Origin of the sequence: Gimesia aquarii (assembly GCF_007748195.1) — a bacterium.
GTDB lineage: Bacteria > Planctomycetota > Planctomycetia > Planctomycetales > Planctomycetaceae > Gimesia > Gimesia aquarii.
In genome coordinates, this window is the sequence record NZ_CP037920.1 from 2948599 (window position 1) to 3006269 (window position 57671).

At 43.3% G+C, this 57671-nt stretch carries 46 protein-coding genes (2 of these 46 only partly in view); 19 read left to right on the forward strand and 27 right to left on the reverse strand.

Features of this window, described 5'->3' with window-relative positions; all coding sequences use genetic code 11:
- From V144x_RS11845 to V144x_RS11855, 3 genes are all read right to left on the reverse strand, one after another.
- Positions 1-156, reverse strand: partial view of a UxaA family hydrolase gene (locus V144x_RS11845; RefSeq protein ID WP_144985364.1) — the 5' end (the start) only. The gene continues 1401 nt to the left of window position 1, outside the view; only the first 156 of its 1557 coding nucleotides appear in the window; the start codon lies at positions 154-156; the stop codon falls past the left edge of the window.
- A gap of 108 nt (positions 157-264) precedes the next feature.
- Positions 265-1734 carry a sulfatase gene (locus tag V144x_RS11850; RefSeq protein WP_144985365.1) on the reverse strand — a complete coding sequence of 490 codons (1470 nt, stop codon included), beginning with the start codon at positions 1732-1734 and terminating at the stop codon, positions 265-267.
- 35 nt (positions 1735-1769) lie between these two features.
- A complete protein-coding gene (locus V144x_RS11855; protein WP_144985366.1) occupies positions 1770-3389 on the reverse strand; it encodes an arylsulfatase in 1620 nt (539 codons plus the stop codon).
- A 249-nt stretch (positions 3390-3638) separates the two neighbouring features.
- Between V144x_RS11855 and V144x_RS11860 the strand changes: the two genes are divergently transcribed.
- Together V144x_RS11860 and V144x_RS11865 are read left to right on the forward strand one after the other, a co-directional pair.
- A complete protein-coding gene (locus V144x_RS11860) occupies positions 3639-4832 on the forward strand; it encodes a PP2C family protein-serine/threonine phosphatase (protein ID WP_144985367.1) in 1194 nt (397 codons plus the stop codon).
- A gap of 69 nt (positions 4833-4901) precedes the next feature.
- Complete coding sequence (locus V144x_RS11865) at positions 4902-5864, forward strand: bestrophin (RefSeq protein WP_144985368.1); 963 nt, start codon at positions 4902-4904, stop codon at positions 5862-5864.
- 31 nt (positions 5865-5895) lie between these two features.
- Here the strand turns inward: V144x_RS11865 and V144x_RS11870 are convergent, their stop codons facing one another.
- From V144x_RS11870 to V144x_RS11885, 4 genes are all read right to left on the reverse strand, one after another.
- A complete protein-coding gene (locus V144x_RS11870) occupies positions 5896-6333 on the reverse strand; it encodes a DUF695 domain-containing protein (RefSeq protein ID WP_144985369.1) in 438 nt (145 codons plus the stop codon).
- Entirely contained in the window at positions 6330-8285 is a 1956-nt protein-coding gene (locus tag V144x_RS11875) for a sodium/solute symporter (RefSeq protein WP_144985370.1), read from the reverse strand. Before V144x_RS11875 ends, V144x_RS11870 begins: the two co-directional genes overlap by 4 nt.
- On the reverse strand, positions 8282-8587 hold the full coding sequence (locus V144x_RS11880; RefSeq protein WP_144985371.1) for a DUF485 domain-containing protein: 306 nt from the start codon (positions 8585-8587) through the stop codon (positions 8282-8284). The genes V144x_RS11875 and V144x_RS11880 overlap by 4 nt, the downstream gene beginning before the upstream one ends.
- A 229-nt stretch (positions 8588-8816) precedes the next feature.
- Positions 8817-9209, reverse strand: a complete 393-nt coding sequence (locus V144x_RS11885; RefSeq protein WP_144985372.1) for a ComEA family DNA-binding protein — start codon at positions 9207-9209, stop codon at positions 8817-8819.
- Between the two features lie 269 nt (positions 9210-9478).
- Between V144x_RS11885 and V144x_RS11890 the strand changes: the two genes are divergently transcribed.
- Entirely contained in the window at positions 9479-10465 is a 987-nt protein-coding gene (locus tag V144x_RS11890) for an alpha/beta hydrolase (protein ID WP_144985373.1), read from the forward strand.
- A 26-nt stretch (positions 10466-10491) separates the two neighbouring features.
- Here the strand turns inward: V144x_RS11890 and V144x_RS11895 are convergent, their stop codons facing one another.
- On the reverse strand, positions 10492-11400 hold the full coding sequence (locus tag V144x_RS11895; protein WP_144985374.1) for a hypothetical protein: 909 nt from the start codon (positions 11398-11400) through the stop codon (positions 10492-10494).
- 494 nt (positions 11401-11894) lie between these two features.
- Here V144x_RS11895 and V144x_RS11900 point away from each other — a divergent pair, with 494 nt between their 5' ends.
- Together V144x_RS11900 and glgX are read left to right on the forward strand one after the other, a co-directional pair.
- Positions 11895-12413, forward strand: coding sequence for a hypothetical protein (locus V144x_RS11900; RefSeq protein WP_144985375.1), 519 nt, complete (start codon positions 11895-11897; stop codon positions 12411-12413).
- Between the two features lie 474 nt (positions 12414-12887).
- Entirely contained in the window at positions 12888-14984 is a 2097-nt protein-coding gene (glgX, locus tag V144x_RS11905; protein WP_144985376.1) for a glycogen debranching protein GlgX, read from the forward strand.
- Between the two features lie 16 nt (positions 14985-15000).
- On the opposite strand, the gene V144x_RS11910 is transcribed toward glgX, so the two are convergent.
- Positions 15001-15768: an undecaprenyl-diphosphate phosphatase gene (locus V144x_RS11910; RefSeq protein WP_144985377.1), complete on the reverse strand. Its 768-nt coding sequence runs from the start codon at positions 15766-15768 to the stop codon at positions 15001-15003.
- A gap of 301 nt (positions 15769-16069) precedes the next feature.
- On the opposite strand from V144x_RS11910, the gene V144x_RS11915 reads away from it, so the two are divergent.
- Positions 16070-16471 carry a thioredoxin family protein gene (locus V144x_RS11915; protein WP_144985378.1) on the forward strand — a complete coding sequence of 134 codons (402 nt, stop codon included), beginning with the start codon at positions 16070-16072 and terminating at the stop codon, positions 16469-16471.
- A gap of 4 nt (positions 16472-16475) precedes the next feature.
- Here V144x_RS11915 and V144x_RS11920 read toward each other — a convergent pair whose 3' ends face one another.
- Positions 16476-18320, reverse strand: a complete 1845-nt coding sequence (locus tag V144x_RS11920) for a GTPase (protein WP_144985379.1) — start codon at positions 18318-18320, stop codon at positions 16476-16478.
- A gap of 19 nt (positions 18321-18339) precedes the next feature.
- On the reverse strand, positions 18340-20250 hold the full coding sequence (locus V144x_RS11925; protein ID WP_144985380.1) for a GTPase domain-containing protein: 1911 nt from the start codon (positions 20248-20250) through the stop codon (positions 18340-18342).
- Between the two features lie 367 nt (positions 20251-20617).
- Here V144x_RS11925 and rpsB point away from each other — a divergent pair, with 367 nt between their 5' ends.
- The 3 genes from rpsB (at position 20618) to pyrH (ending at position 23238) form a co-directional block, all read left to right on the forward strand.
- On the forward strand, positions 20618-21370 hold the full coding sequence (gene rpsB / locus V144x_RS11930; RefSeq protein ID WP_144985381.1) for a 30S ribosomal protein S2: 753 nt from the start codon (positions 20618-20620) through the stop codon (positions 21368-21370).
- Between the two features lie 149 nt (positions 21371-21519).
- Positions 21520-22356, forward strand: a complete 837-nt coding sequence (tsf, locus tag V144x_RS11935) for a translation elongation factor Ts (RefSeq protein WP_144985382.1) — start codon at positions 21520-21522, stop codon at positions 22354-22356.
- A 114-nt stretch (positions 22357-22470) separates the two neighbouring features.
- Complete coding sequence (gene pyrH / locus V144x_RS11940; RefSeq protein WP_144985383.1) at positions 22471-23238, forward strand: UMP kinase; 768 nt, start codon at positions 22471-22473, stop codon at positions 23236-23238.
- Positions 23239-23311: 73 nt separating this feature from the next.
- Here pyrH and V144x_RS11945 read toward each other — a convergent pair whose 3' ends face one another.
- From V144x_RS11945 to ilvD, 7 genes are all read right to left on the reverse strand, one after another.
- Positions 23312-24091: a class I SAM-dependent methyltransferase gene (locus tag V144x_RS11945; protein ID WP_144985384.1), complete on the reverse strand. Its 780-nt coding sequence runs from the start codon at positions 24089-24091 to the stop codon at positions 23312-23314.
- 174 nt (positions 24092-24265) lie between these two features.
- Positions 24266-24724, reverse strand: coding sequence for a hypothetical protein (locus V144x_RS11950; RefSeq protein ID WP_144985385.1), 459 nt, complete (start codon positions 24722-24724; stop codon positions 24266-24268).
- A 311-nt stretch (positions 24725-25035) separates the two neighbouring features.
- The gene (locus tag V144x_RS11955) at positions 25036-25899 is read right to left on the reverse strand and encodes a hypothetical protein (RefSeq protein WP_144985386.1); all 864 of its coding nucleotides are present in this window, start codon (positions 25897-25899) and stop codon (positions 25036-25038) included.
- 86 nt (positions 25900-25985) lie between these two features.
- Positions 25986-26474 carry a Holliday junction resolvase RuvX gene (gene ruvX / locus V144x_RS11960; protein WP_144985387.1) on the reverse strand — a complete coding sequence of 163 codons (489 nt, stop codon included), beginning with the start codon at positions 26472-26474 and terminating at the stop codon, positions 25986-25988.
- Positions 26458-27537, reverse strand: coding sequence for a mannose-1-phosphate guanylyltransferase (locus V144x_RS11965; protein WP_144985388.1), 1080 nt, complete (start codon positions 27535-27537; stop codon positions 26458-26460). The genes ruvX and V144x_RS11965 overlap by 17 nt, the downstream gene beginning before the upstream one ends.
- Positions 27538-27616: 79 nt before the next feature.
- Positions 27617-29038, reverse strand: a complete 1422-nt coding sequence (locus V144x_RS11970) for a UTP--glucose-1-phosphate uridylyltransferase (protein ID WP_144985389.1) — start codon at positions 29036-29038, stop codon at positions 27617-27619.
- Between the two features lie 39 nt (positions 29039-29077).
- A complete protein-coding gene (gene ilvD / locus V144x_RS11975; RefSeq protein ID WP_144985390.1) occupies positions 29078-30769 on the reverse strand; it encodes a dihydroxy-acid dehydratase in 1692 nt (563 codons plus the stop codon).
- A 605-nt stretch (positions 30770-31374) separates the two neighbouring features.
- Between ilvD and V144x_RS11980 the strand changes: the two genes are divergently transcribed.
- The 4 genes from V144x_RS11980 (at position 31375) to murA (ending at position 35379) form a co-directional block, all read left to right on the forward strand.
- Positions 31375-31662 (forward strand): type B 50S ribosomal protein L31, encoded by a 288-nt coding sequence (locus tag V144x_RS11980; protein ID WP_144985391.1) that lies wholly within the window; start codon positions 31375-31377, stop codon positions 31660-31662.
- Between the two features lie 168 nt (positions 31663-31830).
- Positions 31831-32913 (forward strand): peptide chain release factor 1, encoded by a 1083-nt coding sequence (gene prfA, locus V144x_RS11985; protein WP_144985392.1) that lies wholly within the window; start codon positions 31831-31833, stop codon positions 32911-32913.
- 51 nt (positions 32914-32964) lie between these two features.
- Positions 32965-33882 (forward strand): peptide chain release factor N(5)-glutamine methyltransferase, encoded by a 918-nt coding sequence (gene prmC / locus V144x_RS11990; protein WP_232102797.1) that lies wholly within the window; start codon positions 32965-32967, stop codon positions 33880-33882.
- Positions 33883-33942: 60 nt separating this feature from the next.
- Positions 33943-35379, forward strand: coding sequence for a UDP-N-acetylglucosamine 1-carboxyvinyltransferase (murA, locus tag V144x_RS11995; RefSeq protein ID WP_144985394.1), 1437 nt, complete (start codon positions 33943-33945; stop codon positions 35377-35379).
- Between the two features lie 50 nt (positions 35380-35429).
- Here murA and V144x_RS12000 read toward each other — a convergent pair whose 3' ends face one another.
- From V144x_RS12000 to V144x_RS12020, 5 genes are all read right to left on the reverse strand, one after another.
- The gene (locus V144x_RS12000) at positions 35430-36950 is read right to left on the reverse strand and encodes an outer membrane protein assembly factor BamB family protein (RefSeq protein ID WP_232102798.1); all 1521 of its coding nucleotides are present in this window, start codon (positions 36948-36950) and stop codon (positions 35430-35432) included.
- A 27-nt stretch (positions 36951-36977) separates the two neighbouring features.
- Positions 36978-38570, reverse strand: coding sequence for a DUF6798 domain-containing protein (locus V144x_RS12005; protein ID WP_144985395.1), 1593 nt, complete (start codon positions 38568-38570; stop codon positions 36978-36980).
- Positions 38571-38650: 80 nt separating this feature from the next.
- Complete coding sequence (locus tag V144x_RS12010) at positions 38651-38881, reverse strand: RNA polymerase subunit sigma (RefSeq protein ID WP_144985396.1); 231 nt, start codon at positions 38879-38881, stop codon at positions 38651-38653.
- Positions 38882-39029: 148 nt separating this feature from the next.
- Positions 39030-40604: a pyridoxal phosphate-dependent decarboxylase family protein gene (locus V144x_RS12015; protein WP_144985397.1), complete on the reverse strand. Its 1575-nt coding sequence runs from the start codon at positions 40602-40604 to the stop codon at positions 39030-39032.
- A 211-nt stretch (positions 40605-40815) separates the two neighbouring features.
- Entirely contained in the window at positions 40816-41934 is a 1119-nt protein-coding gene (locus tag V144x_RS12020; protein WP_144985398.1) for an FtsW/RodA/SpoVE family cell cycle protein, read from the reverse strand.
- A gap of 189 nt (positions 41935-42123) precedes the next feature.
- Between V144x_RS12020 and V144x_RS12025 the strand changes: the two genes are divergently transcribed.
- From V144x_RS12025 to V144x_RS12035, 3 genes are all read left to right on the forward strand, one after another.
- Positions 42124-43392 (forward strand): rhomboid family intramembrane serine protease, encoded by a 1269-nt coding sequence (locus V144x_RS12025; protein ID WP_144985399.1) that lies wholly within the window; start codon positions 42124-42126, stop codon positions 43390-43392.
- Positions 43393-43692: 300 nt separating this feature from the next.
- On the forward strand, positions 43693-45288 hold the full coding sequence (locus tag V144x_RS12030; protein WP_144985400.1) for a DUF2339 domain-containing protein: 1596 nt from the start codon (positions 43693-43695) through the stop codon (positions 45286-45288).
- A gap of 58 nt (positions 45289-45346) precedes the next feature.
- Positions 45347-46627: a hypothetical protein gene (locus tag V144x_RS12035; RefSeq protein ID WP_144985401.1), complete on the forward strand. Its 1281-nt coding sequence runs from the start codon at positions 45347-45349 to the stop codon at positions 46625-46627.
- Positions 46628-46885: 258 nt separating this feature from the next.
- Here the strand turns inward: V144x_RS12035 and V144x_RS12040 are convergent, their stop codons facing one another.
- Positions 46886-47116 (reverse strand): hypothetical protein, encoded by a 231-nt coding sequence (locus V144x_RS12040; protein ID WP_144985402.1) that lies wholly within the window; start codon positions 47114-47116, stop codon positions 46886-46888.
- 489 nt (positions 47117-47605) lie between these two features.
- Between V144x_RS12040 and V144x_RS12045 the strand changes: the two genes are divergently transcribed.
- On the forward strand, positions 47606-50860 hold the full coding sequence (locus V144x_RS12045; protein WP_144985403.1) for a PAS domain S-box protein: 3255 nt from the start codon (positions 47606-47608) through the stop codon (positions 50858-50860).
- Between the two features lie 95 nt (positions 50861-50955).
- Here the strand turns inward: V144x_RS12045 and V144x_RS12050 are convergent, their stop codons facing one another.
- The 3 genes from V144x_RS12050 to V144x_RS12060 form a co-directional block, all read right to left on the reverse strand.
- Positions 50956-52275 (reverse strand): FMN-binding protein, encoded by a 1320-nt coding sequence (locus V144x_RS12050; RefSeq protein WP_144985404.1) that lies wholly within the window; start codon positions 52273-52275, stop codon positions 50956-50958.
- 105 nt (positions 52276-52380) lie between these two features.
- Positions 52381-54678: an FAD-dependent oxidoreductase gene (locus V144x_RS12055; protein ID WP_144985405.1), complete on the reverse strand. Its 2298-nt coding sequence runs from the start codon at positions 54676-54678 to the stop codon at positions 52381-52383.
- Positions 54679-54846: 168 nt separating this feature from the next.
- Positions 54847-55770 (reverse strand): hypothetical protein, encoded by a 924-nt coding sequence (locus V144x_RS12060; RefSeq protein ID WP_144985406.1) that lies wholly within the window; start codon positions 55768-55770, stop codon positions 54847-54849.
- Positions 55771-55991: 221 nt separating this feature from the next.
- Between V144x_RS12060 and V144x_RS12065 the strand changes: the two genes are divergently transcribed.
- Positions 55992-56621 carry an ECF-type sigma factor gene (locus V144x_RS12065; RefSeq protein WP_197998881.1) on the forward strand — a complete coding sequence of 210 codons (630 nt, stop codon included), beginning with the start codon at positions 55992-55994 and terminating at the stop codon, positions 56619-56621.
- Positions 56618-57671: the 5' end (the start) of a bifunctional serine/threonine-protein kinase/formylglycine-generating enzyme family protein gene (locus V144x_RS12070; protein ID WP_144985407.1), read on the forward strand. It continues 1514 nt past the right edge of the window; the window shows 1054 of its 2568 coding nt (coding positions 1-1054); its start codon is at positions 56618-56620; its stop codon lies beyond the right edge, outside the window. The genes V144x_RS12065 and V144x_RS12070 overlap by 4 nt, the downstream gene beginning before the upstream one ends.

A 57671-nucleotide genomic window follows, 5' to 3' on the forward strand; every position in this document is an offset into this window, starting at 1 on the left:
AGCCACTTTATGGCCGAGGTCAATACTTTCTCGAGTAGTCACACTTTCGTTTTCAGAGAGTGCGCACTCCTGGTTTTCGGTCACGGAATTGCGAGCGATGGCGATATTATCGTCTGAATGGAGCTTTAAAAGCGGTGAATTCTGAGCTGATGACATATTGGACTTACGATCTAAAAGGTAGAAAAGGTAGTAACTTCTGGTTTGAAGTATACACAATGTGATAACAAACCGGGAGTAAACTGTGAGAAGGGATCGCTTGATCTTTTATGTTTTTGCTTTACCTGTTTTCTCCTGATTTCGATTCTTGATTGGTTGATTGTTTCGTCGACTCCACCACTCAGGCGACCGCTGGGCATCATACTTGGGATTTTTCTGAGGCAATGCAGCCGCGGTTGTTTTTCTCCAGTCTGATAACTTTTGTTGTAATTCAGCCGCCTTTTGAGGCATCGCTGCTGATAGATTGGTTGTTTCAGACAGATCCTGTTCCAGATTATAAAGCTCCCGTCTGCCATCGGCGAAGAATTCGATCAGCTTCCAGTTACCAGTACGAATGGCGCCTGCGGGTTCTGAATGATGATAGTGGGGATAATGAAAATAGATTGCGTCTCGATCAAAACGATTGGAAGGATCTTTCAGCAAAGGGACCAAACTTAGTCCATCGATGATTTGATGTTTTTTCAACTTTGCTTTTCCAATTTCAGCGAACGTAGGCCAGAAATCGACGCTGATGGTCGGTTCAGCGCAGGTTGTTCCCGCTTTGGCGACTCCAGGCCATTTAATAATGAGTGGAACCCGGATACCTCCTTCATAAAGTGATCCTTTTTCATCTCTAAGGGGGGCATTTGTGGAAACCGTTTCGCCACCAGAAAATGTTTGTCGCAGGCCACCATTGTCAGAACTAAATATGACGACCGTGTTTTCTGAGAGCTGTAATTCCTCGAGTGCTTGCACAATACGCCCCACACTCTCATCGACATGCGCCACCATCGCGGCATACACCGGATTATTCACGCCAGTTGAAGGCTTTGGTTTCTGTTGATACTTTTCAATCTCTTTTTGCTTGGCTTCTAGCGGAATGTGGACCGCATAATGCGAGAGTTGTACAAAGAAGGGATGGGTTTTGTTTTGTTGCATAAACTCGATCGTTTTCTCAGTCAGGAAATCGGCCAGATACGCTTTCTTGGGGACATCCGATTTCGGAGTAGTTCGAAATCGCGGTGCAAAATGGCGACCTTTTGTGACGAGTGAAGATTGATAGCCCTGCTTATCTGGATAATGCGATTCAGGACCGAGATGCCATTTACCAAAGTAAGCGGTTTTATAGCCTGCTGTCTTCAGCAGTTCTGCGGGAGTCACAATTTCCAGTGGCAGGTGAAGGGCATTCTCGGGCACGATCAGTTTTTCAAAAGGGCGCCAATGACCGGGAATGAAATCAGTCAGATGCAGACGTGCCTGATACTGTCCTGCCTGAATACTGGCACGCGTGGGGGAACAGACGGGGCAAGCTGCATAAAAATCAGTAAAGCGGACACCATCGTTTGCAAGCTGATCAATATTTGGCGTTTCATGAAATGCATGGCCGTAGCAAGTAGGGTCGGGCCAACCCATGTCATCAATCAGAATCAGGATGATATTAGGCTTCGTTGACTGTGGTGATTCCGCCGCATAAAGACCGACAGCAGGCGTAATAAATAGACAGACAACGAAAAGCAGCAATTTGTAGCGGTTAGGCATGATGTCATCCCGATATCAGAGATTCAAATGAAAGTTTATTTTTTTCGATAAAAGGCCGGACCTTTTTTACGATAGCCGGGCTGAGGTAATGTTTCCCAAGGGACAACGTTTGACTTTTGGGCCCATGTGTTCCAGGATTTTGAAAGTGTAGAAACCAGTTCCGGATGTACTTTCGCTTGATTGGTGAGTTCGCTTCGATCACGATTCAAATTGTAAAGTTCCCAAGCTTGTTTGTGTTGTTTGACGAGCTTCCAATCTCCCTGACGAATAGCTTTGTTGCCTTCGTGCTCCCAGAAAAGTGTCCGTTGTTCTGTTTTCTTTGGATTCTGAAAGATAGGTAGCAAGCTTTTTCCTGCCAGTGGTGTAATTTTCTGACCACTTTTCATAGTCGGGTACTTTGCTTTTGAAGCATCAATGCAGGTCGTCATCAGATCAATCACGTGCCCCGTTTGATTCGTCCATCCGCCCGTTTTTTGGATTTGTGCAGGCCAACGCACAATCAGAGGTGTCGAGATGCCCCCTTCATGCATCCACATTTTATGAAAGCGGAAGGGAGTGTTACTAGTGTTGGCCCAGCCAACTTCTGCACAGCGGAACGATTCACGCGTGCCAGTCACTGCACCTGGTTGGTGTCCCCGGTCGATAAATTCTGCACTGGCACCGTTGTCGGACAAGAACAGCACCATGGTGTTGTTTGCGCTTCCCATGTCTTCGATTTGCTGGAGTACCTTGCCAATTCCTTGGTCCATGCTGGTGATCATGGCAGCGTACACAGCCATTCGCAGGTTCCACTCTTCTTGCTCAGCTTGGGAGAGTGTGTTCCATTGTTTCGCATCAGGATCACGGGCAGAGAGCGGGCAATTAATGAGGCCGATCTCTTGCATCTTTTGGTGACGTTCTGCTCTGAGTTGATCCCAGCCTGTTTGGTATTGTCGCTTGTAACGGGCAATATCAGCCGGTTTAGCATGCAATGGGAAATGGGGAGCCGTATATGCCAAATAGAGAAAAAACGGTTTTCCTGTTTGTTTCTGTGAGTGTTTTTTCAGGTAATCAACGGCTCTTTGACTGAAGGCATCTGTGATATAATAATCTTCTTGAGGTGGTTTGATCAGACGGTTGTCTTCATAGAGTGGCTTAGGAGCAAAATAATTCCCACCCCCTCCTGTTCCATATGCGTGATGAAATCCGCGACCAAGGGGCCAATTCTCATTGGCTTTCCGCATGCGATACGTGAGGTGCCATTTACCAACGTGGTAACATTGATAGTTAGCAGATGAGAGCACTTCAGCTAGACTGACGCAGTGTGCATTGAGTTCCCCCTGATAGCCGGGAAGTTTGTCGTTGCGATTCATCCAGCCCATACCTGCTTGATGTGAATACAGACCAGTCATGAGTGCAGCCCGTGTCGGACAGCAGCGGCCAGCGTTATAAAACTGAGAGAATCGTAGACCCTCTTGCGCTAATTGGTCTAGATGCGGCGTTTCGATTTCAGAGCCATAACACCCGAGATCAGAAAAACCGAGGTCGTCTGCCAGAATAATGACAATGTTTGGTTTATTACTTTCAGTTGCTGAAAAGCAGGGGCAGGTTTGAAAAACAGCTAGTAACAAAAAAACATTAATGAGACTTCGAACAAATAATTTATGATTAGGCAAAAAAGGCTCCTTGCTTAAAACGAATCATTAGAATGAAAAATGGACTTGTTCAATTTATTACAGAATTGTAATCGTCCTGTGTTCAAAGAAAATGTACACGTCTGATAACCCGGTAGTCTAAGTTATTAATGAAGTTTTTGGGTTCCTGCAAACACGCGATTCAAATAGATTTTTGTCGATTTTAGACTATTAATAATATATGATAATCCGGTTAAATTATAGTGAATTCGATTTTATCAGGGGCCATATATGCGAATTCTTATTGGTTGGGACAATCCAGAAGAGAGCGATCTTATTTCGCTCTACCTTGGAGTCAGTGAAAATGACTTGGTCATCTGTAATACGACTGAAGAGTTTCTCTCACAAGTTTTAAATGGACAGTCATGGGATATCATTTTGATGTCGATTATGAATCCCGACCCTCAAACGGCCTTTGAGCATTTCGAGCAAATCCGTCAGAAACATCTTGATACTCCCGTTGTGGGTGCCTGTCCGACTCAAGGGACGTTTCATGTAGCCCGTTTTTTAACGGCGGGAATGCGTGCTTATATTATTCGAGATGAAGGGGGGGACTTTATGTTTCTCCTTGAAACGACTTTGCAGAGTGTTGTTGATTCTGTCAAAGCGGAACGTGAACGATTTGTGGCAGAACGTTTGCGCGAAGAAGTCGAATCGGTACGCAAATTACAGGAATCGATTATCCCGAGTGATCTCATCTCTCCTGAGAGATATGATGTGACGGCACGTTATGAATCGTCACAGATTCGTGTGTTTGGCGGACAACCTGTGACTTTGGCGGGGGGAGACTATTACGATGTCTTCATGCTGGACGATGAAAATCTGGTCTTGTTAGTGGGGGATGCATCGGGACACGGAATGAAAGCCTGCATGTCGATTATGACGATGCACACCTTAGTGGGCATGATTCGCTCAAACAAGTATCTGGATACCGCGGCTTTTGTTTCCGATGTGAATGATCGCCTTTGCAATCAGGCGATAGTAAATGATGATGGTGGCTTTATTACGCTGCTCTATGGGATCTTAAATTCGAAGACGAATGAGTTTCAATGGACGTCAGCAGGAGCACCGATTCCAATTGTGCATGAACTGGAGACAAATAAGACATATGAATTAGGCACGAATGATGATGGCGGGCTCCCGCTTGGAATAGTGCCCGATGTTGAATACGATATCCATACCTCAATTATTCCTCCTGACAGCCGACTATTAATTTTCACTGATGGTTTGGCTGAAGCATTTCCTGGAGAAAAAGAGACCTTCGGCGAATTTGGAATTCCTGGCATAATGCAATCATTGCAAGCGTCTCGGTCTTCTCAATTGGAAGCGGCCCTGGAGAACTTGTTCCGTGATTCTAACGCTTTTACAGACGGATCTGGCAGGCACGATGATACATCAGTTGTATTATTGGGGCGAAAAAATTAGAGTTCCCTTATCTTCTGACGCGAGATTGACTGACTAATTATGTCTAATTGATATAGGGAAATTTCATTTATGGCCGCTGATGCCGAATTAAATCTTTCGTTTATCGAGAAAAAACTAGGAACATTAGGACGTATCTCCCTCTATGCGGGATTATTAGGCATGTATAGCCTTATCCCTGTACTCAAAAATCATAGCGAAAGACTGCTGATCGCGCTTGGAGTCTCAGAAACTCATGCTGAAGAGTTTTTGAGTCTGGGTGACATGTCTTCCGATTTACATACGACTCTCGGGTTAGTACTTGGTTTACTACTCGTATTCAGGACAAACAGTTCCTATGCCCGTTGGTGGGAAGCCCGCCAACTATGGGGCAAGCTGGTAAATGTCAGCCGAAATATGGCAATCAAATTTCGTGAATTCACTAACTACGGTGCTGATGAACTTCGGGAGCTGGGAAATTTAATTGTCGCTTTTCCCGAAGCATTGCGGGACCATTTACGCGAGGATGATGACTTTGCTATGTTTCCTGAATTAGAGCAAATTGAGCCGCCTCCGCGTCATATTCCCGCTTATATTGCGGATCTCATTTACCGCAAAGTGATTGGCTGGAAGAGATCGGGGGTGATTGATGGTGATGAATTACGAGTTTTGGATTCCGAGATCCGTGAATTAATGGAGATTTGCGGAGGTTGCGAGCGGATTCGCCGAACTCGTCTTTCGCCTTCCTATCGTCTGTTTGTGCGTCACTGTATTTCGCTCTATTTGTGTACGCTCCCTTGGGGGTTAGTAGATGACTTTGGGTTTTGGACTGTGCCTCTAACAATCATATTGGCCTATTTCATGATTGGGATCGAAGTGATTGCGCATTCCGTTGAAGAACCATTTGGTCTGGATGAAGACGATTTGGATCTGGATGGTTTGTGTATTACGATCCGTTCTACTGTGAACGAAATTTTGGATCGATTTGGAAAGAATGCCTGTGAGATAGCACGACCAGGCGATTCTACAGTTGAAGTAACACATTCCAATTCTTGAGAGCAAAGAAAATGATCTGAAGAAGATAATGTTATTTTGTGATCTGTTGCATGAAATTAGAATAAGCATACCAGTCGGGGTCTGATTCCGTGTGAATGTCAATTGGCAATTCCGGCAGATCAGCCAGTGCTGCATTGAGCGCCTCTAGCGCTTGATCAATATGTTTAACATACCACTGCCATTCACAGATCTGGTTTCCGGTAATCAGCATTGTCGGATAACCCATACCCGTATTCAACCAGGCTTCTTCCAGCCGTTCTTCAAATTCATTCATTCTTTGCTGATCTTCCGCAGCAGGCATACCGGTGTCATTAGGTGATTGGTAAGACCAGATAATCTCAATTCTATCTGGAAAATCAGCAGTAGAAATCGCTTCCGGGATCTTTGGTAGCAATCGAAAGAAGACAGTATACTCGTCTTCAAGTGCGGTTGCCGTCAACCATTCTTGCTCTGCTGGATGCTCTGTCACTGTTTAGCTCCTACAGATTTCTGTTGTGTTAAGAGTGAAACGATTACCAGGGTCAGAAAGCCTAATGGAATTGTAACCAGGCCTGGCTGACTGAATGGAACTATAGCGCTCTCTGGTGAGAGTCCATAAACGCCTTTATAAGTGTCCGCACTTAGCAAAATCCATCCTAATGAGGACATCATACCTACAAAGATTGCAGCTGTAATGCCCTGTTTCGTCGTCTTGGACCAGAATAACAGCATGACTAAGGCGGGTAGATTTGCAGAAGCGGCAACGCTGAATGCCCAGCCAACAAGATAATTCACATTGAACTTCTCAAACAGAATTCCCAGAATAATGGCGATCACACCCACAACAACTGAGGCGATTTTTGCAATGCGGACTTTTGCAAAATCGTTCATTTCGATTTTCATGAAGCTCGACATCAAGTCATGTACGACAGCACCACTAGAAGCAATAATGAGTCCACTCACAGTTCCCAAGACTGTCGTAAAAGCAATCGCAGAAATTACCGCGAACAGCCAGTCGCCGATACTTTTGGCAAGAAGTGGGGCTGCCATATTGGAATTCGTTACATCGAGAGCTCCACTAGTCATGGCTCCGAAACCCATAAACAATGTCAGAATGTAGAAGTAGCCGATACTTCCGATACCAACAATTGTACTTTTCCTGGCACTCGCTTGATCCTTGACTGTGTAATATCTGATTAGAATATGTGGAAGCGAAGCGGTCCCACAGAACAGAGCAAGCATTAAAGACAGGAAGTTAAGTTTCCCCCAAATATCATCGCCACGTATACCTGCGAACTTGGGGTGATTGCCCGGACTGAGAACTTTATGGCCTGATGTTGGCTTGGGGAAATAAATGGTCAGAACGGTGCCATCTTTCTCTTTAATCGTGTCGGAACCCCAGAGGATCAATTCACTCTCGCGGATTGTACTGAGAAATTCCGCAGGTCCCAGAGAGCCTGTTTTCGTTTCATTATTTGGTAACTTACTGATGCGCCCCACAGGATATAAATCGGTTTGTCCTTCACCGTTTCCTTGAGGCAGTCCATTAATAAGAATCGAACCATCTTTATTTTTTTGTTGATATTGCGTTTCCGATAGAAAGAATTGTTGCTCTGAATTTTTTGTTAATTTCCAATAACTGACAATTTTATCTTTGGTGAGCTGAAGAAAACCTTTTTTTGCCCAGGCTCCTTGGTTCAAAGGAATCAGTGTGTCTTTGTCATCCAGTTTTAATTCTGATTTCCAGTAATCGATATTATTGGAAGCAGCAGGACCAAAAATCTGGAAGTGGTGTGTTGGTTTTCCATTATTTTCAGGATCTGTTGAGAGACCTCGTTGTAGGATCAGGACGGTCAGAACCGTGCTGAAGATAACAAGTAATGAACCTTTCAGGAATTGCACATAAGTCGTGCTGACCATACCTGCTGTTACAACAATTAAAATGACAATCGTTCCCACCATCAGCACGCCGACATAATGGGGGAATCCAAGTAGCGGTGTAATTAAAACGCCGGCACCGACCATTTGTGGGATCAGATAAAAGATACTGACTACGAGAGTGCTGATGGCAGCCGCCAGTTTAATACCCCTCGATTGAAACTTACTGTCTAACGCATCGGCAAAAGTGAAACGCCCCATGCGTTTGAGCGGTTCTGCAATCACAAAGAGTGCCACAATCCAGCCAGCCAGATATCCAATGGAATAAAGAAATCCGTCATAACCATAGAAGGCAATCATACCGCAGATGCCTAGAAACGAAGCTGCAGAGAGATAATCTCCCGCAAATGCGACTCCGTTAATAAACCAGTGGATCCCACCACCGGCAGCAAAGTAACCTTTTGATGATTTTGCTTTTGCGCCGAGCCAGAAACTAAGTCCCAGTGTAATGGCGACAATGACTCCGAATACAAGCACTGCCATGAAAGAGGGTTCGTAAATCATTGAGCTACCTCCTCGTTTTCAGAGCTTGAGGAGGAAAGATCATTACGGCATAACCACCCATAGATAATCGCCAGCACAAATGCAGCGATAATTAAAGTAAAACCATAAACTATTGCCAGATTTAATCCAGCAAAAACAACGACCTCCATTTTTGCAGGAGAGAAAGTATTTAGAAAAACGAACCCGCCATAAAGGACAAGATAAACGGCGAATAGCTTGAGACCCCAACGAGTATTACGATTAATCGTCTCGATGTTTTCTTGCTCATCAGGCTCGTTGGACCCGTGGTCAAAACCTGCCATAAAAAGTAAACCCTTTAATTGAACGCGAATTCGGGCGTAATCAGCCAGAAGTGCTAGATCAGGAGTATTGTTTGAAACGCCTATTCAACCCGGAAATGAGCGAGGAATCAACTAACAACAGACAGCACAGGAGAAGAATTGAGAATCTGAGGACATTTAATTTGAAAAAAATGAGTCGGTGAGCCAAGCGTTGTGATAAAAATGAAACAGGACTTGATCGTCTGCATAGTTATTCAGGGGAAATTGGTATTGGTTTGAAATAAATTCGGTTTTCTTTTAGTTTTACTGGGCCAATATTTTTGACCATCAATAAGTCATCAATAGATTGGAAAGGGCCATGTTCGTCTCGGTACGCAACAATTCTTTTTCCCAAGACTGGGCCAATTCCCTTTAATTGTGCAAACTCAACCCATGTCGCCTTGTTAATGTCGATTTGATAGTCATAAGGTAGATGGTTTTGTCTTTTGATTTCTATCGGTTCAGTACCCCAGCGGGAAAGTTGGCCAATATAGATTACTGCAAGAACCAGAATCGTAATCAAGAGCGTACCCAGGAAAAACTGGTCATCTCTTTGCAGTCCCAGAAATGGTTTCGGCGTTTCCTCAGGATGTTCTTCCTGCATGTGTCTTCTGCCAATCAAATAGTAAAAAATGACACAAAGAGTCGTTCTGCAGTTTGAAAATAGTGTTATCGTATGGCTCAAATATGAATAGTAGGGTTGATCGTGGTGTCGTTAAAGGACTTAAAACTACAGACCACTAATTGACCTCGCTACAAATTATCCATAGAATAAAGGTATAAATTAGTTAACATATTGGATAGATAATCGGGATCCCCCGAAACTGCAAGCTTGAAGCCGAAAAGATTTTATCCCATCTATGAGGAGTCCCTGTGAAAAACTTTTTCCTCTGTATGAAGAAGATTCAGTTAGCCCAAACAGTTTTTGCATTCATGGTCATTTCACTTTTGACTACGAGTGCTTTGTATGCACAGGGTAATAAAGACTCAAAAGGGCCTCCCAAGCCGAAAGAAGTTACGTTAACTGCGCAAGGTGGTTGGCCAATTTCCATCACCTATTACGAATCGAGTAATGCCGCCGATGCGCCCGTTGTTGTGCTTTTGCATGGGAAAGGGGGGAGTAAAAGAACGTGGGATAACCAGTTTGCGTCTATTTTACAGCAAAATGGATATGCAGTCGTTTCCGTTGATTTGAGGAAACATGGGAAAAGTAAAGGGAACTCAGCTGACCAAGGGGGAAACAAAAATCAAAAAGGGAGGACAAAGTCAAAGTTGTCTTCATTAGATTACAAGGCAATGATAGCGCTGGATATGGAAGCAGTCTGGAGATTTCTCTATAAAGAACATCAGAAAAAACGCTTGAATATGCAGAAGACAGCAATTATCGCCTCAGATATGAGTGTCCCAATTGCTTTAAATTATGCCCTGTTTGACTGGAGTAAAATTCCTTATGATGATGCACCTGTTCTCGCAGCCAAAACCCCCAAAGGACAAACTGTTAGGGCAATGGTATTAATTTCACCTGTTAACAGTGTAACAGGAGTTACCTCAGCACGCCCAGCAATGCGATTGCGAGATCCCATGTATGGAATTGCTTTTTTCGTTTGTTCTGGTGTGGGGGATTCACTTGATAGAGGTTCTGCTAAAAAGCTATTTACCCAATTGTCTCCAACTCCCGTGCCAAAGGAGTTGAAGATGCACTACGTGTTTAAGGAGTACCGTGGAAAGTTACGAGGCACTGATATGCTTGGGAAGCGTCTAGGACTGGAAATTGATATTCTTAAATTTCTAGATAAGAATCTCAAAAAACTGCCTGGCGACTGGTCTGATCGAAGACCCCGCTATGATCGTGAAGAATAGTATTTCTCGCTCATTCTAATCAGGTGTCAGGCTGCTCTGCGATTTTCTCTCTGTATTTCCTGTTGCTCAGGCATTTCAGAATAATTTATAGCGATTCGTTCAGATAGAGCCGAAATTCTTTTTTTGATTTCTTCCACTTCTTTTTCTTTTTCGGCAAGCAATACTTCAAGTCGTGCGATACTTTTTTCAGGATTGCGATGCATTAAACGGTTCACAACTTCCAGTACCAGCATTGCACGATAAAGCTTCATAATCAAACTTTTGAGCCGAAAAACCCGGGCTGATTTTGTGAGTTGTTGCAGTCGCAGTAACCCGGTGATTCTCAACGCCCTCATAAAGGCAATCATTGGTAGGCAAATAACGGCGAGATCAATCCAGTGTTTCCGGCAGTACTCCAAGCGTTTTTCTTCTATCGAAATCATCACAATGAATTCCAGTGTGAATGCAAACCAGATGAAACCGGTTGCGATTGCAGTCAAGTCAGCCAGCATGGCGCTGGATTCAATTTGCTTTTGCCAATAAAGTTCAACGGCAAACAAGGGAAGTACTAATAGTGCTATCAATAGTAGTGGCACAGAAAACGATTTTCTGATTCTCTCTCGAAACTCTGGTGTAACTTCCTGCCATGCAAGAATCGGAAACCAGATGGCCCGTCCCGTCATTTGGTCGCGTGCACAGATTCGTAATGGTGGAATGAGGCAATAAAGTAGATTGAATTTCCACCTTGGACTTCCAAGTGCTATGTGGGTTACTGCTTCAATAATAAATAATGGGTAGATCAGAAAGAGACACCAGTTGCAGATGTCTAACGCGATTCCCGGCGATTCCACATTAAATAAATGCAAAGTACCAGCAAAAAAAACGAGGAACAAAACAGTGCCAAAAAACATAGGGGCTGCCGCTAACTGATCGACTTTTTTGATGTATTGGTTCATAGATTGGGTGATCAAAGAATTTGGTGAAATGAAAAAATTCTACAGCATGAAAATGAAGGGGGGAATTTATAAATAATATCGGCAAAAGCGCCTATTCAGAATAATCGGATCTGTCACCAGCGTTTGAAGCTCATGATTATCAATATGATGACATGTATCCATCTGGAATTAAAACTTAAATCCTTTTATATCCGTACTAAGTAGTAAATGATGCTGTTAAATATTACCTAGTGTGAATCGACCCTCCTTTGGAGAGGTCATTTTGTATTTATGGTGTCGTAATTGTTACAAAAAAAACGTGCAATGTGTTGCGTAAATGATTTGGTTGTGTTTCTGTTAAAGATATAAGTGCTTTTTATGATTGTTGATAAGTATTGATGAGCTATTTTGGGTTCTCGTTTTGGCATGGCGAATGCAATTGATATTATTCACCACTCGTTGGTTTAAATGATTACAATTATTCGGCAATAAAATTAAAATGAGGAGAATTTAAGATGACACGTTTATTAACAACATTGACAATATGTTTGGCTTCGATGCTGCTCGTTTCAGATCAGGCAGAAGCAGCTGATCACAATTCAATTGGTTTTGCATCAGAGACTAAGACCGCATTTTTTCAACCACGTCCTGGTGGAGTGTTAGATGTAGTGACATCACCATTTAGAGCGTTAACTTCACCAGTCAGCTATAGAGGGCATCAGTCTTATCGTGGACAATCTATCTATCGAGGAGCCAATTGTGTGAATGGTCGATGTTATCCGACTGGGTATCGAAGCCCTTGTGCTAACGGAAATTGCTCAACAGGCTATGGTTATAGTAACTGTCCTGGAGGAAACTGTGGTACGACTCGTTACCTGGCACCTTACCAAAATCATACAGGTTATCGAGGGACGAATTGGAATTCTACACAGCAATATCCGACCTATCGTCCAGCTTACCAACCTGTAAGTCGGCCAGTTTACAAGCCTTATACCCCAAGCAATTCTATCCGTAATGATCCTTTTTTCCGGTAATCTGAAAGTGTGATTATTAAGAAAACAAGATTCTTAAGACAGGGTTTACAATGCGGTTAAGAACATACTGAGCTACTGTTTTTTCAGTAGCTCAGTTTTTTCTATTTTAAAAGTGTACTGTGTAAATTTGTTTTACTTGATTAACTGCTTGGAACAATCAGATAATATGTATCTAACCTGAGTTTTAGTTGAATAAAATACAAAAGGCTTATTCTCTCGATCTTTTTTATTGGCAGTCACCGATCCCAGATAACTAACTTCGAAGTCAAAAAAGACATGATTATTCACTGGGAGGGCGCCGAAGTATAGGTATAGTGATTAGTAATAGTGGATGTGTCGTGTATTGACATCTGATACTATGAAGAGACGAAATCACTAAGTAGAATTGAAAGTTCTGTTTTTTCGACATTCACAAAAAGACGAAATTTTCAAGGTGATTTGTTTAAAAATGTTTTTAGTGGAATAGGTTAATTAATGGGTCGCGAATTGGTACATTCTTTAAGTTCCCCGATTCACTCAATGCATACATTTTCCTATGGAGCAGTTCCACAGGATAATGGAGTGCATTTTTCTGTATATAGCCGCTCAGCAAAGGCGATGTGGTTGCTGCTTTACGACCATGTTGAAGATTTAGAGCCGTCAGAAGTCATTAAATTCAATCAAGAATATGGGCGGTTGGGAGATATCTGGACCGCTTTTATTTCTGGAATCGGGCCAGGGCAACTTTATCATTTTCAAGCTGATGGTCCTTTTCAGCCAGAGATCGGTCAGCGTTTTGATAAGCGTGCTCGTCTGATAGACCCTTATGCCAAAGCATTGGCTGGTAATTTCCAACCTTCACCCGATGGTATTGTTCGCCCGCCGAAGTGTGTTGTCGTCGATGATCAATTTGACTGGCACGGTGATCGACACGTTAGACATCACTTGGCTGATACGGTCATTTATGAAATGCATGTGCGTGGATTTACAAATTCACCTACTAGTGGCGTTGAAAATCCTGGGTCTTATTTAGGTGTGATTGAAAAGATTCCCTACCTGATTGATCTAGGAGTAACAGCTGTCGAATTGATGCCGGTTCATGAATTTCCCATGAATGAGCCAGATGGTTCTTTTACAGATCATCAAAACTATTGGGGTTATGAAACTCTGGCTTTCTTTGCACCTCATCGAGGATTTGCAACAAATCCAGAACCTGGGGCTCAGGTTCGCGAATTCAAAGAGATGGTTCGTGCTTTGCACGAGGCTGGTATCGAAGTCATTATGGATGTCGTTTTCAATCACACGGCTGAAGGGAATGAGAATGGTCCCACGCTTTCTTTCAGAGGCTTAGAAAATCAAGTTTACTACCATCTTGATCAAGGTGGGAAATACTACAAAAACTATTCTGGTTGTGGAAATGCGATCAATGGTAATCACCCAGTTGTCCGAGAGATGATCTTTCACTGCCTCAGATACTGGACTTGCAACTATCACATTGATGGTTTCCGTTTTGATCTGGCCTCGATCTTAAGCCGTGATAGAAGTGGAAATCTTGTGCCAAGTCCTCCTCTGGTTGAAGCGATTGCTGAAGATCCTTTGTTGGCAGATACAAAACTCATCGCAGAAGCCTGGGATGCGGCCGGTGCCTATCAAGTGGGTTCGTTCTCACACATGCGTTGGGCTGAATGGAACGGGCGATATCGTGATGATATTCGACGTTTTTGGCGCGGAGATGTTCCGACATTGGGAGACTATGCCACTCGGCTTTCTGGTTCGAGCGATCTCTATCAACAAACCGGTCGTGAACCGTTTCATGGTGTGAATTTTATCACGGCCCACGATGGTTTTACTTTAAATGACCTCGTGAGCTATGAACACAAGCATAATTATGCGAATCGCGAAGACAACCAGGATGGCGAAAACAATAATATCAGTATGAATTTTGGTGTTGAAGGACCTACTGATGATCCAGCCATTAACGGAATGCGAGAGCGGCAGATTAAGAACATGCTCGCGACTCTGTTCCTGAGCCAGGGCGTTCCAATGCTTCTCTCTGGTGATGAATGCCGCAGGACGCAACGTGGGAATAATAATACATATTGTCAGGATAATCTTATTTCCTGGTTCGATTGGTCGTTAATCGAAAAGTACAACGGTTTATATCGATTTTGCAAAGAGTTGATTCATTTCCGACTTTGTGAGCCGACGTTAAGACAGCGAAAATTTCTCACAGGACACTCAGATGGTGTTGAAAAGCTGCCTGATATCAGTTGGTTCAATGTGATGGGGCAAAGTGTAGATTGGAAGCAAGATACGCATTGCCTCTTGTCAATTCTTGGAGCAAGACACTCTTCGCGTCGGGTTCGCGATGGTTCTGATATCATGATCTTGGTGAATTCCTCTCCTGATGCACAGGCATTTGAGTTGCCAGTTGGTATCAAACCCAAGGAATGGAATTTGACAATTGATACTTCCGCGCAGTCCCCGCTTGACATTTTCCCTAAGCGAGATGGAGCAACATTACATCCAAGAGTCTCAGTTCTACCTGCTCGTTCATTACGTTGTTATGTGCGACGTGACACACGCCGATGAAATTAAATGCTCTATTTCAAACTAACTGCATGATGACAATGAGAATTCCCAGCGGGATGCACCAGTATGCGAAGTAGTGTAGCTTTCCTTTCTCTAGCCAACGGACCAGTAATCCCAGTGCGATTAATCCAATAATGGCAGAGATTGCCGCTCCCATAGCCAATAGGCTTAACGGCGTGCTGACGTGTTTATGCGTTAGCATTTCGATTACCTCAAGAATAGTGGCTCCCAGAATCGCGGGAACCGCTAGCAGGAAAGAAAATGTAGCTGCGGACTGCCTTGACATTCCTGTGAGCAAACCTGCCACGATCGTACTACCGCTGCGAGAAATGCCTGGCAGAATCGCTACCGCCTGTGCGAAACCAACAACTAACGCTTGCTTGTAAGATATTTCCGTGTAGCTTTGTTTTGTCGGGGGAATACGGGGAATTAATAACAGAAAGAGCCCTGTAATGGGTAGCATGCAACCTGCTAGTAATGCGCTTTCCAGCATGTGCTCAGCAAATTTTTTCGCAGCCAAACCAATCACGACCACAGGAAGTGTGCCCACAATCATAAGTGGAACGACTCTTCGGTCTTGAGTCATTAGTAATATGATTGTTCTGCGATAAAAAATCAGTATTGAAAGCAGAGTCCCCGCATGTAGCACAATGTTGACATCGGTCTGATCTGCCTGAATACCAAGTAGGTTCTCGGCAATGACTAAATGCCCTGAAGAACTGATCGGAAGAAACTCACTAATTCCCTGAATGATTGAGAGCAGGGTCATTTTTAACCAGGTCATTTTGAAATCGTTCCCAGGGAAAGGCGTGTGTGACTGTTCTTCTATGGGCAATTCAGATGAAATTATAGCTGAATGGGAGGTGTGTCGTAAGTGTAATGAAATTAGAGGTTTGAGATGTAATTGTGCGTGTCGTTGTTGGTAGAAACCATGAGAGGCTATTCAAGAGACTCTATAACGAGGAATTTAAATCTTGTCAATTTGAGTCGACTTTGACGGTTGAATGGGTTGGGGAGAGTCGTTATCGTGGCTCGCTACTGTCAAAAGTGCTTTCAATCTGTTTCTTTGATTGTGATGGAAAACAATGAATACGCTCATACCTGTGACAATGGTGTTATCTCTTTCTTTGGCGCCGATGAAAACAGTGGAAATGCCTCAACTGCCAGAGCATGTCGTTGAATTATTTAAAATGGAGAAAGATGTATCCAATCATCAAATACTCCTGTTTACCGCCAGCTGGTGTCCCGCCTGTGTGCAGATGAAAACAAACGAATTTCCCGCGCTGAAAGAAAAGAACTGGGATATTGGTTCTGACAAGTCAAACCATATTCGAGTTATAGACGTTGACCAGAATCAGGGGCTAAGCGACAAGTATGGTGTGCAATCTTTACCGACTCTGATATTATTAATCGATGGCAAAGAGGTCAGCCGGTCGGGAGCACTTAATGCTTATAGTATTGCTGAGATGTTCTACAATCGTAAATAACTTATTATGAAGTAATATGCGGTGCTTCAGAGCCACTACCTGTTATAGCCTCAGTTACTTTCCAGGCACCCAGGATTTTGGAAGTAGCAACCTCGGTTCGTAGTTGATGAACTTCACTTCTCATGCGTTCGAGTGAGTGTTGTAGAAAGTGGACTTGCTGACATTCTCTTTCTAAATGCGGAAAAAGTCCGTGGGATAATTTTGCTTTTGCGAGATTGTCAGAAAGCTGGTTGATTTCCTGTTCGAGGCCTCGTTTCAATTTTCTGGTAAACATCATCACCAGAAAACCAGACCAAATTAGAAAAATTACGCCCGCTGTGACATAAAAATCAATGGCGAGGATATGTGTTTCATCCAGAAACGAATCGTAGAAAAAATTCTTTCCAATTCGGACCAATGCATAAATAACCAATGAGAGAAACAGAGTCTCGTACAAAATTCTGGTGAACCATCCCGAGTTTTTATGCGCTAGCTTTGTGATAATACCGTCAATCTTTGTGCCAGCATCATTCAGAAACTGTTCTTCGACGGAAGCGGCCTCTGATTGAATATTTTCCAGCGAGCCGGAAAGGTGTGCTTGGGTTGTTTCAAGACCTGCTTCCTGTGCATAACCATCAATTAATAATTGAGATTCTCTCAGCTTATTGTCATCCAACCCAAAAGATCCGATTCGCTTTAAGCGGTCTTCTGTCGCGTGTTCTTTTTGACGGTTTCCAATCCACCGCGCGCCTTGAAGTGCTCCAATCAGTGCGACTTGTGCAGAATTTCTTGCTCGAAATAAGCTGGCAGAAGCAAATAGATTTCCCAAGCCATTATAAACACGTAGCATCGTAGAAAACGGGCTGAAGCCCCAAGAGTCAGAGACGCAGGAGAGTAATCGCCGTTCCCAGAGATTACGGCTGATGAGTAACTCTTTACGGAGTTCTTGAGACATTTGAGTCGTGAGTGCTGTCTGTTGTTGTTTTAGAAACGATTCCAGTTCTTGAATGGCTGGTAAATCGGTGTTCATTTTTTGTGAACAATGATCGATGGCATTCTGAATTAATTCGAGCAAATTCGCACGCCTTACCTGCAAACGCTCCGATTTTCCAAGTTGTGTACTTAAGATGTTTTGTAGATTAGCAAACTCTTCTTGTAATGGTCGATCAGCCAGTTGGTCTTCCAGGGCTCGTACGGAGTCGACAAAATAAATTTCTGGAACTTCAAACTGATGCGAAAGTTGTTGTTTCCAATCGTCTCGAATGTCTTCGTCTAAACCTGCATGAGTTTGTACAAAGATCAGACGACGACCTATGGCTGCCTCTTTTAGTTCTTCTGAAACACGCGATGATCGATATTTCTGTTGAGTTGAAGTATAAAGCAGGATATCACACAGCGGGATGATATGTTGCAAGCGGGTGAGATTATTTTCCTCCCCCGTGGATTCAGAGGTATCAGGATCTGGGCAGTCAATCAGAATGATGTTACGTAGTTCATCAATTTTCTTTTGTTCAACCTGAAATTGACTTAAGTCTAATCCTAGGCGATCCAGGTCTGTTTCTGGATGAGCGATGAGGACTGGTTTTGTCGTGGTCGGACGTTGTCGGCCTGATGTTGTGCAATAAGAACCAATTAACGCATTGACCAAACTACTTTTACCCGTACCTGTTCCACCAAAGGTCGCAATTACCAGCGGGGATTCAAGACGTACGCGTAACATATCCAGCCGGGGTAGTAATTGGCGAATCACTGTCTGACAGTGGTTTGCTGTTTTCCAGCCGGTTTTCTGCTCACTCCATAATTTGAGCTGGTGAATTAAACGATCCACGGCTGCCAGCATTTCAATTTGGGCTAACTCAGATGTAGGCATTAGGAATGAATTCCTGTTTTTAAGTTCTTGTTTCTATTACAGAAAGTTGGCCTAACTGTTTTTTTAGTTCCAATACCGAATTCTGTACTGCCAGATAAACTTCAGATTCGGGAAGGTCAACGGCTGATTTTAGTTCCTCTGGAAGTGTTTTCAATAAGTGTTCTCGAACAGCGTTCGCCAGCCATTCTGTGCGTCGTTGTGCAAATACTGCGTGAAATCTTCGGAATTTTGCTTCAAGATATCCAATACCTGTTGACGCAGTGCTACTAACTGCTGTCTCTCCCACGGTGGTTGCCGCAGCCCCTCCGGCAACATCACCGGCTACATTTACCACTGACTGAATCATGGTATTAGTTACGAGCTGGGTACCCGCATCGCCAACCGCGCCAAAACCAACAAAAAATAAACCGACGCTCAAGGCAGGTCGCGCTACAGCTCCAACTCTGTCTAATTGTTTCAAAAACGTATAATATTGTGGGCTTTCATTTTTAAAGAATGCCATTTCACTATTGATTAACTCTTGAAGTTGAGCAGTGAGATCTAAATCAGAATGCTCTTGATGCAGAGTCTTCAGTAGTTGTTCGCGCGAGGTGCCACTAAGTAATGTTTTCAGTCGATTGGTTAATAATTCGTTTCCTAATTCGCTGACGAGCGTAAGACGGTCATAAATTCGTTCAATCGTTTGTAGCACGACAGACCATTCTTGTTCGCGATAAAGTTCCATGGGAGGGCGTTTTTCTTCGGTTCGCAAGGATTTAATATAGCGAAGCGGCCACAGCACTCCCGATCCAATTGTATTATAAAAACCATGTACCTGAGCTGACCAACCTTCTCTTTGAGATTGCCACCACTTGCGGACAGCATCAATGATCACAGCATTCGGTACCGCAGGCCAATTTTCGATTTCCGCTAATTCATTTTCCGAGAGTAACTCAGAAGCAGAACGAAACTCATTACTGCGAGTTTTGATCTCCCGGAGATAGGTGGGAACCCCGGTATCTTGTTCGACGAGATAGTTTAAAGCGCCTTTGAGTGTTTGAACTTTGATCTCCCCAAAATGCAGTTGAGATAATACCTCCATCAAATCGCAGGGAGCATCAGAAGGAGCGGTATTAGTATTGACTGGTTCAGTTTGAGAGTTTGTTGGTTCAAATGACCGAGCATAAAAAGGTAGCTGCAAGCTGGTAGCGGCTTGACGATCATTGGGAGCAATGAAAACAAATTCAGGCCGTACTCCGGTTTCATGGCAGAAAGTATTAAGCCACAAAGGCCAATAAACTTCATCGTCTGGCAGTTCGCATTGATTGAAGATGGTGATGACGACTTTGTCTTCACGAGCTGCTTCACGAAAAAACTGTTTTACAGCGGCATCATTGTATTTCTGTTGTGTTAACACAGTGACCAATACATCCGCGCATTGTCTGATTCGTTCTGCACGTTCCCAATTCACTTCCGCATCGCTGTCGATGTCTGGTGTATCCAGTACAAGTAAATTAGAGGCCAGAGTTTCACTGCTTTTCCAAAATAACAAGTGTTGCTTATCTACTTTGAGAGGATCTTCAGGAGATGACCAGGGAATCATCTCAAATCCCTGAAAAATTTTGTCCAAATTATGATTTTGTTCAAAGTTTTTAGGGACTAGACAGACTGGGTGTCTTGTCTGAGATGCCAGGGGGCTAATGGCGCTATTTTGTTGATTCACCAAATGATTGAAGATCACACTCTTGCCGATATTGGTACCACCTACGACAGCAACGACCAGATAGACATGGTCGGAGAGTTGTGGGATCAATTTTCGTTGCAGAATTTCAAACCATTCACGATCATTGAGGCCTGAGAGATCAAGCCGGTTGGTTTCCCTTTCGAGCGCAATCAGATTGTCTCTGAGCTGTTGGGTGAGATTGGAAAATTCGTGCAGGGTAGATGACATTTCGAAAAGAGATCACAAATAAAAGGGAGTTTTTGATTATTAGATTCGTTATATGGAGTCATTTCTTACAAAAATCGAAGGTAATTCAGTATATCGCGTCCCTGGATTCAGGATGAGTCCAATTGGCCATTAGCAGGCTCCAAATTCGATTCAATTCAATGAATTAACGGTCGCAAGGTTTGACGGGTGCAAATAACTCCGATACTATCCTGCTGTGAGCAGTTCTTTGCGTTTTGTCGCTCGGGTTGCGCATAGCTATCTTTGTAGGATATTTTGACGCCTTCAATAGCTAAGACTATTGATTGTAATTGTTTAAGAACGTGGCCCATCGAAGGTCATGTGCCCATTTAAAAAGAGGAGTTTGAAAATGTCAGATTTAGTTGTGAAAGAAATTCTTGAAGCGGGTGTCCACTACGGCCATAAGACCAGCCGTTGGAACCCTAAAATGCGTCCTTATATCTACGGACGTCGGAATCAAATTCATATTATTGATTTAAAAGAGACCGTGCGTGGCATTATGCGCGGGAAACGCTATCTGGAACGGGTCGCTTCTCAGGGTAGCTTAATTTTATTTGTAGGAACAAAAAAGCAGGCACAGGGTCCCATTAAGGAAGCAGCAATCGCCAGTGGAATGCCTTATGTGACCGAACGCTGGTTGGGAGGGGCTTTAACAAACTTCCGCACAGTTCGTGGTCGGTTGAAACGCCTGGAAGAATTGGAATCGTTTGACGAAACAGGCGAAATTAATTCCTATTCCAAAAAGATGCAGTCTACTTTGCTGCGTGAAAAGCGAAAGGTATTTCGCAATCTGAACGGGATTCGCACGATGAACCGTTTACCTGAAGCTTTGGTTGTGGTTGATCCCACCAAGGAGAAAAATGCTGTCCATGAGGCACACATCTTGGGAATCAAGGTGGTGGGGCTAATTGATACCGATTCAAATCCTGATGAAGTCGATCTGCCCATTCCCGGCAATGATGATAGCATTCGGTCTATCCGATTGGTGATGAATCAATTGGCATCTGCTATTATTCAAGGTAAAAGCAAGCTTCCTGATACTGGTAAAAAAGACGATGGCGAGTCCGGTGATGAAGAGCATAAACCAGTTCCTTCAATATAATAGAAATGCCATTAACAAATTGTGATGTTGATCTCTTCTGACCAGATTGAGCAAATGGTAAACAGAGAAGCATCGAACAGAAAACATAGAAACCAGTCTAGCATTAGAATCATTTGAGCTTTCAATTGATTTCAAAGGAGATTAGAGAGATGGCTGAAATTACAGCTGCAGCCGTGAAAGCATTACGTGAGATTACTGATTTGCCCATGATGGCTTGTAAGAAGGCGTTGCAGGCAGCCGAAGGCGACCAGGAAAAAGCGATTGAAATTTTGCGTGAAGAAGCGGGTAAAATTCAGCTAAAACGTAGTGGAAATGACACGACTGAAGGTCGGATTACTGTTCTTTCCAGTGAAGATGGGTCTCAGACCGTAATGCTGGAAGTTGTCTGTGAATCTGCTCCTGTGGCGGGGGGAGAAGACTTAGTCAATTTTTCGAATGCTTGTGCTAACCAGCTGCTCGCAAATCCTAATGTCAACTCGGTCGAAGAGCTGATGACGTTACCATCTGAAAAATCACCTGGAAAAACATTGAATGATGATTTCATGGATATGCTCAACAAAATCCGTGAAAAAATTGTCGTTTCTCGTATTGCTCGTTCTGAAGGTCCGACAGGTGGCTATGTTCATCACGATGGCAAAACAGGAGTCTTATTTCAGGCATCCGGAGAAACAGCTGATGATGATTTGTTACGAGGAGTTGCAATGCATATTGCCGCCTTAAAACCAGTTGCCGTTAATGAAAACGAATTAGATTCAGCATTGGTTCAAGCAGAACGAGATCGGTTGGTTGCCGAAGCCAAAGCAACCGGCAAACCAGATAATATCATTGACAAAATTGTTGATGGTCGTATGAAAACATTTTTTGTTGAACAAGGGGTATTGGTTTATCAGCCTTATGCAGTTGATGATTCAAAAACAGTCGGTCAGGCTTTAGCTGAAAAAGGGCTGGAGGCTGTTTCGTTTACTCGTTCAAGCATCGGCGATTAGTCTTATGAAAACAGAGGACGCATGTGTGTTGATATCGCGCATGCGTTTTTTATATTTACAATGTAATAATTTTTGTGCTGACATTAAATTCTACAAACCATGAGGATTCCACGGATGACTGATTCTCCCGCTCCTTTAATTAAGCCTGCTTATAAGCGTGTTCTGCTCAAGCTGAGTGGTGAAGTATTCTGCCGCGATGGAGAAGGTGGAATTAGTATGTCTGAACTGGAGTCGATTTCTGCTCAAATTAAACGACTCGTTGATTCAGGAGTCGAATTGGCGATTGTCTGTGGTGGTGGAAACATTCTGAGAGGTAAACAGTTTTCTTCTTCAAGTGTCGCCAGTAATCCAGCAACAGCTCACTATATGGGGATGTTGGCTACAGTGATTAACGGTTTGGCACTACAAGATGCGTTAGAAATGGCAGGCGTGCCCACACGTTTACAAACAGCGATTCGAATGGAAGGTGTGGCAGAACCATTTATCAGGAGACGCTGCATTCGTCATCTGGAAAAAGGTCGTGTTGTCATTCTGGCAGCGGGAACAGGTAGTCCTTTTGTAACGACTGACACAGCGGCTGCTTTACGCTCCCGTGAGATTGACTCAGATATTCTCTTAAAGGCAACCAAAGTAGATGGGATCTATTCAGATGATCCGGAGAAAAATCCGCATGCAGTTCGCTTTTCAGAAATCAGTTATCAGGATGTGCTGCATAAGAATCTCCAGGTAATGGATGCTCAGGCCCTACATCATTGTATGGAACACGGCATTCCCATTTTGGTTTTCAACTTCCGTAAAGTGGGAAACATCGAAAAAGCGGTAGGCGGCGAGAATATTGGAACGCGTGTACTACCTACTGAGGAATCCCGGACTGAAGGGTAATTGGAGTCTCCGGATCTGAATGATGTTTTGGATAGCTTCTACAGAAATACTAAAATGTTCTAAGAATCTATGCTTATTTCTTGCGTAAGATAAATACGACATCTTCTGTTTGCGCGTCAAGTTCAATGACAAAGTCCATTTCGTACATAAAGTCATAAAGCTCGACTAATTCTAGCTCAGGTACTTTCGAGAGCAATGCTTTGAATTGTGGTGCCGTGTAAGTTCTGTAGTCCATTGTATCAAATAGTTGAAATTGACGAGTTGGTGTATAAACATCAAACGTCATTTCGAGATGCTCGTTTCTTTTCTTGAGATCGGTCTCAATCGATTGCATATGTGAATTAATCGAAAGATTGCCTCTGCGTGCTGACCAGCTTTCACTTTGCATTGGTTCACCCACAGTCGGGGTTAGGTGGATTCCCAAAATATATAGTCCGCCGGGTGAAAGTGCATCAGCCACACATTTCAAATGATTTTCTGCGGCAGTTTCTGAAGGAAGATGTCGAAAACTGTTGATGGTATTAAAGGCAGCGTCAACCGGCTTTCTTAATTTGAAATCTGCCATATCTCCCAGTACGGCAGAACGAGGAAAACCAGACCGTTCTAAGCGATCGTTGCAGTATTTAATGGCATGTTCATTCAGGTCATTTCCGGCGACTTTAAAGCCCGCTTGCGCAAGCTTTATCAGCAAACGCCCAGTGCCACAGGCGGGTTCAAATACTTTTTTTACTTTTCTCGTAGCATGTTTTTCAAAACAGTTTTGTAAGAAATCAAATTCAGCTTTCCAATCATCACCAAAAATTAAGTCATAGTATTTTGGATAGTCATAAAGATGTCCTTTGATGGTTTCCATAATTCTTTCTAACTAATCTGCACAGGACTTCATTGAGATGTTTATAGAACAAAGAGATTTGAATGCACCAGGCTTTTAGAAATGAATCTAACAAAAAAAACCTTGAGCAGATGTTATAGCCTGCTCAAGGCCGATGTTCAACTAGAAATGAATGATCAAAGTGATTCGAGTTACTTAGAGTGATGAACTTTTTTGATCTGATTCTTGGACAAGATCACCAGGACCGTGAACGTAGTCTACCGAGGGATCGTTTCCCAGTCCGAGATAAACAGAAATGGAATAGTTTTTAAAGAACCCTTTCCAGGTGTATTCTTTCATTTGTTTACACATATTTGTGTATTTATCAGCGGGACGGGTTCGAACAACAGGAGATCCTACAATGTATTTGTCGATGTCCGAAATACGCAAATCTTCGTTGATTTCCAGTTTTTCGTTTTGTGCGCTTTGCAGCGCAATTCCTGTTTCATTGGCATGAGTTTGGGCATAAAAATCAACCATTGCCAGACAGAGAACGATGAGTCCTAACGTCCAAACTGTTATTTTAATTCCTGTTTGATAATAGTTTGTTGTTAAGAATTTGCTTGAAGGATAGCCGGAACGCGCTTCAGGAGCGTCGAATGAAATAGTAGACATTTTTTAGCCTTTCTAAATATCCTACTAAAGGTGGGTGTAGGCATGGGGTGGGAAATCAAGGCATTTGAATTTGATTTAGGTTGGTTTATGAAAGCAGGTGAATACTACCTCCTGTTGGTTAATTTAACGATGTCAACGAGTTAATTTTTGGTGATTGACCTTACTTTTCGAATTACAATTCGGCTGATAAGGCCATTGAATAAGAAAGTAGGCTGACTTTCATTCTATGTTATGAGAATCAATAAGGGCTTGGCAAGTCATATTTAAGAAATTACATGTGATGTGTGGTCAAATGAATACACGCGTTGTCACTATGCCATTTCGTCATCGTCAAGTTTTACCTCTTTGATGATAAATTGATTCAAGTCAAATTCACCTTTTAGTTCTGAATCAATCAACTGCAGCCTCATTTCAATCTTATGTAATCGTGCTTCTAAAGCAGGATGGAATATTGGTTTATCTGGTTTTGCCAGGGGCCTGGGAACTTCTGGATATCCCAATTGCCGTTGGAGTGCCGCGAACATATATAAGGGATCACGGTTATGATTGGCTTTCGCAATTCGACCATCTTGTTTTGTGAATAAAACAGGAAATTGAGGTACAAAGTTCTCATTTCCCGGAAGTCTTTGTTGTTCATCGACAAAATGCTGAGAGCGAAGATACAGTAAGTCAGCGAAGTCGATGGATCCCAGTTGTATCTTGAGTTTTCGAATCCATTTTGACCAGTCATCATCATATATCGTGTCTTTTGAAATGGCATCTAATCCAGCCTGATATCCCAATCTGTTGCGGGCAATACATTCAAATTGGTAAATAAAGAGCCCGGAACTGCTGGGCGACTCTGAACGATATTCCGCTTCGCGTTCCAGAATTTTTAAACCCGTTTTCTGATCGAATTTTGATTTGTCATCTTCCGCGTTTTTCAAAATGAAGGTTTGGAATGGGGTGAAATAATGAGATAGTTTTTCCATTCCATCTGAAATTCTGCCTGTCAAAAGCAGTTCACCTTTCAGAAAATCGATTGCCATTGGTAGTTTTGTTGTGGCAAGTATTTCCTCATAGATCGTAGCAAGAATAACCTGTGAAGGAATGGCGTCTTCCAAACGCTCACGATAGTTTTTGAAGAAGTAAGCTTGTTCAATGTATTCTTCACGATCAAGGGGCAAATGCTTCATTGATTCTCGTTCGAAATCATTTAATTCTGAAATTCAGTAAAAGTTAAGTCATTAAACTATTATACAGAAATGACATCAAAATCGATTTAAAAAGATTTAGGAATTTGGTTTCGGTCTGGGCTCTCAAGGAAGGACTGCAGAATAATTTGGGCTGCCAGCTTATCAAGATACGCCTTTCGCTTATTGCGACTGACATTGACATTTACTAAGAACTCTTCGGCTGTTGCTGACGAAAACCGTTCGTCCCAGAATCGGACTGGGATTTGGGCTAGTTGACTGATCCAGTTGCCGAATTGGCGGGCTTCTTTTGCTTTTTGTCCTTCATCGCCACTCATATGAACGGGCAAGCCGACCACTAAGCCTTTGCATTGATATTCATGGATTATTTTTGTGAAGAAGCTTTCGTCTTTTTCTTTTGACTGTCTCGTATAATTTTCTATTGGACTGGCGATGTTTTGTTCAAACGTGGAGATCGCGACGCCAACACGTTTTGTTCCATAGTCTAGACCAAGTAAGCGGCCTTCAGAAGGAAATTCATTATCTGGTGGTTCCAGGTTTTCAGAGGAAACGTTCATAGCCACGTTCCTTGAGCAGGTTTACCAGTTTTTTTATGGCAGACTCGTCCTTTTTAGGGGCCATTAATGTGGCGTCGGGGGTGTGTACGATTAAGAAATTTTCCACACCGATGGTAGCGATCAGATGATCATCTGTTGTACGAATAATGTTGTTTGATGTGTCGATACCACAATGCAGCCCAATGATTGTGTTTCCATCAGAATCGGCCGGATAATATTTCTGCAAATTAATCCAGTTCCCCACATCATCCCATTCAAAATCAGCTTGAATGACTGCGACGTTGTCTTTTGATTTCTCCAGGATTGCGTAATCAATGGACTCCGATTTCATTGCGGGAAAGTTTTGATTCAGAACGTCTTCATAATGTGGAGTCTGAATGGCATCCGAGATGAGCATTAAGTGCTTATGCATTTCCGGTTCAAAGCGAGCGAAAGACTCGAGTATCGCTTGCGCTTTCCAGACAAAAATCCCACAGTTCCAAAGGTGGTTTCCCTCATCGCAATAACGCTGTGCCGTTTGGGGATCTGGTTTTTCTTTGAATTCCTGTACTTGATAGCCATTCAGCTTTAGGGTTTCTAAAGGTGGTCCACATTGGATGTATCCATAGCCTGTCGCAGGGTGAGTTGGTGGAACACCAATTAATACCAGGGTGTCAGGTTTTGCTTCTATGAGAGTGGTTGCCAGCTTAATCGTACTGTGAAATCCAGATTCTGGTTGGATAATCTGATCTGAAGAGGCAACCAGCATGATTGCTTCTGGATCTTGTTTCAATAAATGAATCGCCGCCAGTCCGATGCAAGGCGCAGTATTCCTTGGTACTGGTTCGATCAGAATCTGCTCTGGAGGGATCTTGGGAAGTTGATTTTGGATTTCCTCAGCCAGAACTCTATTCGTAGCAATCCAGATATGTTGATCATCTGTCAGATGGTTGCACCGTTCGGTAGTTGCTTGAATCATTGTGTGATCCCCTACCAACTTGAGTAGTTGCTTGGGCATGGTGTTTCGGCTTTGCGGCCAGAAACGTGTGCCGCTCCCACCCGCCATAACAACAGTGTGGAGCATAATGTTAATTCTCCGCCTTAGAGTTGAGATTCACGTGATGAGAGGAACTAAACTAATACTGTTCAAGAGAGACAATGTCTTATTCTCCTAAATAGATGGGGCCTGTAAAAACTGTATCCGATGAGATTTTTGATTTTAATTCGCTTTCGTCCAGTGCGACCAGTGGGCTGATTTCAATAGGTGTGTTTGCGGGAACGTCCACACCGCAGGATTTTAACCACTGCGTATAAATCTGGCAAAGCGCTGCTTGAGCCGTTTCTGGTGAATCTGCCCCTTCTGCATTTTTGAGAGGGTTAAATTCACGTTGACGGTCAATTTCATAAACGAGTACAGTTTCAGCTACAGGCAGGACATCAAAAATAAAGTGTTCAAACTTGATCGCGTTGGGATCTGTGGGGGAAATTTGATTACCTGTTGAATCAAGGAACGGGACTTTTTTATGGGCCAGATGAAAGGGGAGTAAATCATCATTGTTGGCAATTTGTTCTAGAAATGAACGGTTGAAAATATGGATGGCGGTACTACCCGCCCAATGCAATAAGTTGTTTTCCTTGTCCTTCATTTCGGCGATGTGTGCAGGGAGATCGCTATACTCGATGATTTGAGTTTTTTGGTCTACGTCACAGACGATCCCCATTTTTTCGTCGGCAGTTCGTTTGGCAACAACTTTCACGGAAACATCCGCTTGATGTCGTAGATGGTATCCCAGAAATTCAGGGTCGCAGACAATGGCTGTCGGATTGTCAACCTGATGATAATAGAGGTATTCAATTCCCTTATTTCGCATCACTTCAAACAGTCCAGAACTTCTGAGTGCTGCCAGAGTACCACCATGTCCATCCGGGCTGACTGCAATTCGATGCTTTTCTTCTAATAGAATCTGACCTGACTTAGCGTCGACTGCTGGCATGGTTCCCTGTTTAAAGAAGTAAAGATCATCTGCTTGCAGGTCAAAGTTCTGATGTGCTTTGAAGTAGGCAACTGTTTCTGCATGTGTGGCATCACTGGTCATGATGAAATAGCAAATGGACTTTCCCGCTTTACGGGATCTGGCGATTAATTGTTCTACCAGCATTTGGAAGAGGGAAGTTTGTTTGACCGGACCAATGGGGTACATGCCTTTAGGATGACTAAAACCCAGACGTGAGCCTTGTCCTCCTGCAACTAAAATGGCACCGACTTTACCTTCTGTAAGCAATTGCTCACCCGCCTCGACTGCCTGTGAAGTTTCGTTTTCTGCCTGAACTCGATCTTCTAAACGAATCAACGTTGCGGGACGAGTCGCACGTTCTGCCTTCTCAGCTGACGATTCTCCCTGCATTTGGGAATTGGTTGGGGAATAGAGACTTTGTATTTGCTCAAAGTCGATCGATTGAATTTGTGATGCTAGTTCAATCTGCAGCACTTCATTCAATTCATCCCACCATTGCAGCAGGTGAGTCTGCTGATATGTTTCCAAGACCTTCAAAAGGTCTTCTGAATTGGGCTTGGGGGTCGGCATCTTATTTAGTTCCTCTGAATTCAGTTTGAAGCTTCTCTCTTATTCGCATGTTTGGATTAACGCTTTACTCACACATCCGTGGTGAGCCTGTGACACTGTCGCTGCGAAATCAGCCAGATAACCTCTCGAATGAACTACAGGAGCCAAAGACCAGTTGTCCCGACGTTGTTGTAATTCCGAGTCACTGACTTCCAATTGGATTTGCCCTTTTAAAAGATCAAACGAAATGGGATCTCCATCTTGAACAAGACCGATAGGTCCACCGACGGCTGCTTCAGGAGAGCAGTGCACTCCGATGGCACCATGCGAAACACCTGAAACACGCGTATCAGAAATAAATGCCACTTTACCATCCAGTTCCGGAACGGCGAGAGCGGCAGTGGCAACAAGAACTTCGGGCATGCCCGAAGCGACGGGGCCCAGATTTCTTAACACTATAATATTTCCCGGTTTGATTTTCTCTGCTTCGACCGCTTCAACAACAGCTTTAGCATCATCAAAACAGCAGGCAGTGCCGCTGAAATGAGATTCTTGCATACTGGAAACTTTAAAAACAATGCCACCTGGAGCGAGATTACCAAAACAAACTTGGATATCTGCATAATCTTTAAACGGCTGGCCGAGCGGGGCGATCAGTTCCTGATCCAGGATGACATCCTCAATTCCTGACAGATTTTCTGTTAGCGTTTTTCCAGTGACTGTTAAGCAGTCTCCATCAATGATTCCTGCTTTCAGAAGATGTTTTAACAGAACCGGAGTGCCGCCCAGATGATGGAGATCGACCATTGTTTTTTTTCCGCGAGGTGCAAAATTACAATAGACGGGAGTTTTTCTCAATATTTCCTGAACGTCTTGCAAATGAAAGTCGACTTTTGCTTCTCTTGCCAAAGCCAACAAATGCAGAATGCCGTTGGTTGATCCACCGACTGCGGCGATGGTTGCCGCTGCATTCTCAAAGGCTTTTCGAGTGAGAATATCCCGAGGGCGAATATTTTGTTCTAGCAGATTCTTTACTGCAGAGGCGACATTCTGGCATTCGTTTTTTTTGGCATCATCAATGGCAGGGATTGAACTGCTAAAAGGCAACATCAGTCCTATCGCTTCCAACGCAATACCCCAGGTATTGAAAGATGCGGCAATTCCACAGCCACCTGGTCCCGGGCAGGCTGTTTTCAGGATCTGATCGGCTTCCGATTGTTCCATTGCACCGACAGCGGCAGAAGCTTGTGAATCGTAGACATCCAAAATGGAGATATCTTGTCCTTTATGGCAGCCGGGCATGATACTACCGCCGCTGACCACTAACCCTGGGTAATTGAGTCGTGCCAGCGCCATAGCAAAACCGGGACCATTTTTATCACAGTGGTGAAGGCCTATCAGGGCATCATAAGAGTGAGCACTCACAACACATTCGGCTGCATTGGCGATCATATTTCGCGAGGGAAGACTCGCATTACCTCCTTCTTGACCTTGCGTGATATTATCACTGACTGCGGGAACTCCAAAAGGTAAGCCGATCATGGAAGCGGTTTTGCAGCCTCTGGCAATTTCTTTTGCTAAGTCGTAAGCATGGACATTACAGAGGTTTCCATCCAGCAATGGTACGCCAATTCCGATCTGCGCTTTGTTAAAATCGTCATCAGAAAAGCCAAGGCCGTAATAAAAGGCAGTCACCCCTCGCTGCCAGCCATGAGTCAAATTTTGGCTGTTCCAATTTAATGCCTGTGCCATCTTGATATTCCTAAATCGGTAAAATATGAGATTAAGTTCGCTGTCTTGCTTTTTCTTTCACTCTAAACGGTCGGCATCAGGAGTCCAAGTTACTCAACATTTGATTTTTAAAAGAGAGCCAGAGTCCTGATGAAATCCGGAACTAGTTTCACAACTTTAGGTTCTGGAAAGAATAGATCGGTGACCTGTAGTCAGAATTGGCTTAAGGTAGACTAACTACGATCGAGGAATTTATGAAAAATTGATCGAATCAGTCTGAATCTAACTTAGTAAATTCTTTGTATGTTGTTTAATTGTAATAGTTTGCGATAAAATAAAGTCGAGGGGCTTTGCGCTTGCTCATTCGTGCAGAGAAACGTAAACTGTGATGGTTCAATGAGCTAGTATTTCTATAAGGTGTTTTGCTTCCTAAATTTAAGTGTAGATCCCGTTTTGTCCTTGTGGATCTTCGTTATAGCAAAGACACACTTTCATAGGCATTAATATTGATAGGGGGGAATCGCATCTGGGTTAGGTGTGTTTTCATACTCCCTCCAGCATGAGCTTGCCAGCAGTCAACTCATGAGATTGACAAGTTTATCAGGTAATACAAAGAAGCTGAGAAAATGAAAAAAGACATTCATCCCGACTACCACCCAGTTGTATTCAAGGATACTTCGACTGGTGATTCGTTTATGATTCGTTCCTCTGCCACATCCAAGACGACAGTCGAGTGGGAAGATGGAAATACTTATCCTCTTGTGACTGTAGAAATCAGTTCCCATTCGCATCCTTACTATACTGGTAAGATGAAGTTTGTTGACAGTGCCGGGCGTGTTGAAAAGTTCCAGAAGAAATACAATTGGGACAAGAGAAAAGGCGAAGAAGGGGACGCCAAAAAAGAAGGCGAGTAGCAAATTTACGAATGGTTTTTTATCGAGGCTCTACGGATCTTTCCGTAAGAGCCTCATTTAGTGAACAGTGGTGTCTTTCTTTTTTATGTCTGGTTTTTTTCATTCCTGATATCAATTTATTTTTTTGGAATAGAAAAACCTGGCTGACTTATTCGTGGATTTGGGTAAATGAAGTTTCCTACCCTGCAAGTAAAGTTAGAGCGTTTTGAAGAGTTGGAAAAACAACTTCAAGATCCTGACGTTCTGACCAATAATACAAAGCTCGTCGAGATCCAGCGTGAGTATGGTGGTCTAAGTAAAGTCGCTCAAGAAATTCGTGAGTTTAATGAGCGAGCCGAGGATATTGAAGTCGCACGCGAGATGCTCGAAGAAGAAACAGACCCTGCTGCCAAAGAATATGCGCAGAAGGAACTTGACGAGCTTTGTGAAAAGCATGAGGCGCATACGAAAGAGCTCGAAGACATTGTCGTGGCAGGGGACTCTATCACGCGCGGTGGTTTGATCATGGAAATTCGTGCGGGAGCAGGTGGAGATGAAGCTGCCTTATTCGCGCGCGAACTGTTTGATATGTACCAGCACTATGTAGAAGCTCAAAAAGGTTGGAAAACAGAGACTCTCAACTTAAATGCGACTGAGCTGGGCGGCATCAAAGAAGTAACCTTCTCAATTTCTGGTGAAGGCGCCTATCATCGACTTCAGTTCGAAAGTGGTGGTCATCGTGTTCAACGTGTTCCAGAGACTGAAACTCAAGGTCGCGTGCATACCAGTGCCGCAACAGTCGCTGTATTACCGGAAGCGAGCGAAATTGAAGTCGAAATTAAACCGGATGACATCCGCCTTGATACGTTTCATGCCAGTGGTCCTGGCGGCCAGAAAGTCAATAAAACTGAGAGTGCTGTTAGAATAACACACTTACCGACTGGGACTGTCGTACAATGTCAGGATGAAAAAAGCCAGCATAAAAACAAAGCCAAGGCTATGCGAGTACTCCGTAGCCGCGTGTTAGAACAAATGCAGCAGCAGGCAGCAGATGAACGTGCCGATCAGCGTCGTACATTGATTGGTTCGGGAGATCGCAGCCAACGGATTCGAACGTATAATTTCCCACAAGGTCGAGTGACAGACCACCGCATCAACCTTTCACTTTACAAAATCGATCAGATTATGCAGGGACACCTGGACGAACTGGCTGAAGCCTTGTTACAGTTTGATCGTGAAGAACGTTTATTAGGAAATAGCTCTGAAAGTTAATCGCTTTTATTTGCTGTTTCTCTGTTGGCTGATAAATCGATGGATCGTGTTGTGAAAGAAAATCCAGAAGCATCCGAGAGTCCTTCCAAGACTTCTGCAGAACCTTGGACGATACGTCGTATTCTCGATTGGACGACGGCTCATTTGGAGAAACATGGAAGCGATTCTCCCCGTTTAGACACGGAAGTGTTGCTGGCGTTTGCACGGAAATGTGAACGAATTCGTCTCTACACAAACTACGATGATGTTGTCACTGAAGCAGAACGCACTCTGATGCGACAACTCGTTCAAAGAAGAGCGAAATCAGAGCCAGTTGCTTATCTTGTAGGGAAACGGGAATTCTTCGGCCTGGATTTTTATGTCGACAGTAGTGTACTGGTTCCGCGACCTGATACTGAAACTCTGGTAATGGAATTAGTTGAGGAAACGCAAAAACGAGCTTCTTCTTCGATACTTGATTTATGTACGGGCAGTGGTTGTGTTGCTATCGCTGCTGCCGCTAATTGCTCTAATGCACGATTTCTTGCAACTGATATTAGTGAGGCGGCCTTGGAGGTTGCCAAAAAAAATGCTGAGTCCAATTCTTTATCTCAAAAGATTCGATTCCTAAAGAGTAACTGTTTTGAATCAATCCCACACGATTCTCTATTCGATCTCATTGTAAGTAATCCACCCTATATTCCTGATTCTGAAATAGAATTACTTGAGGCAGATGTCAGACAACACGAGCCTCGGCTTGCGTTAGCAGGTGGTGAAGATGGTTTAGATTTTTATCGAAGAATTATTCAGGAAGCACATCAGTACCTAAATGAAGAAGGTGTTTTAATGCTGGAATTCTCTCCCGAACAGGAAGTGGCTTTAAAATCGCTATTTGATAAATCTGAGAAGTATACTGATGTGAAAGTCAAAGCGGATTTGGCAGGCCGTGCCAGGGTCATTATTGGCAAAAAATCGCCTATCTTGAAATAATCAGATCGCGTATACTCCGTTTCAAAGTTTACTGACTAAAAGTTTGGGGGAGTTCCAGGGATGGATATGTTTATCGTTCGCGGAGGCGAACGGCTTTCAGGTTGCGTTTCCGTAAGTGGTGCCAAGAATTCGGCTTTACCACTAATGGCGGCCGCTCTGGCTTGTGAAGGCGAAACCATCCTGCACTCGATACCCAATCTGGTTGATGTCTCAACTCAAGCACAGGTGCTAAGTTCTCTGGGAATGCAGGTAGATCGAGATGATTCAGGAGCTTTGCGCCTAAAAACCATAGATGAAACTGCCTGCATTGCCGACTATGAACTTGTACGACGGATGCGTGCCAGCGTTTGTGTCTTGGGCTCTTTATTGGCTAAACGGGGCATGGCTTGTGTTTCATTACCGGGGGGATGTAATATTGGTGATCGGCCCATTGATTTACATCTCAAAGGCCTCTCTGCTTTAGGAGCACAAATTCGCGTTGAGCGTGGATATGTCATCGCACGGGCCGACCGATTACGTGGGGCCAACATTTTTTTAGGAGGCGCGTTTGGAAGCACTGCCACTGGTACTTGTAATGTGATGACAGCTGCTGCTTTAGCAGAAGGGGTTACCACGATCGAATCGGCGGCTTGTGAGCCAGAAGTCGTAGATGTTGGAAATTTTCTCAACGCTGCGGGAGCAAAGATTGAAGGCTTAGGTACTCCATTTTTGCGAATTGAAGGAGTAGAAGCACTACAAGCAGTCGAGCATGAAGTGATACCTGACCGTATTGAAGTCGCCACGTTGATGATTGCAGCAGCAATGACGCGAGGTGAAGTTCGATTGGATGGAGTTCGTCCTGACCATGTAACAGCTGTCATTGAAAAGCTAAGGGACGTGGGAGTCACAGTCGAGTTGGAATCTCCGGATCAGCCTGGCAGAGTTCAATCGGTTCTCACAAAGGTAGCGGGAAAGCTTAAATCGGTCGATTGTATTGCTTTACCTTATCCTGGAATTCCCACTGATGTTCAAGCACAACTAATGTCATTGCTTTCCGGTATCTCAGGGATCAGTATTGTGACCGATAAGGTATTTCCCGACCGATTCATGCATGCTTCAGAACTAGCTCGAATGGGGGCTAAGATCCGTCGTGAATCTGCCAGTGCCATTCTCAATGGCGTTTCCAGGCTCAGTGGTGCTTGTGTAATGGCTTCAGACTTAAGAGCCAGTGCTGCGTTGGTTTTGGCGGGTTTGGCAGCGGAAGGAGAGACTGTGATTCGTCGAATCTATCATCTCGATCGTGGGTACGAACGTTTGGAAGAGAAACTCATCGCATTAGGAGCCAATGTCCAAAGAGTGCGCGATGAACCAAAAAATATGCCGGAAAGTTTGAAGCTTACCGATGATGAGAGCCGTCCCAGTCACTCGGAGTTACTGGCTGCATTAACCGGCCCCCACTGGAATCAAAATCAGAGCGACCAACGTGCTCACAAATCAAAGAACTCGAACATGAGATAAGTTTGCGAATCTCAACTAACTGATTTGGTATTAAAGAGTCGTATCACATATTATTTATTTTTTTGTGAATTTTTGTCAAAGTCCAGACAGAGTACATGTGATTCACTCCGAAGATAGAGTTTTTTGTGAGCTAGAACCGGCGCTGTCCAAGATGGATATTTGATTTGTGGAAATGAAGTACGACAAACCTCATGAAATTGGTCTGGATCGACCTTCACAATTGCGAGAGTTCCACGTTCTCCTAATACGATGAATTTATTATCTGCTAGAATTGCAGAACCACGTCCATAAAAAGGCCAGGGGGCTGGTTTACCAGAATTAATCCATTGGAACTGCCCTGTTAGTTGATTGCGTTTTACTTTTCCGATCACAGGTGCAGTCCCATCAGTCTCCCACATGACTTTTCCATCCGACAATCTCACACAGCGCATTGTAGCACCTCGTTCATGCCGACCACTGAAGCCGTAGAGATAACCTTTGTGATGAATGGTCGTTGACCAGTGAGTCATCATGTTGGTGGGGTTACGCCAAAGCTCTTTGTAGCTTTTCCCTTCCGGGTTTACCTGCAGTAGCGCAGACCCAACTTCATATGCGGCAGACAAAAAGATCTTGTCATCCACAACCACTGGACGAGCCGCATTCACAGAATCATTAATCATGGAACGAAACCAATACTTGAAATTGACGGAACCATCTTTAGGATCCAATGAAACAAGTCCCTGACGCATAAGGCACAGCAGATGACGTTTTCCATGAATCGTAACAGCGAGGGGAGACGAATAGCTGGAAAGTTTTATATTTGCACCGCGCCATTGATAAACGGGCATACGTTCCCAACCCGTTGATGTTCCGTCCCAGACTTTTTTTCCCACGTTTTCCCAAAGCGTTTTCCCAGTTAATGCATCGAACGAGACCATCCCAGAGTTTGGTTTGCCACCTACCATGACAATCAATTGATTTCCTTCCAGGATGGGCGTGGAACCAACCCCAAAAAATCCGGGAGGAACGTCAAACTCTTTGAGACAATCGCGATGCCAGACGAGTTTTCCATCTTTGAGATTTAAGCAATACAGTTTGCCTTGAGCACCAAATGTATAACAGTATTTGGGAGTCAAAAGTGGAGAGCAACGTGGGCCATTGTTATATCCATAGGGGTCGCGAAAATCAGAGTCATATTCATACTTCCATAGCAGTTTACCAGTATCTGCTGTCAGGCATTCGATGACTTCTTTACTTTTTCGATTGGCGTCTGGTCGGTGATGAATGATTAATTGATTCCCCAGAATTGAGGGGGCACTATAGCCAGTGCCTATCTTTTTTTCCCACAACAGTGCGGGACCTTCTTCTGGAAACTCGTCAATTAAATTGGTTTCCGCAGAGATCCCGGTTTGTAACGGTCCAAGAAAGTAAGGCCAGTCATCTGATTTCGCAGCGACCGATTGTGCTTTGATGGTCGCATCCTGCGTACCATTCTGAGGAGTTGGTAACGGAGTAATCAGCAGCACACAACTTGTGAAAATCAATGCGGACAAGTATTTCATGTAACGGCGAGAGTTGCCTGTGTCTTTCATAAGGATTAACCATTCAAGGGAAGATGATCAGGGGAGCTCGTATACTTTATAGGTTTGATTTTGATAAATGGGTTTGAGTGTTGTAAAGGGACCAAGTCGTTTTACCAGGAGATGCGTGATTTTTGTCTCGTTATTGAGGACACGAATCGCATTCTCGTCAAAACCGTTATTATAATAGTTCTGGCCCCATTTTCGAAGGTATTTTAGTCGTCGATTCCATTCAATGAGGCCGGCTGCGTCTTGTGGACAGTCTTTAATAGTGACGTATTCCGGTCGTTGTGCATACCACTTGAAGTCAGACTGGTGGGTGGGGGTCAGAAATAGTGCGGTTTCAGGAGTATGGTTTTTGATCCAGCGGCAAGCGTCAATCCAGTCAGTGCGCTGAGCTGGTGACATCTTATGAACCGGAGGAAAGGTCCAGGCAGAATAAATCGCTGATATGAAGATGCAGAAACTGAACAAGGGGATCATTCGTTTGAGAGATGTTTTTTTGATTAGAAGTAATTTTGAATCTGTGTTTTCGTTTTGAAAAAGCCAGTATTGAAAAGCATTGACTATCGAAATTGTGACAGCAATAGGGAGTAAGGCATCAAATAGACGAAACGGATAAAATTTTAACAGTGACATGCGAAACGCATAATACGGCATTTCGCTGGCTGGTCGTGGGCCGGCACCCAATAGTAATCCGATGCATGCAAGACCAATTGTTCCTACGATAAAAAGTTGAAAAAAGCGATTCGGAAACGATGGTCCTTCATTTCGCTTCAAGATCAACCAGACTGCCAATAGAATCGCATAAAATACATAACTGCTTAAATGAAAATCCATCGGATCAAGATGATGCTTAATGCGGTAGAAGACTTGAATATAATTCGCTGCGAAGTTCTGTTCTGAATTGCCTTGGGCCAAGAGCCCTATTGAGGGAATCAGCCCCGGAAGTGAGCAGAGGATTAACAGTCCGGTAGCCGAAATCACTGATCGCAATGTCTGTCTATATGTGGCTTTGTTAAAATCTCTTCTTTTCCGATACCAATCACAGACAAGTGAGAATCCACCACAAAGTACGCCCCAAATTCCTACGACAGGATGCCAGCTTATGGTGAGTCCTGCATAGATCGCAGCCCGATTCCAGTGTTGCTCACAGGCACTGGCGAGTGACAAAAAAAGAAAACCGTATGCAAATACCTTAGATTCTATTCCACCAATGATCCATTCACCCGAAAAGTTACCTATCGCAACCATTCCTAAATAGATCCAAGCTGTGATTAAGGGGGACCAGTTTCCCGGAACTAATACTTTGACTAGCCGATACCAGCCCATTGCTAACAGCAGGAACGCTACAAGACGTCCGAGAAGTGCTGTGTTATGAAGAGAAAGCCATTGAGTGAGGCTCCCCATAACCTGATAGAAAAAGGAATGCGCGTTGGATGACTCCAGAAAAAAATCACCAGAACCCCATTGTGGGTTCCAGTAATGTTTTGCTTTACTTAGATAATGCGGTTCATTGATTCCCGGGATAGGGAAGCGAAGAAAAGAATCGGCGGCGAAGGAACCGCCGATTAACAGAATCATGAGTATGGCTTGAGGAGGAATTTTAGAAGCTTTAGATTCAGGGTTCACTGAACTTGAGCACATTGTTAAGCCATAAAAATAAACCGTAAGAATGCATGGTAGAGAACTTAAAATCTAATAAGAGTGGTTTATTTCTTAGATTTTTTTCGGGCCGCTTTCTTCTTCGCCGTCTTTTTCGCAGGTGTTTTTTTTGCAGGTGTTTTTTTTGCAGGTGTTTTTTTGGCAGCTTTCTTTTTTGCACTCCCCTTTTTGGCAGCGGCTTTCTTTTTAGACCCTTTTTTGGCAGAGTCTCCGAAGATTTTGTCGTAATTTTCCCAGAACTGTGGTGTGGTACCTGTGCGAACAATCGGGCCACTCATAAGCTTACTACTCCATAAATATTTGAAATTTCAGAATATCATTTCAAACGCAATATAATTTAGTTACCAATAAGATAGTCATTATATCAGTTGATACTGGTATTGTCTTATTTCCGAGCGATGATTCTTTCGATCTGACACTGAATTGTCAAGTCTGCTCACAATGATCTGGTTGAACTGAGGCAGGAAAAGAAGTTCGTAATTCGCTACTTTTTTGACGAATCGTTTCTAAGAGCTTTGTCAAATGAATGTCGGTTGTGAGTGGGTTCATGACGGTAATCCGAAACGCTGCCTGACCATCAATGACCGAGTGTACGATATAAAATTCTCCGGATTCGATAATGACTCTTCTCAACTTGAAATGAAACAAGTTTTGTTGTTCTATAGATAGTTGTTGTAACCAGTCTGGTTGATAACGAAAAACGAGAATATTACACTCTGGCTTATGTACAGGTTCAAAATCAGTCGTTTGCTCCAGCATTTCATAAAATATTTGTGCGGTTTCAAATGTGACATCGACAAGATCTGCAAAGAGACCTTTTCCAAACAGTGACCAGACTCCCCAAAGGCTATAACTGTTTGCGCGTTTGGTGCATTCAATTGTTCTTAATCCTAAATCATATTCTGCAATCTCAGGTGCAGACGGATCGAATAAGTAGGGAGCTTGTTGTTGAAACGCTGCAGATTGATGCGCTTTGTCTTTAAAAAACAAGAATGCACATAGGGCAGGCATGAACATCATTTTATGTGCGTCAAATACCACACTGTCCGCCCGGTGGAGCCCTGCTGTTAGATAATTATGATGCTGAGAAAAACAAGTTGGGCCGCCATGTGCTGCATCTACATGTAACCAGATTTGAAATTGTTCACACAAGTCAGCGATCTCATTCAGGGGATCAAATGCGCCAATGGGTGTGGCACAGGCACAGGCGATGACAGCAATGATTTTTCGGTTTTCACTCTGGCACTTTAAAATCATTTCTCTCAAAGCGAGCGGATTCATCCTGCGTTGTTGGTCCAGAGAGACTTTAAGAATATTTTCGGTACCGATTCCGAGAATACCAGCAGAGCGGGTCAAGCTATAATGGGCATCGCTGGATGCGAGTATGACAGGCATTGGTTCATTCTTAGCTGATGCTCCCTGTTGCCAAATTTCCGGGCACGTCAGATTCCGAGCCGCCAATAAACCAGTGAGATTTGCCAGTGATCCCCCGTGTGTGACAAGGCCAGAGAATTTATCGGTTGGAAATCCAATTTCTTTACCGATCATTTTGATTAATGCAATTTCGACTGCTGTGGCCCATGGTCCCATTTCATAGACGGCCATTACCTGATTCGTGACTGAAGCAATTGCGTCAAACAATCCAGCCAGTGGAACAGAGGCAGGCACCTGATGACCAATATATCGGGGATTTTGTAAGTTGTGTCCTTTCTCTAACATCAATTGTGTGAGCTGTTGAAATTCCTGGACCTTAGGCTGTTGTGATTGAACCTCCGGTTCTGTACTTGAAGTTACATGTGAGTTTAACTTTCGCAATGCCAGTTGGATGTTTTCAAGCGGCGGATTCCAGTTCAAAACTTGACCGTCTGGAGTTTGCAGGGAACGCGCATGTTGTGTGAGTGCTTCAGATAAAGTCTGGCTAGCTGCAGACAATAAATCAGGAGAATAAGTAGCATGAATTCTTGTTCTTGCCGATTGTAATTCAGGGGCTGTCATTGACATGGAATTCTCATTACCTGCGAAAAGGGAAAACAACTTAGCAAGCGAAAGTGTGCTGAATATCGATTAATTGTATTCGCTTAGATCATACCGAAAACATGGACGGGTGAATATAAATGAGCCGGTCCTAATTGAGAACTCTTAAATTCGTATTTAAATACGTTTAGGAAAGAGCGAGCATGTGGGTTGTGAATGTTCTATTATGATAGACATTTTAGAAACGAAAGGGTTCAGAGTTCATTTCATAGCCCGGATGCATGCAGATATTCATCAGAAGACCTAGAGCGAGGCATGTGCTCAGCAGACTGGTACCACCATAACTCATTAAGGGGAGAGTCATACCCGTGATGGGCATCAGTCCGACTGTCATACCGGTGTTAATAATTGTCTGTGAAGCCAGGAGCGTGACAATCCCCACTGCAACAAGTCGACCAAATGGCTCGCGTGTTGCCGTAGCGATTTGTAAGCCTCTGACAAACAAAAACGTAAAGACTCCCAGGCAAAACAGGCAGCCCATAATCCCAAAGCGTTCACCGACCAGACAAAAGATAAAATCAGTCCGTCCTGCAGGAAGGTGATAAGCAGCGGGATCATCAACGGGCATGCCAGCAATCTCACTTCCCCAAACACCACCCAACGCCAACATCTGTTTCGACTGATAGAGATGATAACCATCTCCCTTGGGTAATTCTCCTCCATCGCGTTGGGTAATCAACGCAACAATTCTCGATTTTTGTTCCGAGTTCATCTCGAGCCAAAGTAATGGTAAAGTACAGATTCCCAGAACGAGAATTGTGATAAGGTGTCTTGGTCTCGCTCCTGCGGAAAACAACATCGCGAATAAGATGGGAAAGAATAAGAGCGAAGTTCCCAGATCTGGTTCTCGTAAAATCAGAAAAACAGGCAGGCATGTCAAAATGAAGGGGATGATTAGTCCCGGGATCCGTCTATAATTTTTACGGTGCATGAGGTAATGTGCTAGCGCCAGGATATAAGTGATTTTGGCTAGCTCTGATGGTTGAAATTTAAAGAAACCTAATGGAATCCAGCGGCGTGAACCATTAATTGCAGGGATAAAAAAGACGGCAACTAAAAATAGTAGGGTTACAAAAAAAAGGGGGTAGCTGATACCTCGTAAATTTCGATAAGGGAAAACCATTGTGCTGCAGAGTGCCAGCAAAGAGATGAAAGCCCAGACGCATTGTTTCTGAAAAAATTGTCCTTGGCCCGATAGTTCGTCGCCACGCGCTATTCCAGCCAGGCCGCATCCTATAAGTAAAAGAATACAGCATAAAATTGACCAGGGAATTTTGTGAATGTTTGCGTGACTCATTGAAAGATCATTTAAGGATTTATGAAGCAATTGTGAGCGATTTTTAACGAAAAATCGCTATTTTGGAAAGAGAAATCTTTTTTGCCTCAGTTCAACAGAGTCGGTTCCCTTTACTGGTGTCAAATCAAGAGAAATCAGCTATTCTTTCCTACGGTAAACAGACTATCGTTGTCATTTGAATTCAATTCCATGTTTTACTCATTTAGAAAAATCTGTGCGAAATATCCGGTAACTGCAGCATACATTGCGGTGGCAATCGGGTTATTTACTGCTGTTCAGATATATCGAGTCAAAAACACTTCTTACGGAGCAGAGGCGTTTGATGACGCCTTATGGAAATTGGGGGCGGTTCAGCCTTTAGTATTTGTGCATGATCACCCCTTGATCAAAGAGAAGGGTTATCCTACAGGCGGACCCTTTGATCTATGGGCAGGGGAATGGTGGCGGATTCTCATTAGTGGCTTTCATCATGGTGGTATTTTGCATCTGTTGATGAATTGTCTTGCCATCGGTTTTCTGGGGCGCTTAATCGAACCGGTAATGCGATTCTGGGTTTATGCCGCTTTTCTGATCCTGGCGACGTTTATCTCTTTACTCCCGGAATATTATTTTGCTCATTATCCAGTAGGGCTTTCGGGAGGCGCCTACGCGATGTTTGGATTGCTGATTTACCTCAGAAAGACCAATGCAGATATCGCTGCCGTATTTACTGAGAGAGAGATCACCTGGGGGTGTGGCTGGCTGATTTTGTGTTTTGTGTTAACGAAATTCAATATCATGCATATTGCTAACGCAGCACATCTTGCTGGCTTTCTTTATGGTTTACTCGCAGGAGCCGTATTGATCAGTCGTTCCCGATTTGCGGGAACATTTCGGTTTACATTTATTGCTGCACATTTATTAATCATTCCCTGTACCTATTTGATTTGCAATCCCGTTTGGAATGGCAAATATTACTGGTATCTGGCACGCCATGAGAATAACCTTGAGCAACGTATTGCTTATTTAAAGCAGGGGATGGAATTGGCTCCTGGGGAGCCAAAAATTGGAGCGGAATTGGCATTAAGTCTTTACCAGACAGAAACTGTGCCCATGAATTCCTGGAAGATTATTCTTCAATCTTTAAATAAGAATCGTTCCTATGATAAGGGAGTTCAAATTGCTCGATTAATTTGGGGCCAATTTGATTCAGATAAGCAAAAAGCAAACGCGTTAAAAATTGCGAGAAATGTTTTTGGCAATGAATCGGATGACTGGCTGGAACGGCTCAATCTTGACTCAGAGACAATCGCACAGGTAGAAGTGCCATTAACAGGGGAATCTGGTTTTCCTAAAGAGGAATTTCTGTTTTTAAAAGAAGCAGGCCAGCAGGTGAAACCAGCAAAACCAAAAGATTTATATGCCCCTCCGGTTGATCCCCGGTCACCTCAGAGTGCCGTTGAGGGGGTCACACTATGATGGATAGGGACGACTGACAGAATTGGCAAAATTGTTACATTTGCTTCAAAATTCATAAATGCCTGTTGTTTTTTATCTACAGTCATGATTCCACTAAGTGAATTTTACTCAGAGTCTGTGCTTGAACTACGCTTAACGTAAACGAATCTATTGTTATGCTGTACTAAAGAGTTTGGTCAGGAATGTCACTCACTCTGTTTCATACAAAAACCTGCTAGATATTCATTTGATCGAACTCGTTTGACTCTACAAAACAGCATATGATGTTTAAAAGTAATCTCTCATATCGATCTGTTTATTATGGCCACTGCTTTGGAAAACCAAAACGAATCCACAAATGGGAATCCCAGCGAGGAAGACTCCGAGGAGTCGATACTGGTTGATCGCTTTCCTGAAGCATTGCGAGTATCCCGGTTTACATTTTTTACTGTATGTATTCTGTCATTATCTTTTTTACTGTTTAGCTCGCTTCCGCTCTGGCACACAGATATCTGGGGACATTTAGCTTATGGAGAGCTGATCTGGCAATCAGGCGGTATTCCTGTCTTCGAGCCATTGGTCCCCCTTTCATCGGGAATACCATTTATAGATACCGCCTGGCTTAGTCAAATCTTTAGTTTTCAGGCGTACCAGTTATTTGGAGTCGCCGGGATTAAATTCCTGTATGCAGCTGCTATCACAGCTTGTCTGGGCTTGCTTCTCTATCGTATTCAAAAAAGAACAGATAGTTTTTTGTGGGGTCTGCTTTGCGTGATCGGGTTTCTATTATGTGATTGGAAGCAATTGGGAATAGTACGCCCTCAATTAGCAGGTTTACTCTGTTTTGTTTTACTGTTTACAACACTTAATGCACGTCAATGGCGCAGATTTTACTGGTTTGCGATTCCAGCGCTCTTTGTTTTATGGGCGAATCTGCATGGTTCCTTTCCCGTTGGATTAGGTTTAATCGGCTGTTTTTTAGTCGGTCGTGCCGTTGATGTCGGGAGGAAATCTGGAACATGGAAAGCAATGTTTCGAGACAGTGTGACTCGTAGATATTTCTTACTGCTAGAGCTGTCTGCCATTGCGGTATTAGTTAACCCTTATGGCTTGCAATTATACACAGAAGCATTTGCTTTCTCGTCTCATCCCAATCTGGCAGAATTGGTCGAATGGAGCCCTTTAACTTTGCGGATGTACCAGGGTAAGGCAGCAGCTTTGCTTGGATTACTGATTGTCATTGCTTACCGTTTGACTCCCCGCAGAATTTCTGTGGCTGAAGTTCTGATTCTTGTGGGACTGGGAACTGCGGCCTTGTGGAGTTCGCGGATGATAATCTGGTGGGCACCAGTCGCCGCTTACTATCTGGCATTACACGGTGCGGCAATTTGGGGGCATAAACGGAAACGCCTGGTAGATGAGGCCGAAGAGAATGCGGTTCATTATGCGGGGAAATGGACCGTTGTTTCTGTGGGTATGATCTGGATCTGCTTTGCCGTTACTCCGATTGGATCTAGAATTCTGCATGGTAAGCAAGTTGATTTTGAGAAGAGTGTTTCTTCAACGACGCCGATTGGTGCGGTGAACTATCTGAAAGAAAAGAAAATCGAAGGCCAGCTCTTTAATTCGATGGAGCTCGGCGATTATTTATTGTGGGATGGTCCCAAAAATGCTTCGGTATTCGCAAATTCCCACGTCCATTTGCTTCCACAGGAAGTATGGGATCATTATTTACGCATAATCAATCTCGGGAGTGATGGTGAGGAATTGTTGGACAGATATGGCGTCAACACAATCGTGTTGGATTTACCGCGTCGAAGCAATTTGTTGCGTCGTTTGGAACGTAGTGGAGATTGGCGTGTGGGATACAAAGACGGTCGGTCAGTAGTGTTACTACGAAATGTACCCATTGAGTGATCAACTTCTGTGTTCTTTTATCAATTACTAAAATACTTCTTTCATTTTGAGCTCAGCTATGAAGTCACGCAAATTGACATTGAAAACGATAATTACAGTACAAATTCTGGTTGTGATCACTTTTTGTGGAGCTTATACCCTTGGTTCCAAAGAGTCGCAACAAGAATTCAACAATGTTTTTCTGAAGCAAATTTCATATCCGGAAATCAAAATTGATCGAAAGGTTCCATTTCAAGTGGAGCCGTTTTATGATGATCCTTCCGTTGTGACAGATGATGAATTAGCGGCGGTACTTAAACAAGTGCGGCCTAAATTTCCACGGAAACGCATGAAGCCGAATCATGTCGAGCATGCACTGCGTACCTGGAGTATTCAATCTACATTTCAAGATCCGAGTGTTGTTTCAGGAATTGAAATGAGAGATTTTTTAATTGATCATGCTCGTTTTTTGACTTCATGGGGAGATGAGATCTCACCACTGCTTGTAGAGGAACCAGCGGGGATTTCGATTCGTTGGGGCAGTCAGGCAGGAGGGTCTGTGCATCATGACCATTGGCTCGCTTCGTTGACAGAAGCTGGTATTCATTTAGATGAACCCGTTTTTGGTCCGTCACGGCGTGATATGGATATTAATGATGTGATTCAGGAATCACTTCGCGATTTTCGTTTGGATGAGCGAGAAGTGGAATGGTCGGCGATGGCGTTCGGGCTCTGGATTCCTCCTGTGAAACAGTGGAAGACGGTAGATGGTCGCGTTGTCTCGTTTGATCAGATCGTAAAACGATTGATTCGAGGGCATAAACGTTTTGGTGTTTGCGTGGGAACTCATAGAGTTTATTCGCTGATGTTACTGATTCGTCTTGATGACGAGTTTCATATTTTATCGAAACCAGTGCGGGCAGAAGCTTATGCCTATCTGGAGCGTGTTCGTGACTTGATCAGTGTTTGCCAGTTTGAAGATGGACATTGGCCAGCTAACTGGATGGATGGGAAAAGTGCTCTGACTGATCCTCAAGAGATACCCGATTACAAAAATGTCATTGCGACTGGACATCATCTGGAATGGTTGGCGATTGCTCCTAAAGAATTGCATCCGCCGCATGAGATGATCGTCAAAGCAGCAAAATGGGTCATTAAAAATACCACTTCACATACTGAAGACGAAATACTGCAAAAGTATACGTTTTACAGTCATGTCGGGAATGCGTTAGCATTATGGAGAAAAACGCATGCGGCAACGTTCTGGAAGAATTGGCAGAAAACACACCCTTACGTTCCAGATACAGAAGATCTTCAGGGAGCCAATGATAGTATCGAAGCGCGTAAGCCGAAGCTATAAACTAGATCACTTCAGGTATCGTTATCTACTTACTACCACCCACAACTGTAAACGGTACTTTTGAGCCCAGCAGTTTAAAGAGTTCTGCTTGAACTTCTCTGTCCTCCCGATTTCCTAGATTGCTCAGTAGAGTTAGTTTATAGACGCCTTTTTTCAAATCGAATTAATTTTCTGACTCTGATTTTAATTGACACGCATCAACCCAGATTTTGGTGTCTTATGCAGAATTGATGCGAAAGCCGACTTTGCCTGCTTCTGTTACATTAAGTTCTGCTTGTAAGAGGACTGAAGAATCAATTCTTCAATGGGTAATAAACCTGCCACTATTGCATATTGTGTCATCCAATTCGTCGTAGGATCGGAGTGCACAGATTCTTTATAAACGATTTTTCGTCTTAAGAAAGGATCTTTCACATTTGTTTTAATACCAGCAAAGTCACTAGTCTGGCTATCGTCAATTTTATTTGGAACGGTTTTTACTTGAATCACTACCCAGATCCTTTTATCGAGATTCTCGATCATTTTGCGAAGTTTTGTCGAGAGATTGACGGCTCCAAAAGATTTTTTTGACCAACATAAATCGAGTAACCATTGACGACTAGATAGACATACCAGAACTGTCGATTTTTCCAGAGCTTCTGCTCACAGATTTTTATGTAATCCGTCTGGCTGGTTTTAGCTTCAGTTATTTTTGCCTTTCTTTGGCATGGATATTTTCAGCCTCGAAAATTGTGCTGAGATCATGCATAAAGGAATTTGCAGGGATTTCTTCACTGCGATAAGCATTCTAATTAAATAGGTAAAAGAGGTAGGGACTCTGAAGGTATTTTTTTGAGTCAAATGATTTGGATAGGGGGGTTGCTATACCGATCCAACCTATAATTTTGTAGCATGGTACTACCTATGTCAAACTAAGCTCGTAAGTTGGCTTTTATTGTCTAGTTATTTGAACATCAGTAGAACGATAAGGAACTTTGAATGGAGTCCAACTTAAGTTCAACTCGAGGGAAAATAAAGCAATTTCGTATTGATTCTACGTCAAAGATAAAGAAACCGCTAACAGAATCCTATTCTCAGACCGCAGAGCTTTCATCTATTAAATTATTAATCGAAAGTATTCCTTCAGGTGTGGTTTTATGTTCTGAAGGAATGTTGTTTGTCAATCAGAGAGCAGACGATCTTTTAGGTGGTTCTGAGAAGCATCTGGCAATCTTTGAGGAAAACCTTAAGCAGTTATTTAAATTGAGGACGAAAGTGCCAACTGCATCAAAGGTGTTGCAGCATTCTGAACAGGCAGAAATTTGTTTTCACCTGAATGATGGAATGCAGCATTTATGTGAAGTTACACTTCCGAATAACACGGAAAAAGAACTTTGGCTGATCGATGATATTACCGCACAAAGGCAGAATGAACGCTTACTGCGGTTACTTTCTCACGCGACGAGTGGCGTTACTGGAGATGAATTTTATAAACGTTTAGTAAAGGTATTAGCCGATGCCCTCAGACTAAAGGGTGTTTTTTTAGTTCAACATACGGAATCAAGTGATCAAGTAGAAAAGTGTCGGACAATTGGAGCCTATCTTAATGAGTCATTGGTTCCTGATTTCGAGTATGAAGTGGCTGGGACCCCTTGTGAGAGTGCTGTCGGAAGTGAGCCATATATTGTCCATAGTGGTGTAGCCGTACAATATCCTGAAGATTATTTCTTAGTTGAACACCAGATTGAATCTTATTTTAGCATTCCCATGATCAATAAAAATGGGGAGATTCATGGCCATCTGATTCTACTGGGGGATCGGCCGATTTATGAGAATCTGACAGAGATTCCAGCCATAAAAAACTATACATTTCGGGCTGCAACTGAGGTAAGCCGGGAACGTGCTGAAAAGAAACTTAAGGACAGTGAACTTCGCATTACAATGGCTGCTCGTGGATCGGTTATGGGGTTTTGGGATTATGACATTCTTACTGGTCAAGTTAAGTTCGATGATCATTGGTACTCAATGCTGGGTTATGAACCAGGGGAATTTCCAGCTACATTTGAAGCATGGGAAAAATTAGTTCATACCGATGATTTACCGCCCACTCTAAAATTACTTGAGGATTATATTCAGGGAACGTCTACTACATACGAAGCAGAAATTCGTATGAAGAAAAAGAATGGCGATTGGAAGTGGATTTTTACGAGAGGGAAGATTTCCTCCTATAGCCCCGATAAGAATCCATTGCAAATTATTGGTACACATATCGATATTGATGATCTAAAACGCTCTCAGCAAATCCGTTTGGAAAATGAAGCGCGATTAAGAATTATTATGGATCAAATTCCCGCCATTCTATGGACAACGGATTGCAATAACCAATACACCTCAATCGTAGGAGCTGGACTCAACCAATTTGGGATTCAGCCTAATGAAACTGTGGGACAGGCGATTTATGGTTTTCATGAGTCCCACGATGCTTCTAAAAATATGATAGCTATGCATGACAGGACGTTAAAGGGGGAATCGGTCCGGTTTGAGCAGCGCTTACAAAACACGATTTTGGATATTCATATTGAACCCCTAAGAAATTCGAATGATGAAATTATCGGCTGCATTGGTTTGGCAATAGATGTAACCGTGAGAAAGAACACAGTAGAACAAGTAAATCGTCAACGAATATTACTCCAGACGATTTTCCATTCTGTCACGGATGCAATGATTGTGACAGACCGAAGTCATAATGTCGTAATGTGTAACGAATCAATTCAAATCTATTTTCGATGTAAAGAGGCTGACCTCTTGGGAAAACCGATTCGGGAAATCATTGCCTCTGGTGAGCAATATGATGATGAGTATTTAAGAGTTTCCTATCCGAACTCCCGTGTATTGAAACCTTTCATCGTAGAGTATCAACGTGCTGATGGATCTTGTTTTCAGGGGGAGACCATTGTGACTCCTTTAAGACGATCCGATAATCAAATCACTGGTTATATTCAGGTGATTCGGGATATAACCGATCGAATTCAGATCGAAGAAGAAAAAGATCAATTGCATGCGCAAATGTTGCATGCTCAGAAACTGGAAAGCCTGGGGGTTTTGGCAGGTGGTGTTGCTCATGATTTCAATAATTTATTGCTGGCAATTTTAGGTAATACTAATTTGGCGCTGCTGGATTTAAACGAGGACTCTCCCGTTATTCAGAATGTTCAAAATATTGAAATTGCGGCCAAGCATGCGGCAAAAATTTGTGAGCGACTTTTAGCATATTCAGGTAGGCGTACTTTTGCTTCAAGCACCTTTAATCTCAATCTTATTATTCAGGAAACAGTTGAGATTTTAAAAACGATTGTATCTCCGAATGCTCTCATTGAGTTGATTCTTTCTGAAGAGGAATTGTTGATTCATGGAGACACGGGGCAAATTGAACAAGTCGTTCTGAATTTGTTGACGAATGCTTCTGAAGCAATCCAGAATCAAAGTAGGGCAGGAAAGATCTGCATTCGAACAGGCATATTGGATTTAACTCCAGCACAATGTGCAAGCTACTACTTTTGTGAAAATATTCATCCAGGAAAGTTTGTCTACTTCGAAATTGAAGATAACGGAATTGGAATGGATGAAGATTGTCAGTCAAAAATGTTTGATCCCTTTTTTACCACAAAATTCACGGGAAGAGGACTGGGTTTGGCAGGAGTTTCTGGAATCATCCGTGGGCATCATGGAGGACTTTATGTTGAGTCAGCGCTCAATTCGGGATCTTGTTTTCGTGTGATTTTACCTGCAGCTGATCACACCGTTGAGGACTTAAAATCTGATAGTAGTGTTGATTCTCTTGTAGCTCCTCATGCGAGTTCTGTTTTGGTTATTGATGATGATAAAGCAGTGTCGAATGTGGTCAACAATATTTTAAAGCGATTCGGATTTTCGGTATTAGTTGCAAATTCTGGGAGCGAAGGCCTCGAGATCTTTGAGCAGAATCGTAATTTGATCAATGTTGTATTACTGGATATGACTATGCCGGGGCTGAGCGGAGTTGAGACACTCAATTTGCTGAAGAATAAAGGAATTACTGTTCCAGTGATTTTGACCAGTGGTCTGAGTGAAACCGATGTTGCCAGTCAAATTGAAAAATCTGAATTTGTTCACTTCCTCAAGAAACCCTATAAACCACAAAAGCTGGTCAACGTTGTCAGTCGGGCCTTGTTACGACATCAGATCCAGGAAGATTCATCAAGCAATTATTACTAGATCAAACCCCATTAAAGCAGACTCGTTCAAATTTATTGTTTGAACTAAATGACACTGACGATGCTGTAATCAACTTGGGCAGGCTATTGTTTGATTCATTGAAACAGAGTTTGCTTGATCAATTCTGCATACTGATTGAAAACGAATGCCATTCCTAGGAATAGCATGGCGATATAATCACTTTTGCCAAAGCGATCTGCTCTTCCGTGTGATCTTACAAATTCAAAAATTGTTCCAGTCGGACAACCATAGTGGCAGTATGCTTGAGGGACAAACAAAGATGCCAGAAGTCCGATGATGGCAATTAAAATCGAAGCAATCCCAGCAGACGCTAGCAGATAAGCATCAAATGCTTCCAATTCAGCCAAATCAATCGGGAGATCTATAAAAATCACCGTTAATACCACAACCAGTAATAAAACTGGGATCCAGCGTAGTGCTTTTTTGACATCCGGTCTGACTTTCCACTTACGCTTTGCAGGCACAATTCTTCCTAGAAACTCTTGCGCAGTTCCATGCGGACAAATGCTTTGACAGTAGAGATTTCGACGGGTTGCCCAAGGTATGAAGATTGCAAGCACCGCCAGGACGACGAGACCGAAAGATTGACGCCAGGGTATCGAATATTTCGCCCAGCCGGCAAAGAGTGATTCTGCCAATAGATCACCACTCAAAAACCCAAGATAGACGAACGCTGTAGCTTTAAATAGATTTCGAAGCCAGTGGTAATGTTTGAGGCGGGTAAAAGTGATGAGATATGCTCCTGCACAAAAAAGAACCAGAATTGCATCTTTCATCTGAAATTGGAAAGGTTGAACGATTTGCGATTTCTGGTTGGAATATTGAACGCGAAAAGCGATGGTATGGGCAATTCCCATACTAGTCATGGTGGCTCCTGAAACGCCTTCGATTTCTCCGTGCTGTAGATCCAGTTTCGCTAATTCATCCCATGAGTATTGTTTCCATAGATTCATAAAGTATTGATTGTTACGCACATCTTTCACATGCGATGTTGTATCACCACTACTGCGAATTGATAGACCAATCACTTTTTCAGTTGTCTTGTCAAAAACGAGAAGAGTGTCCGAAGGACCACAGTAGCCAATGATCTCATCTGAGATCGGGGATGTCCTAATGGCATAACCGATCTGTTTTTGGTTCTGGTCCAGAATGAACAGTCCCATACGGTCAGAATGGTCTATTTTTAAAGAATGGGCCTGCGGGAGAAATGACTGCACTTCTTGTAGCTCGATGGGGGACTTTCCCTGCACACGAGTGCGAACATAATAGTCCCGAATCAGGAACACGATGAGAACTAAGACCGACATGCGATAAGTTTTTAAAGCAATTGATTTCAGATGGCTCACCGGACGGGCAGAATGAGGAGGCTCGGCAGCTAGCGGTAACTCTGTCATCCTGCTCTCAATAAATCAATCAAAGCTCGTCTTGATTTCGTTGATCTTCATCATACAAAATTGCGAGAGAAAAACCTGCAATCTGATCTAGGGGCGTATTTTTGATTATTCGCTGGGGAGGATTTGAATTGCATCAGCATGCACATTACCGTCCACGCCACTATTTGACATAATCACTGCGATCGGCTGGTCTTTTTCAAAATTAAATGTTCCCAGTGATATAAAACCGTGAGCTAAGGGAGGCTTGACTCGTTGGTTGATTTTCACGGTTTTCGTTCCCTGTGATGAGCGAATAGTTACCGGTGTGTTCGTGGCACGATTTTTATGATGCCCATAAGCGAGACGGATCTCATACTTACCAGATTGATCCACCTGAAACTTGAAATGGATTTCTGCTTTTTTTCCTTTACCATGATAAACGTAATGATTGCCAATGTAACCTTTGAGCCCTTCGCCTTTGGTCCATTTGCCAACGAATTGAACATTATTATGTTCATCGTCAATGACCAATCCCGGTAGCGTTGCCGGATCAATATAAGCGTCGATCACGGGAGGAAGTTGCTTGGAATCTTTACGGATATAAAAACTTCCTTCAATTGTGTCGCGCCGTTCGATCCCTTTTCTTGCTAATAGTTTTTCAAGTTCTTGATAATGATCCGTATACACTGCTCGGGGATTGCATTGTTGATCAATACAGACCGCAGCCGCCTTTCCTACGACTTCACCCATCATGCCACCTGTCTTCATAACTCTTACGGTTCCGAGTGCTTCGTGAGTCACGCTAATACAACGTCCGGCCATAAATAGATTGGGAACATTTCGAGAATAAAAGCAGCGGTAAGGGATGGGATAGCCGCGCTTGCGGTCAACACTTCTGTCGAACACTGCTTTGGAGATAAAAGGATCCTCCGGATATTTTTGCATGTATTGTTTTTTGGGGTAATGTAAATCGATAGACCAGGTGCTGGGAACGCAGCCATCAGGAAATGCAACTTTGTTCGCAATATCTTTTCTGCGAAGTATGACGTCACCGCGTAACATGCGGGATTCACGCGGCCCTCCAATATATGCCATCCAGGTTAAGACAGCGTTGGCATGCTTGTCTTTGCCTCCTTTATTTTTCATCGCATTCCAGGCACCATAGACGGCTCTGAAATTCCAGTCACGCATTGATTCGAGATCTTTAATCGGATCTTTGTCGAAGCCACTTTCCCAGAACCATTGGCCATGAAAGCGCTGCGGATAAGGAAAGTCTTCCATATCAAGGTTTAATGCCCATTCAACATGGGGGAAGGATTGAGATTCTTTGGTCTCTTTCCAAGTCCACATGTTGCTCATACCCATGTGTCCTTTTTCATGAGTGTAATAATCTGCACCAGCAAGAAAGCCGATTTCAGCGTGACCTGTACAATCAGCAAACAGAGTGCCGAGAAATTCGGTACGCTTAGCGGTCTTGGTATTAAATGCCGTCACACTTCGAATTTTATCGCCCTCTTTTTTGACAGCATAGGCGTGTGTATTTAAGAACAAGTCAATATTTGGTTCTGCCTTTACGATTTGTTCTTTGATCTGATCTCCGAACTCTTCATAGGTTCCCGGAGAAGCAGTCGCCGAGTCCGCAAATTCTGCAATGATTTCGCCAATGTGAGGATATTTGCCGCGGCGGACCAGTCCCTGTGCCCAGACACGCACTTCAGAACTTCCGTTCCCCCCCAGTACAGGTCGGTTTTGAATCAATGCGACTTTGCAGCCCATGCGTGCGGCAGAGATGGCTGCCCCCATACCTGCATATCCACCACCTACGACAACTAGATCATACGGTTTTGTTTTTTCAGGTTGATCAGGAAGTCCCAACATTTCTTTGCGCCACTGGTCCATCGGAGCCATGTCATTTGGTGGATTATAGGAAAGATCTTTTGTGAACAGAATCGCGTCACAACGGCCTGCAAACCCGGTTAAGTCGTGTAATGTAAGCTCAATTTCTGGCTTGGTGATTTCGACGGTTCCTCCATCATGCCAAAACCAGGTGGGACTTTTGGTTCCAAATGTTTCATTTATTGGTTTTCCGTCGACCAGTAATTGGAACCGACCTGGAGTACCAGGTGCTTTCCAGGGAGCGACCCAGTCTTTGGTGCGAACAAAGAGACGATACTTTCCTGTGGAAGGAAATTTGACTGTCGTCTTCGCATCTTCAACAGGCTGTCCCAAACCGTGTGCCAGTAAGTAGGGCGAGCCCATGATATGGATAAACTGCGTATCCAGTTTCCAGCCTCCCTGTTGCTGAAAACTTTCTGCTTCCACCAGAACTCCCTCAGTGGGTTTCGAGTCAGCTAAGCTATTTGATGAGAATAGACAGAGCGAAAGTCCTACGAGTACGTATAGAAACTGAGTTGTGAAACGCATTCTCACTGACTCCTGTGATTACTTAGCTTATTAGCTTAGAGAACATGATCAATTATTTAAAAACACAATAGCTTCAACTTTCATATAATTATAAGCGCGAAGTAAAGCCAATTGCAAACAGAGGAGTCTTTTAAATTATTGCGAGTATCTGATACATAACTTTATTAACTAATATGCGTTATTCCCCAGAAATTGAAGTAATTCTGAATCGGGAACTTCATTACGATTTGAAAAGGACTTACCAGTCAGATGAGGGGGAATCTCCGGTCTTTTGAATCTGACATAGTCAAAACCTGCAACTAAGTCAGGACGGCCTTGCTTAATCACTCTTGTATTTTGTTGCGCAGGTTGCATACGAGACGCAGTTCGATAATCGGTATAAACGGTTAAGCCAACCTGCAGTTCTTTTGGCATGTCTGTGCGTCGATACCGCTGATGAATATTCCAATTGCTGTTAGGGGCCTTCTTCAAGAGAATAAATTCATTACCAATTCGTGCAATCTGAATCAGAGCGGTTGGGGTGTTGGCATCAGTCACAGAAAGGTTAGAGCGGCTGTTTAGCGTTGTTTTGACTTCAAATTGAAATGTCCCCGGTTTATTAGCAGAACCAAGTGAAAGAAAAATGTAGTTTTCACCACCGGGTTTCCATGTCTGAGGTGTGACTTGGCGAGGGGTTCTGATCATAAGACCTGCCAGTGAATAATTGCTTTGTGGTGCTCCGTCTCCATTACGTCTGGCAACTCGAATATTGGAAGTGACGACAAAATTACCTTTGACTAGTTTGTAAGCCAGTACGCCGCGATAGTCCATGTACCAAGTGCTCGTATAAGGCATCATCACCATCCATCCCTGGCGGGTTTTACTGATATCAAACTGTTCCAGTTGATCAGCATCTGTCTTTTCTGTTTGATAGATGCGGGACCACTGTTCCAGGGTTGCAGGGTCAGCAAATTCGTCACTTAGTGAGCTAAGGTCACTTATTGACTCATTTTTCTCTTGTGCTTTTCCTTCATCAGGAAATTCTCCTGCTCCTCCCGACAAAAGAAATAGACATAGTAGGAAATAGGATTTCTTGGACATGAGGGGGGACATATTTTTCTCTTTCTTTACATTTGTGTATATTTTGTATTGAGTTCAGGTTAGGGGGCATTGATTAGCGGGAATACTCTCAGTGGATTCGTCAAGTTCTGTTAAATTACGACAAAAAAAACGAAAAAATTATACTTTCCTGCTAAAACTACATAAGCTGTAGAATGATCAGGATTTAAGCTATAATAGGAGAGATACTTAGGTGGAGGAGAATTTCAAGAAAGATGCCTCAAATGTCTTTGATTGAAGAGACAGTTACGCAATGGATTGACCAGTTAAAAACAGGTGACGCTCAGGCTGCGCAGAAATTATGGGAATCTTATTTTTTGGAAATGGTTGAAGTTGCTAGACGTAAACTGCAGGGGGCTCCCAAGGCGATGGCAGATGAAGAAGATGTTGCATTAAGCGCGTTTAAAAGTTTTTGTCTGGGTGCGCAGAAGGGCCGATTTCCTCAGGTCACTGATCGAGACAATTTATGGCCTTTTCTTGTTGCAATTACATCTCACAAATCTGTCGACTTAATTAGAAATGAGAACCGACAAAAGCGAGGGGGAACTGGTAAGAGTGGTGGTGCTTCAGAAAAGATGAAGTGGACATCAATTCCTTTGGATTTTGAAGAAATCATTCAAAAACAACCTTCACCCGAATTTGCAGCCCAATTAGCAGAAGAATTAGAACGGCTCTTGATTTTATTGGATAAAACCGGTGATTCGACATTAAGACAGGTTGCATTAGGCAAAATGGAAGGGGAAACTACTACTGAACTTGCGCAGAATCTTGGCTGTGCTCGTCGCACAGTTGAAAGAAAACTTCAGTTAATTACACGTCTGTGGCAAGAGGATTGCAATTTGTGAACTCACGAAATGAAACAGATTTCGAGCAGCTTCCTTCAGACTTGATGCTAAAAATTAATCAATTGTGTGATCAGTTTGAGTCCGAGTTGAAGCAGGAGAATCTACCTTCAATCAGTGCTTATCTTGATGATGTCGCTGTGGAATATCGAGATGTGATTTTGAAGGAACTCATCCCATTAGAGGTTGAGCATCGCTTCGAACAAGGAGAGCAACCAGATTCAAGCGAGTACCTTACGCAATTTCCAGCTCTGAATCAGGAATGGGTATTGACGGTGATCCGTAACGCACGTGCAGATAGTAAAACGGTTTCAGCATACAGTAAACATAACAGCCGTCAAATTAAATCTCGAGAATTCTCGCTTGAAGAGTATATTTCTGGGTTAACGGAGTCAGGAATTATCTCAAAGCATGATTTGAATGATTTAATACAAAAATTTGATAAAAGCAAAAAGCCTAAAACGATTTTAGATTTGTCAGAGTTACTGATTCAACGAGGTAAGCTGACAAAATATCAAGCGCATGTGCTCTCTTCTGGCGAAGACCACCCCCTGTTAATAGGTGATTACCTCATTCTTGAACCGATTGGTTCGGGAGGTATGGGAACGGTTTACAAAGCCATTCACCAACGCATGAAACGAGTCGTCGCGCTAAAAGTAATTCGTACTGATCTGGATCAAGTACCTGATCGACTGAAGCGATTTGAAAGAGAAGTGCAGACTGCAGCCCGGCTTTCACACCCTCATATCGTAACTGCTTATGATGCAGGCGAGGAAAATGGGGTGCATTACCTGATTTGTGAATATATTGATGGTGAGAGTCTGACCGAACTGGTACGTGGTTCAGGCCCCCTGGATTTTTCTGATACGCTAAATTGCATTATGCAAGTCGCACGAGGTTTGGAATATGCACACGGTCAGGGTGTGATACATCGTGATATCAAACCGGCAAATATACTTGTTGATGATCAAGGTGATCTCAAAATTCTCGATATGGGTTTGGCCCGTCTTCAGCAATCTTCTGAAGATCTGCTCGCCAATGGTTCACAAACAG

Coding starts and splice junctions, on each gene's coding strand:
- V144x_RS11850 (WP_144985365.1), bottom strand. CDS start 1,734: ATGCCTAACCGCTACAAATTGCTGCTTTTCGTTGTCTGTCTATTTATT.
- V144x_RS11860 (WP_144985367.1), top strand. CDS start 3,639: ATGCGAATTCTTATTGGTTGGGACAATCCAGAAGAGAGCGATCTTATT.
- V144x_RS11865 (WP_144985368.1), top strand. CDS start 4,902: ATGGCCGCTGATGCCGAATTAAATCTTTCGTTTATCGAGAAAAAACTA.
- V144x_RS11875 (WP_144985370.1), bottom strand. CDS start 8,285: ATGATTTACGAACCCTCTTTCATGGCAGTGCTTGTATTCGGAGTCATT.
- V144x_RS11880 (WP_144985371.1), bottom strand. CDS start 8,587: ATGGCAGGTTTTGACCACGGGTCCAACGAGCCTGATGAGCAAGAAAAC.
- V144x_RS11885 (WP_144985372.1), bottom strand. CDS start 9,209: ATGCAGGAAGAACATCCTGAGGAAACGCCGAAACCATTTCTGGGACTG.
- V144x_RS11895 (WP_144985374.1), bottom strand. CDS start 11,400: ATGAACCAATACATCAAAAAAGTCGATCAGTTAGCGGCAGCCCCTATG.
- V144x_RS11900 (WP_144985375.1), top strand. CDS start 11,895: ATGACACGTTTATTAACAACATTGACAATATGTTTGGCTTCGATGCTG.
- glgX (WP_144985376.1), top strand. CDS start 12,888: ATGGGTCGCGAATTGGTACATTCTTTAAGTTCCCCGATTCACTCAATG.
- V144x_RS11910 (WP_144985377.1), bottom strand. CDS start 15,768: ATGACCTGGTTAAAAATGACCCTGCTCTCAATCATTCAGGGAATTAGT.
- V144x_RS11915 (WP_144985378.1), top strand. CDS start 16,070: ATGAATACGCTCATACCTGTGACAATGGTGTTATCTCTTTCTTTGGCG.
- V144x_RS11920 (WP_144985379.1), bottom strand. CDS start 18,320: ATGCCTACATCTGAGTTAGCCCAAATTGAAATGCTGGCAGCCGTGGAT.
- V144x_RS11925 (WP_144985380.1), bottom strand. CDS start 20,250: ATGTCATCTACCCTGCACGAATTTTCCAATCTCACCCAACAGCTCAGA.
- rpsB (WP_144985381.1), top strand. CDS start 20,618: ATGTCAGATTTAGTTGTGAAAGAAATTCTTGAAGCGGGTGTCCACTAC.
- tsf (WP_144985382.1), top strand. CDS start 21,520: ATGGCTGAAATTACAGCTGCAGCCGTGAAAGCATTACGTGAGATTACT.
- pyrH (WP_144985383.1), top strand. CDS start 22,471: ATGACTGATTCTCCCGCTCCTTTAATTAAGCCTGCTTATAAGCGTGTT.
- V144x_RS11945 (WP_144985384.1), bottom strand. CDS start 24,091: ATGGAAACCATCAAAGGACATCTTTATGACTATCCAAAATACTATGAC.
- V144x_RS11950 (WP_144985385.1), bottom strand. CDS start 24,724: ATGTCTACTATTTCATTCGACGCTCCTGAAGCGCGTTCCGGCTATCCT.
- V144x_RS11955 (WP_144985386.1), bottom strand. CDS start 25,899: ATGAAGCATTTGCCCCTTGATCGTGAAGAATACATTGAACAAGCTTAC.
- ruvX (WP_144985387.1), bottom strand. CDS start 26,474: ATGAACGTTTCCTCTGAAAACCTGGAACCACCAGATAATGAATTTCCT.
- V144x_RS11965 (WP_144985388.1), bottom strand. CDS start 27,537: ATGCTCCACACTGTTGTTATGGCGGGTGGGAGCGGCACACGTTTCTGG.
- V144x_RS11970 (WP_144985389.1), bottom strand. CDS start 29,038: ATGCCGACCCCCAAGCCCAATTCAGAAGACCTTTTGAAGGTCTTGGAA.
- ilvD (WP_144985390.1), bottom strand. CDS start 30,769: ATGGCACAGGCATTAAATTGGAACAGCCAAAATTTGACTCATGGCTGG.
- V144x_RS11980 (WP_144985391.1), top strand. CDS start 31,375: ATGAAAAAAGACATTCATCCCGACTACCACCCAGTTGTATTCAAGGAT.
- prfA (WP_144985392.1), top strand. CDS start 31,831: ATGAAGTTTCCTACCCTGCAAGTAAAGTTAGAGCGTTTTGAAGAGTTG.
- murA (WP_144985394.1), top strand. CDS start 33,943: ATGGATATGTTTATCGTTCGCGGAGGCGAACGGCTTTCAGGTTGCGTT.
- V144x_RS12000 (WP_232102798.1), bottom strand. CDS start 36,950: ATGAAAGACACAGGCAACTCTCGCCGTTACATGAAATACTTGTCCGCA.
- V144x_RS12010 (WP_144985396.1), bottom strand. CDS start 38,881: ATGAGTGGCCCGATTGTTCGCACAGGTACCACACCACAGTTCTGGGAA.
- V144x_RS12015 (WP_144985397.1), bottom strand. CDS start 40,604: ATGTCAATGACAGCCCCTGAATTACAATCGGCAAGAACAAGAATTCAT.
- V144x_RS12020 (WP_144985398.1), bottom strand. CDS start 41,934: ATGAGTCACGCAAACATTCACAAAATTCCCTGGTCAATTTTATGCTGT.
- V144x_RS12025 (WP_144985399.1), top strand. CDS start 42,124: ATGTTTTACTCATTTAGAAAAATCTGTGCGAAATATCCGGTAACTGCA.
- V144x_RS12030 (WP_144985400.1), top strand. CDS start 43,693: ATGGCCACTGCTTTGGAAAACCAAAACGAATCCACAAATGGGAATCCC.
- V144x_RS12035 (WP_144985401.1), top strand. CDS start 45,347: ATGAAGTCACGCAAATTGACATTGAAAACGATAATTACAGTACAAATT.
- V144x_RS12045 (WP_144985403.1), top strand. CDS start 47,606: ATGGAGTCCAACTTAAGTTCAACTCGAGGGAAAATAAAGCAATTTCGT.
- V144x_RS12050 (WP_144985404.1), bottom strand. CDS start 52,275: ATGACAGAGTTACCGCTAGCTGCCGAGCCTCCTCATTCTGCCCGTCCG.
- V144x_RS12055 (WP_144985405.1), bottom strand. CDS start 54,678: ATGCGTTTCACAACTCAGTTTCTATACGTACTCGTAGGACTTTCGCTC.
- V144x_RS12060 (WP_144985406.1), bottom strand. CDS start 55,770: ATGTCCCCCCTCATGTCCAAGAAATCCTATTTCCTACTATGTCTATTT.
- V144x_RS12065 (WP_197998881.1), top strand. CDS start 55,992: ATGCCTCAAATGTCTTTGATTGAAGAGACAGTTACGCAATGGATTGAC.